Genomic DNA, 55,563 nt, shown 5'->3' with positions numbered 1-55,563 from the left:
CGATGGCGCTGGCCTGTTTGTACGGACCCACCCGAATTCCAAGTACATTTGGGCGGACCAGACCAAACACCCCGAGCCTGAAATTCAGCAGTCGGTTCAAGTCATCTCGAAAGAGACCGGCGAGATCGTGAAAACGATCCAGATCACTGAAGACGAAGGCAGCGCCGCTGTTCACTTCGAATTCAACGCGGACGGCACCGAAGTTTGGGTGTCCAAGTGGAACCTGTCGGATTCGAAAGAGCCCAACGGTCAGATCGTGATCTTCGACGCCGACACGCTGGAAGAGAAAGCCCGGATTGACGGCCTCTACGCCCCAACCGGCAAGTTCAACGTCTACAACCGTTCGAACCACGTCACCTAAGGGTGATCTGAAACGAAACCCAAGGGGGCGGGCACAGCGCCCGCCCCTTTTCTAACGACTGGTCTGACCACGGACCAAACACAAAGCCAGAACGGAGCCTGGACATGTCCCAGACCAACGGTAGCGATCCGAAAAAGCCAATCTGGCGACGGTATTTCCTGTGGGGAATGCCGCTTGCCGGTATCGCGGGCGTCTTTGTCGCCGGCATCATCTTCTGGGGTGGTTTCAACACCGCCATGGAAGCCACGAACACCAAGGATTTCTGTATCTCTTGTCACGAGATGGAAGATTTCGTCTATCAGGAATACAAAGGCACCATTCACGATGTGAACCGCTCGGGCGTGGGGGCTGTCTGTTCGGATTGCCACGTGCCCAAGGACTGGACGCACAAGATGATCCGCAAGATCAAGGCGTCGAAAGAGCTTTGGGGCAAGCTGACCGGTACGATCAGCACCGAAGAGAAATTCGAAGCCAAACGCTTGCATCTGGCGATGAACGAATGGGAGCGGATGAAAGGTTCGGACAGCCGCGAATGCCGCAACTGCCACCACTTCGATTCAATGATGCCGGAATTTCAGGCGCCCCGCGCCCGTCAGCAACACTTGAACGCAATGAAAACCGGGCAGACCTGTATCGACTGCCACAAAGGCATTGCCCACTCGGACCTGCGGGATCGCGCGGACGAGGAATATCTGGAAGCGCTGGAAGCGCCAAACCCGAAATTCATCCGTGAAATCCCCCAAGCCTATCTGGACAGTTTGGCGCGCATCGAAGCCCGGGAAGCCGAAGAAGACGCGGCCCGCAAAGCCGATGCAGAAGCCGAAAAGGCGCGCATGACGGCAGCCGTCGAAGCCGCCCGCGCAGATGAACGCGCAAAGGTCGAAGCTGAAATGGCAGGCACTGCATCTGACGAAACTGCATCTGGTGGATCGGACGGCGCAAGCGCTGGTGGCTCTGTTGGTGCAGATGTGGATTGGGACGCGATTGCATCGGCTGATCTGACGCTGTTCTATCCGGGCCAAGCCTCGTTTGAATGGGTGCAGAACGGCCGCAACCACGGTGGCGCGCGGCCGCTGACCAAGGGCGGCGACCAATGTTCCACCTGTCACGCGAAAGAGCTTGAGACCATCGGCGACAAGATCGTTGCTGGCGGTGGCGGCAAGAACGACGAGCTTGAACCGACCCCGATCCCCGGCAAACGCGGCACGATCGCAGCCAGCCTGAAAGCAGCATATGACGACGAAAACGTCTATTTCCGCCTGCAATGGATGGATGCCGGCCACAACCCCGTTCCTTTCGTGGACGGCGGCAAGATGGACCCCGACAACCAGATCAAGGTTGGCATGATGATCACCGGGACGGGCATTGAAATGGGTGAACAAGTGGGCTGCTGGGCAACCTGCCACGCCGACAACACCTATATGCCCTTCGATCCGGGTGCCGACGCGATTGCCGCCAGCGGCGACATCGCCACGCAGCTTCAGGCGGACAAGACAATCACCAAGTATCTGGCCGAAAGCCGCACGGATATCGAGCTGAAAGGCCGTGGCGACAAGCCGTTGGGCGGTTGGGACAAAGTCAAAGATCCGGCCGAGATCGACCAGCTTCTGGCCGACGGCACCTTCATGGATCTGCTGCGTGTCTATGCAGATGGGACAGCCGAAAACGGCTATCTTCTGCAAAACCGCACGGTGAACGAAGGCGAAATGGCTGCCGAAGCCAGCCTGGGCGCGGATGGCACCTGGACGGTGACGTTCTCGCGGCCGCTGGCAGGTGGCGAAGGCGATGTCGCGCTTGAGCCGGGCAAGACCTACACGGTCGGCTTTGCGATCCACGACGACTTTGCCGCAGCCCGTTTCCACCATGTGACGCTGAACACCAGCCTTGCGCTGGACAACCCAGAAGCCACGATTAACGTGGTCAAACAATAAAGACCTGCGCTGCGGCTGCCTCAACCAGCCGCAGCGCTCTTTCCCCGAGGTTCGGAAAGGAACGCTGATGAAACGCTCTGTTCATGCACTTGCCCTGTCCTCCGCCGCCGTGCTTTGCACGGCTTTCCCTGTTCTGGCAGACGACAAGATCGACGAGATCTGTGCCGAAGCCGAAGAACGGTATGCCGAGATTTTTGGCGCCCCCTCGTCTGAGGCCGACGGCGTCACCATCGTCAAGATGTACAAGTATAATTTCTGCCCCGGCGAACTGGTCGTGCCTGTCGGCACCACCGTGCGTTGGGTCAATGTCGACAAGCGCACCAGCCACAGTGTGATTCTGCCGAACGAACCGGAAAGCGACCGCGCTTTCCCCGAAGAAAGCGTTGAATTCACCTTTTTGACCGAAGGCGATCAGGAATATCTATGCGGTCCGCACTGGGAAACGCAGAAAATGATCGGGATGGTCACAGTGACCTCGAAGTGATCTAATTATCCATCTGTAATATATAAATTTTTGCTCAATATACACGGGCGCATTTAATTGCCGACGCCTTAACTTAGGTCAAGGATAAGCATCGCCGGGCGGGCCATTTTAACCTCACAAACCGGCCCAAGCCTCACCCGCTGGCGATGTCTGTCTTTTGACGCATGTTCGATGCAGTCACGCTCCTCGGGTATCTGGCTTCCAGCCATCCTAAGGACGAGCGAGACACGACATGACCGGCAAAATTTACCTGATCGGCGCAGGCCCCGGAGACCCGGAGCTGATGACCCTGAAAGCCACCCGTATGCTGAAAGAGGCTGACGTGGTGGTCTATGACCGGCTGGTGTCCGACGACATTGTCGCCATGGCCCAGCCCGATGCGCAGATGATCTTTGTCGGCAAGGCCTCGAAATGCCACACGGTGCCGCAACGCCGGATCAACGAAATCCTGGTCGAAAAGGCCCGCGCGGGGCATATCGTGGCCCGCCTGAAAGGTGGCGATCCGCTGATCTTCGGGCGCGGCTCGGAAGAAGCCGCCTTTGCCGCCGCGCAAGGGGTCGAGGTCGAATACGCCCCCGGCATCACCGCCGCGCAAGGCGCCGCCAGCGTGACCGGCGTGCCCTTGACCCATCGCGGGCTGGCCACCGGCGTGCAATATGTCACCGGCCATCGACAGGCCGATGGAGTCTTGGACCTTGACTGGAAATGCCTGGCCAACCCCGACACGACGCTTGTCGTCTATATGGGTGTGGCCAATATCGGCCAGATCGCTGTGGGCCTGATGACCGAGGGCCTGCCGGGCACGACGCCGGTCATGGCCATCTCGCGCGCCTCGACGCCCGATGAGGTCCGCATGGTGTCCACCCTCGATCACGTGGCGCAGGACGCCCGCCGCGCCGGGCTGAAGCCCCCCACCCTGTTCATCATCGGCAAGGTCGTATCGCTTTACGACGCCGACCTGTTCGATCCGGCACAAGAGATGGCCGCCCATGCGTAGAACGGTGGCATATGGACCGCCCGACGGCAACGCCGGGCAGCGCCCGACCGCCCCCATGGGCGGGCGCTTCACGCCCACCCGCGGTCGGGCACTGCCCTATGCTCTTTGCTTTCTGCTGTCCGCCACGGGCACTTTTCTTTCCTCTGGCACCGCCCACGCGGGCGAACCTGCCCTGGACCCAACCGCCCTGACGCGTCTGGTGCATCAGGATTGCGGGTCGTGTCATGGGCTGACGCTGAAGGGCGGGCTGGGGCCGGATATCCGCCCCGAAACCATCGACCATTACGATCCCGAGGTTCTGCAATCCGTGATCCTTGACGGCATCCCCGACACCGCAATGCCCCCCTGGCGCCCCCTCATCACCGAGGCCGAAGCCGCCTGGATTGCCGACTATCTTCTGAAAGGCGACACCGAATGAAAACGCTGATTTCTGCCCTTGCCCTTGCCGCCACCCTTGGCACCGCCGCCCTTGCCGACACCATCGCAACCGGCGATCTGGGTCTGGTCATCGAACGGGCCAAAGGCTCGGTCCTGCTGATCGACCAATCCGACCGCGCGTCGCTCGCGCGGATCGAAGGGCTGGGCGATCTGTCCCATGCCTCGTTGGTCTATTCGCCCGACGAACGGTTTGCCTATGTGTTTGGTCGCGACGGTGGGCTGACCAAGGTCGATATCGTCACCCGCACAATTGCCAATCGCGTCGTACAAGGCGGCAACTCCATCGGTGGCGCAATTTCCGACGATGGCAAGCTGGTCGCCGTGTCGAACTACGAACCCGGCGGCGTGCGGGTCTTTGATGCCGACACGCTGGAAATGGTCGCCGACATCCCGACAGGCTCGAAAACCATCGGGCTGGTCGATGCCCCCGGTCGCCGTTTCGTCTTTACCATGTGGGACACGGGCGAGACCTGGATCGCCGACATGTCGAAAGGCAACGAGCCTGAGATCACCAAGATCACCGACATGGGCAAAAACCCCTATGACGCGCTGGTCACGGGCAATGGCCGCACCTATATTACCGGCTTGTTCGGTGAGGACGGGTTGACCGCGCTGGACCTGTGGGCCGACAGCCCCGAACCCATACGCGTGTTGCCGAACTATGGTCGCGGGCAAGAGGATATGCCGGTCTATAAGATGCCCCATCTGGAAGGCTGGGCGCTGACCGGGTCCGAATTCGTCCTGCCCGCTGTCGGCCATCACGAGGTGTTGTGGATCGACGCGCAGACGCTTGAAGAAACCGGGCGCACCAAGACCTATTCGCAACCGGTCTTTGCCATGGCCCGCCCCGATGGGCGTCAGGTCTGGGTCAACTTCGCCCATCCGATGAACGACACCATTCAGGTGATCGACACAGTGACCAAACAGGTGATCCATCAGTTCAAACCCGGCCCCGCCGTTCTTCACATGGAATTCACCCCGCGCGGCCATGAAATCTGGATCAGCGTGCGGGATGAAAACAAGGTCAAGGTCTATGACACGCACAGCTTTGAATTGCTGCGCGAGATCAAGGCCGACAGCCCCTCGGGCATCTTCTTCACCGCGCGCGCACACCGGACGGGGCTGTAAGCGATGAAGGATGTCGTCAACCATATTGACCGTGCCCTGCTGGACGACTGGCAGCGCGACTTTCCCGTGGTGTCCCGCCCGTTTGCCGAACTGGCCAACGCGGTTGGCACGACCGAGGTGGACGTGCTGACCCGGCTGGCCGACATGCAGGACAGCGGCACGATCACGCGGGTCGGGGCCACCTGTGCGCCAAATACCCTGTCGGCCTCAACGCTGGCCGCCGTTGCTGCCCCCAAGGATCGTATCGAAGAGGTCGCCGCGATCATCAATGAAGACCCCGGCGTTAACCATTCTTACGAGCGTGAGGACCAGTGGAACCTCTGGTTCGTTGCGACCGGCCCGGATCGCGATGCCGTGAACGCTTCACTTGCACGGATCGCGGATCGTACGGGCTTGCGTGTGCTGGACCTGCGCCTGATGCAACCTTTCAACATCGACCTCGGGTTCAAGATGGCCGGGCAGGAACCCCCCGTGATGCACGCCAAACCCCGCGCGCTGGACTTGTCCGCGATCCGCGAGGGCGACAAGGCGTTGATGAACATCCTGACCAACGGCATGCCTCTGGTCGCCGCGCCCTATGCGGTAATTGCCGACCAGCTTTGCCGCACCGAAGCCGAGGTTTTGGACCGCGTGACCGCCCTGACCGACGCCGGTGTGCTGTCGCGTCTGGGCGTCATCGTGCGCCACCGCAAGCTGGGCTGGAAATCGAACGCGATGGTGGTCTGGAACGTGCCACCGGGCCGCATTTACGAGGCAGGCACGCAGCTTGCCGCCCTGCCCGGCGTGACCCTGTGCTATGAACGTCGCCCGGTCGCGGATGTCTGGCCCTATCGCCTGTATTGCATGATCCACGCCCAATCGCGCGACGCCGCATTGGCGGTTCTGGAAAACGCCCGCGCCCTGCCCGCGCTGCGAAACATAGACCACAAGGTCCTGTTTTCCACCCGCTGTTTCCGCCAGACCGGCGCGATGATCGACCGCCAGAAGGAGGCCGCCGAATGACCACCCTCGATGATATCGACCGCGCCTTGGTCAACGCGTTACAGGATGACCTGCCGCTGGACCACCGTCCCTTCGCACCGCTGGCCGAAAAACTTGGCCTGACGGAAGAGGCATTGCTGGACCGTGTCAAAGCCTTGCGCGAAAGCGGCGTGTTGACCCGCTTCGGCCCGTTCTTTGACGCAGCCGCCATCGGCGGGGCGTTTTGCCTTTGCGCGATGAACGTGCCCGCCGACCGGTTTGACGCGGTGAACGACATGGTGAACGCCCATCCCGAGGTCGCGCATAATTATGAACGCGATCACAAGCTGAACATGTGGTTCGTGCTGGCCTGCGAAACCGCCGACAGCATTCATGACATCGCCGACCGGATCGAGGATGAAACCGGCCTGCCCGTGCTTCGCTTTCCGAAACTTCAGGAATTTTACATCGGCTTCAGGGTGGCGGCATGAGCATCGACGCAACAGACCGCGCCATCATCGAGGCGCTGCAAACCGGCCTGCCGCTGGTCCCTGCCCCCTATGCCGTGGTGGCCGAAAATCTCGGGCTGAACGAGGCCGAGTTGACCGCCCGCCTCGCCGCGATGAAAGACAGCGGCGTGATCCGCCGCATCGCTGCCGCACCCAATCATTACAAACTGGGCATGACCGCCAACGGCATGACGGTTTGGGATGTGGACGACGCGGTTCTGGCACAGGTTGGCGCGAAAATCGGTGCCCTGCCCTTCGTCACCCACTGCTACGAACGCCCCCGCGCCCTACCCGACTGGCCCTATAACCTCTTTGCCATGGTCCACGGTTCCTCGCGCGATGAGGTCGAGGAGAAACGCCAGCAGATCGTGACCCTTCTGGGCGATGCGCTGCGCGCCTCTGACACGCTCTATTCCACACGCATCCTGAAAAAGACGGGGCTGCGGCTTCGCAAGAAAGGGGGCTGATATGTTCCGCCTGACCGAATACATGCACCAGCTTGCCAACCCGACACCCGTGCGCCAGCGCCGGGGCGACGGGATGGTCAAACCCGTGGTGATCTGGAACCTGACGCGACGCTGCAACCTGAAATGCCGCCACTGCTATACCGTATCAGCGGACGTGAATTTCCCCGGCGAGCTGACCGAGGCGCAGGTCATGGAGACGCTGGAGGATCTGGGCCAGTTCAAAGTCCCCGCGATCATCCTGTCTGGGGGCGAGCCTCTGGACAGCCCCTATCTGTTCCCGCTGGCAAAACGCGCCCGCAAGCTGACGCGGGTTCTGGCCCTGTCCACCAACGGCACCAAGATCCATGGCGAGACCGCCGATCAGGTGGCCGAGATCGGGTTCAACTATGTCGGCATCTCGATTGACGGGATCGGCGAAACCAACGACTGGTTCCGCGGCGTGGATGGCGCCTTTGACGACGCCGTGCGCGGCGTGCGCGAGTTGAAGAAACGCGACGTGCGCGTGGGCTTGCGCTTCTGCCTGACCGAAGGCACGCAGCATCACCTGCCCGACCTGCTGAAGCTGTGCGATGACGAAGGGGTGGACAAGTTCTATCTGTCCCACCTTGTCTATGCCGGGCGCGGCGACAAGAACCGGGGCGAAGACGCGCACCATTTGATGACCCGCAAGGGGATGGACCTTTTGCTGGACCGCGCATGGGAAAGCGCCTCGGGCGGGCGGCAGTTGGACATCGTGACCGGCAACAATGACGCCGATGCGGGCTATTTCCTTCAATGGGCCGCCCAGAATTTCGAGGCCGGGAAAGTCGCCCATCTGCGCGACCATCTTGTGGCGTGGGGCGGCAACTCGTCCGGTATGGGCGTCGCCAATATCGACTTTCTGGGCAAGGTCCACCCCGACACCTATTGGTCCGATTACACCATCGGTAATGTGAAAGAGACACCGTTTTCCGACCTGTGGACCGGCGATGACCCGATGCTGGCCACCCTGCGCACCCGTCCGCGTCCGCTGAAGGGCCGCTGCGGCGCCTGCGCGATCAAGGATGTCTGCGGTGGCAACACCCGCATCCGCGCGTTGCAGGTGACCGGCGATCCGTGGGCCGAGGATCCGGCCTGCTATCTGACAAATGACGAAATTGGCGTGACCGAGGCCGATCGGCTCGAAGTCACCCCCTTCCGAGGCAAAAGAAATGACCCGAAACACCAGTTTTTCTAAAGCCCTTGCACTGGTTGCATCCCTGACCGCAGTGCCAATTGTGACACATGCCGACCCGGCGGCGGATTACAAGGAATATTGCGCCGAATGCCACGCCGAAAACCGGCTGGGCGCGCAGGGCCCCGCGTTGATCCCTGAAACGCTGGCCCGGATGCGCGGCCCGAAGATCGAAGCGGTGATCCGTGATGGCCGCGTCACCACCCAGATGCCCGCCTATGGCGAAGACCTGTCAGCAGAACAAATCGCCGAACTGGCCGCCTATCTGAAAACGCCGCTCGACGTGATCCCGCCCTGGAACAAGGACGAGATCATGGCCAGCCGCGTGATGGACGAAGACTATGCGCCGGTCGCTGCGCCCGTCTGGTCGTCCGACCCGATGAACATCACGCTGGCGGTGGAAACCGGCGATCACCATGTCTCGGTTCTGGACGGCGATACGTTCGCGGTTCTGGATCGGTTCGAAACCCCTTTTGCCGTGCATGGCGGCCCTAAATTCACCCCCGACGGCAAGTTTGTCTTCATCATGTCGCGCGATGGCTGGGTGCAGAAATACGACATTTACGCGCTGAAACAGGTGGGGCGCGTGCGCGCAGGCTTGAACAGCCGCAACATCGCCATGTCGGGCGACGGCAAATGGCTGGCGGTGGCGAATTACCTGCCCAACACGCTGACCATCCTGTCCACCGATGACCTGTCGGTCGCCGAGGTGCACGAAGTCGTGGGCAAGGACGGTACGCCCAGCCGCGTGTCCGCCGTTTATCAGGCGCCGCCGCGCGACAGTTTCGTGCTGGCCCTGAAAGACGTGCCGGAGATCTGGGAAGTGTCCTATAGCGACAACCCGGACCTGAACATCTTTGCAGGCGGCTTCACCCATGACTGGCGCGTCGAAGGGCCGACCAAACAGGACACGCCCTTCCCGATCCGCAGGATCACAACGCCCGATTATCTGGACGATTTCTTCTTCGATCAGAAGTACGAACATATCATGGGTGCCTCGCGCAAAGGCGAGGACGGATTGGTCATCGACCTTGTGATCGGGCAGAAAGTGGCGGACCTCGACCTGCCGGGCATGCCACATCTGGGCTCTGGCATCACGTGGGAGTGGAACGACACGACAGTGATGGCCACCCCGCACCTGAAAGAAGGCGTGGTCTCGGTGATCGACATGAACAGTTGGGAAACCGTCAAGCGGATCGAAACCGAAGGGCCGGGCTTTTTCATGCGCAGCCACAAGAATTCTCCTTACGTCTGGGCCGATGTGTTCTTTGGCCCGAACAAGGACAAGATGCACATCATCGACAAGGAAACGCTTGAGATCGTGAAGACCCTGCAACCGGTGCCCGGTGCGACCGTGGCGCATGTAGAGTTTACCAAGGACGGCAGCCATGCGCTGGTGTCGGTCTGGGAAGACGATGGCGCGGTTCTGGTCTATGATGCCAACACGCTTGAGATCGTGAAACGCTTGCCCATGCGCAAGCCTTCGGGCAAATACAATGTCTGGAACAAGATCACCTTCGAAGAAGGCACCAGCCACTGAACTTGCGCCAGCGCCCGGAAAAGGAGCCAGCCATTGGACCAACTTGACGCCCTGATCGTGTCGCACGGGCAACCCTCCCTGCCCGACCCGGCCGAGGCCGCGCTGGCCGATTATGTCGCTGGCGTTCAGGCCCATGCGCCCGGTCTGCGTCTTGGCTCGGCGACACTGGCCAAGCCCGGCGCGTTGGACGATCAGCTTAGAAAAATGGCGCCGGGTGCGGTGGTCTATCCGCTGTTCATGTCCGATGGCTGGTTTGTGCGCACCTGCCTGGCGGGGCGTCTGGGCGATGCACCGTTCCCCGTGATGACGCCCTTTGGCATGGACCCGGCCCTGCCCGGTCTGGCTGCGGCGGCATTACGCTCTGAGGGTCTGGGCAAGGATGACCCCTTGCTGCTGGTCGCCCATGGCTCTGGCAGCGGTCGTCACGCGCCCGCCCGCGCCACCTATGATTTCGCCGACCTGCTGGCTGGCGCACTTGGCGGGGCGGACATCTCTGTTGGATTTCTGGAACAATCCCCCACCATTCCCGAGGTCGCCAAAAGCCTGCCCGGCGATGTCCTTTGTTTGCCCTTCTTCGCGATGGAGGGCGACCACGTGCGCGAGGACGTTCATAAGGAACTGGGCGACTGCGCCTTCAAAGGCCGCGTATTGCCGGTGATCAGCCAGCTGGCTGGCGTGGACGCGATGGTGGCCGCGGCGATCTCGGCCGAACTGGCCGACTCGCACAAGGCAACGTCGGCCTGACGTCTTAGCCACGCACCCACGTCAGAATTGCATCCGGATCGGCGGGCAGAGTTTCGGCCATGTCCCCCACGAACTCGGCAAAGCCCTTGCGGCTGGCCTCGCTCCCGCCCAGCCCGACCAGCACGGGAATGCCCTGCTCCAACGCGGCGGCGATGGCGGCCCGAAAGCCACGCCCTTCGGCTTCTTCCGGGCCAAACTTGTTCAGGATGAAGGCGTCGGCATTCTGGCTGCTGGCCTGTTCGACCGCGACCACAGCCTCGGCGATGGCTTCGGGGTTCAGGCGGCAGCCCTCGGACCCTTCACCCAGCGATTGGGTGATGCGGATGGTGCGATCGTCTGACAAGACCCGCACATCCATGTCGCAGTGATGCGCGCCCTTGGGCATGTCCTGCAAGACCTTGACGATCCCGTTCAGCTGAAAGCCTTCAGCCTCCAACGTCGCGGCGGCCTCGGCGATCAGCCGGTCGGTTTCACCCGGCCCCCTGGCTGAAACACAGGCGATCCTCATGCGGCTTCTCCTTCCCGTTTGCGTGACCAGTCCGCGCCGCGCGCGCCGGTCAGAAACCCGTCCGACAGGCGCATGCCGCCCGACAAGGTCTCAAGCCGTTCCGACAATGCGGCGGCGTCGATCCGCCCGTCAATCCGGTTGCGCCATACTTGACAGACGCCCGGAAAATCGCCGGTTTGGGGCGACAAACGCAGCGCATTCACGCCGGCGTCTCGCAGCACCTCAAGCTGGTTGGCCATGCTGGCGCAACTGTCTGACAGGGTCTGCACGCCGTTCATCGCCAGAAACGGCTGATCCTCTAACGTGCGCACGGTCCGCCCGTTGGGGTCATCTTCACAGGCAAACTGGCAATTGTCCTTGGTGCGCTTGTGCAACCTGGCATGATAACAGCGACCCGAAATGGCCAGCGGCAACCGCCCATGGCCCCAGACCTCGACCGTCACCCCACGCTTGGCCCCCTCAGCCGCCAGCGCCGTGACCGAGGCCAACGGCAATTCCGGCGGCAAGCAGATGCGCGTCGCCCCACGATCTGCCAACCATGCCAGCGTGCCTTCGTTATAGACATTCACCAACGGCCCGACCGAAAACGGCATATCCTTGGGCAGATAGGCCAGCGTGGTCAGGTCGTTCACCTCGACCTCGACCCCCGCATCCACCAGTTCGGCGGTCAGCTTGCGTTCACGTTTCAAGGTCACAAGCGCCAGCGAGGTCACGGCGACCTCTTTCCCAGCCTCAAGCAGGGTTTCGATCGCGGCGGGGATATGGTCCTGATAGAACGGCAGACGTTTTGAGCATACAAGCTCGCCCAGCACCACACGCTCGACAGGCGCGGCGGCCATCTGGTTGTAGAAATCGCTCCACACATCCGCTTTCCAGAAGAACTGGTTGGGTCCGACGGTCAGTTGCATGGGTTATCTCCAGGTTTTCTTATAGGCACCGGCAGTTGCCGCCTGCCCTTCGGTCAGCTGCGCCAGCATGCCTTCGGGCATCGGACGCCCGGCGGCCTGTGCTTCGACGGCGGCGCGGAAATTGCGCACAACTTGCGCCACGTAGGACCGCGAGCGCTGCCGCCCTTCGATCTTCAGCGCGGTCACACCGGCCTTGGCCAGTTGCGGGATCAGCTTTTCAGCATTCAGGCTGACAGGATCTTCGAACAGATGCCCGGTCGCATCCCCCGCGCTGAAACAGCCCTTGCACAGCGTGGGATAAGGCGCAGGTTCGTCGGCCCCGACCTTGTGAATGGTAAACCCGCCCAGCTTGGCCGACAACGCGCCGTGATCGTCGTGATATTCCACATGGCTTGCGGGCGAACAGACGCCGTTCATATTGGGAGACAACCCGGTGGCATAGGATGACAGCGAACACCGCCCTTCCGCCATCACGCACAGGCCGCCGAACACGAACACCTCGGTCTCAACCTCGGTTTCGGCGTTGATCGCGGCGATCTCGGGCACGGACAGCACCCGCGGCAGGACCACGCGTTTCACGCCAAATTCGCTGGCATAGAAGTTCAGCATATCCGCATTCGCCGCGGCCGCTTGCACCGACAGGTGCCGCCGCAGGCCGGGATGGTGCTTGGCGGCATAAGCCAGCAGGCCAAGATCGGCCAGAATAACCGCATCGGCGCCGGAGGCTTCCGCATCCGCCACAGCGCGGTGCCAGATCGCCTCGCCCCCCGCGCGGGGATAGGTGTTGATCGCCACCAGCACTTTCGCGCCGTGGTCATGGGCAAATTTCACACCCTCGCGCATTTCATCCCGGTCGAAGTTCAGGCCGGGAAAGTTGCGCGCATTGGTTTCGTCGGCAAAACCGCAATAGACGGTGTGCGCCCCCGCTTTCACAGCCGCGCGCAGCGATGCGGGCGTCCCGGCGGGGCAAACGATTTCCATTACCAAAGGGGGTCCTCCTCGTGGCGTGACAGGGCCACGCCGGTTCGGGTTTCTGCAAGTTGGATCAGCCGCCTGATCTGTGCCCCAAAGGGACCAGACATCGCCGCGGCCTCGGCGGCCAGATCAAGTTCGGCGTCGTCGATCGCGTTGCGCAGGGCCAGAACGGCGGCGGTGTCCCCTTCGATCACCAGATCGCGCGAGAAAAACAGCGCATCGCCATCATAAGCCCCGTGCACCATGCCCAAGAGACCGGACAAAGGCCCGGCAATCCGTGCGTCCCCCTGCATCGGCTTGCGCGACAGGCGCAGGCGGGGATTGCCCGCGCGCGGCTCTAACAGAAGCGTCACCGGCAGGTCGGTGGGGTCCAGTACGAAGCGCGCCGCGCCATAGTCCCCCAGCCGCTTGAACATCGACGGGTGGCGCAGGGCCATGCGACGGGCGAACGCCCCAAGCGCCAGCGCGACGGGGGTCAGCGGCACCCCGCGCAGGGCAAGCGCCGGAAGGCGTGGGAAAACAGGCAGTTGAACGGCGTGATCATGCATGGCGCACCTCTTGAACGCGGGCAAACAAGCGTTTCCGCCCCACCGTTCTAACAATCTGGGCGCTGCGCAACTTGACCTTGGTCAATTGCCGCACCGGGTGTTGGTGATAGCCGGAAACGATCCAAAAACAGGAGCCGACCATTCGCACCCTGCCCCCCTTTCCCACCCTGCGCGCGTATCTTGACTGGGCCGCGGCGCGGGATGACCTGACCGCCCTGCCCGACCCGGTATCGGTGCGCCACCAGATGACCGCCGTGCATCGCGCGGTGTTGGAACGGGGCGGGCCGGTCTTGCGCTTTGACACCCCTGTGCTGGATGACGGGCGCAGGTCCGATGTGCCGGTCATTGTGAACCTGTTCGGCACGCCCGAACGCGTAGCCGCAGGGTTGGGCATCACGCCCGACAAGCTGGACGAGATGGGCGCGTTTCTGGCCGCCCTGCGCGCACCCACACCGCCCGACGGGATGCGCGATGCACTGTCGCGCTGGCCGATGCTGAAAGCCGCCCTTGCCACCCGCCCCAAGATCATGCGCCGCGCCCCCGTGCAGGCCGAAGTTCGCACGGATGTGGACCTATCGACCCTGCCGATCCAGACCCATTGGCCGGGGGATGCAGGCCCGCTGATCACATGGCCTGTGGTTTTGACCCGACCTTTCGGCAGCGACGCGGGCGAGGTGACCCGTTACAACGCGGGCGTCTATCGCGCGCAGGTCATTGACCGGGACCGGATCATCATGCGTTGGCTGGCCCACCGCGGCGGGGCAGCCCATCACCGGTCTTGGGCCGCGCAGGGTGAACCCATGCCCGTGGCGATTGCCTTGGGGGCCGACCCGGCAACGCTTCTGTCCGCCGCCCTTCCCCTGCCTGAAACCGTATCCGAACTTGGCTTTGCCGGTGTCTTTTCCGGCGCGCGGCCACGGCTTGTCCCTGCCAAGACCGTCCCCCTGATGGTGCCCGCCGACGCTGAAATGGTGATCGAAGGTTGGGTTCATCCCACCGAAACCGCACCCGAAGGCCCGTTCGGCGACCACACCGGATATTACAACCAGGTCGATCCCTTCCCGGTGATGCAGGTCAGCGGGCTGACCCACCGCAAAGACCCGATCTATCTGTCCACCTATACCGGGCGCCCGCCCGACGAGCCCGCGATCATTGGCGAGGTGTTCAACCGTCTTGCCCTGCCCCTGATCCGCGCACAGATCCCGGAAATCCGCGACCTGTGGCTGCCGCCTGCCGCCGCGTCCTATCGCATGGCGGTGATTTCAATCGACAAACGCTATCCGGGTCAGGCCCGGCGGGTGATGATGGCACTGTGGGGGATGTTGCCGCAATTCAGCTATACCAAGATGATCGTGGTGGTGGATGATGACATCGACCCGCGCAACTGGGATGACATCGCGTGGGCCATGGCCACGCGGATGGACCCGTCGCGCGACGTGACGATATTGGAAAGGACACCGATGGATTACCTTGATTTCGCCTCGCCCGAACCGGGGCTGGCTGGAAAGATCGGCATCGACGCCACCAACAAGATCGGCGCGGAAACCAACCGCGAATGGGGCGAGGTCATGCAGACCAACCCCGAAGACGCCGCCTTCGCCGCCGACCTTCTTGCGCGCCATTTGCCGGGCCTGGGCGGATGAGCCGCGTCATCCTTGGCATCGCAGGTGCATCCGGCGGCGCCCTTGGCCTTGCCACCGCGCGGCATCTGTCCGCCATCGGGGCCGAGGTCGATCTGGTGATCAGCGCCGCCGCCGAACGCACCTTGGCCGAGGAATGCGGCGCGGACGCGTTGGACCGGATCACCGCGCTGGCCACCCGCGTTCACGAACGTGGCAATATCGGCGCGGCCATCGCGTCCGGCTCCGCCCCGGTCGATGGCATGATCGTCGCCCCCTGTTCCATGCGCAGCCTGGCCGCCATCGCAAACGGGCTGGACGACAACCTGCTGACGCGCGCCGCTGGGGTGCAACTGAAAGAACGTCGCCCGTTGATCCTGCTGACGCGCGAGGCGCCGCTGACGCTGGCCCATCTGCGCAACATGACGCAAGCCACGGAAATGGGCGCCATCATCCTGCCGCCGGTGCCGGCCTTCTACATGCTGCCGGACAGTCTGGATCAGGTGGTGGATCAGATCGCCGCGCGCGCCGTTGACCTTCTGCGCATCGCGCCGCCGATTGCGCTGGATTGGAAGGGCTAGACCCCCGCCCATTCATAGGTTTCAAACGCGGCGTTCGACGAACAACTGCCGCAACCGGTCTTGATCGCGCAGCCGCCGCAGGTGTCCGCCACATCCCGCCGCCGGATCACGCCCTTGCGTTGCCAATGGTCCAGCATGCCGCGGATGGCGTCGGGTTGCATGCGGAACTTGTGCGACAGGTCAAGCAGGCTGGCCTGCCCATGGCTGCGCACATAGTTCCGAATGTCCAGAAGAACGGCCATATCACTCAGCCCCCACGGCAAAGGGCGTTGGGCGATTGCCCAGCCACCGAAGAAACAGGAACACCGCCGCCAGCGCGGCCAGGATCGACACGATCCAGATGGTCGAGCTGTCCGGGTGCCGGTCAAACCGCGCGATCTGGTAAAACATCACCGCCGCGCCATAGGCCAGACCCATCGTCCAGGTGCTGGCAAACAGCGCCCATTGCCAGCCGGTTTCGCGCCAGATTGCCCCGATGGCGGCCACGCAGGGCATGTAAAGCAGGATCAGCAGCAGATAGGCAAACGCCCCCGCCTGCCCGTCATAGAGCGCCGCCATCGTCCCGAAGGTCGAGCGCGCGACCTCTTGCTCCTGCGCCGCCACATCGGGGTTTGACACGTCGCCGATGTCCAGCCCCAGCGGGTCCGGGGCCATACCCACTGCATCGCGCAGGTTGGGCAGGATGGTGGCCGATGCCTCCCGCACCCCCGCCAGCAGTGAATAGGGTGTGCCATCCTCCAGCTCGGGCGTCGCGTAAAGCGTGTTCAGCGTGCCGACCACGGCCTCTTTCGCCAGAATGCCGGTGAAGATACCAACCGTGGCGGGCCAGTTGTCTTCCTCGATCCCCAAGGGCGCAAACGCGGGGGTCAGGCTGCGCCCGATTTCCGATAGGACCGAGGCTTCGCTGTCCTCGTTCCCGAAACTGCCATCGGTGCCCCACGAATTCAGGAAGGCCAGCACAGCGACCATCAGGACGATGACCTGCCCGGCCTCGGTCAGAAAATCGCGCATCCGATGCCAAGTGCGCCGGGCCAACCCGTTTATCGTCGGCAAGTGATAGGGCGGCAGCTCCATCACAAAAGGTGTCGGCTCGCCCTTCAGGATCGTCAGCTTCAGCATCAAACCGGTGCCGACCGCCGCAAGCAGCCCCAGAAGATAGAGCGCGAACACGAGGTTCTGCCCGCCCACCGGAAAGAACGCGGCGGCAAACAGCGCATAGACCGGCAGCCGCGCCCCGCAGGACATGAAGGGCGCCATCATCACGGTCAACGTGCGGTCGCGCGCGCTGTCCAGCGTCCGCGTCGCCATGATCGCGGGCACATTGCAGCCAAAGGCCACGATCAGCGGCACGAAACTTTTGCCCGGCAGGCCGATCATCCGCATGAACCGGTCCATGACAAACGCCGCGCGGGCCATATAGCCGCTGTCTTCCAGCACCGAGAGCGCGAAGAACAGGCAGGCAACGATGGGAATGAAGGTCGCCACGGTCTGAATACCGCCGCCCACCCCATCGGCCATGATCGTGGTCAGCCATCCGGGTGCGCTGATCACCCCCAGAAGTGCCGCGGTGCCATCCACAAAGATGGTCCCCGCCAAAATGTCGAAAAAGTCGATGAACGCGCCGCCGAAATTGATGGTGAACATGAACATCAGATACATCGTGGCCAGAAAGACCGGGATGCCAAGCGCACGGTTCAGGATCACGCGGTCAAGGCGGTCTGACAAGGTGCGCGCGACTTCCGTGGCGCGGCTGAGCGACAGGCCCACAAGGTTGGCCACCGCGTCATACCGCGCGCAAGCAATCGCGGTGTCGGCGTCCAAACCCGTCTCGACCTCAAGCGTTTCGCGTTCGGTCTGCGCCAGCTCGGCGACAGTGGGATCGGTCATCGCCGGGCAAAGTTCGTCACCCTCCAGATGTTTGATCGCCAGCCAGCGCGGATTGCCTTGCGTGATCTTGCCCGCAAGTGCCGTTTCCAAGCGCGTCAACGCAGCTTCGGTCGCATCGTCGAGTTTCGGGGCAAATGTCGGCACATCGTCCGCCACCCGCATCAGGTCTTTCAACTCGGTCAGGCCGCGTGCCTCGGACGCCACGATCTCGACCACCGGGCAGCCCAGTTCGCGCGACAAGGCGTCAGTATCGATCACCAGCCGCCGGGCGCGCGCCACATCCATCATGTTCAGCGCGACCACCACAGGCACGCCCATCTCGACCAGTTGCACGGTCAGATAGAGGTTGCGTTCCAGGTTCGAGGCATCGACCACATTGACCACAAGATCAGGCCGCTCGGACAGGATGAAATCGCGCGCAATGCGTTCGTCCAGCGACGCGGCCCCGCCCGCGACCGACAGCGAATAGACGCCCGGCAGGTCCACCAGCGTGATCGCGGTGCCATGGTGATGCAGATCGCCCAGCTTCTTTTCGACCGTGACGCCCGGCCAGTTGCCCACCTGCTGATGCCGCCCGGTCAGGGCGTTGAACAGGGTCGTCTTGCCGCAATTCGGGTTGCCGGCAATCGCAACGACGCGTGTCATGACACGAACGGGGGGGTGATGCGAGCGACGTTGATCGCCTCGGCTTCATGCTTGCGCAGGCTCAGGGCATAGCCCCGGACGCGGATTTCCACCGGGTCACCCAACGGGGCCAGACGGCTGACCGAAAACTCGGCCCCCAGCGTCAGGCCCATCGACAACAGCTTGCGGCGATAGCTGGGCGAGCCGCTGAGAAATCCCGTGACCGTGGCACGGTCGCCTATCTTCAGGTCTTTAAGCTTCAGCATCGTCTGCAATCCCTTGGGTGAGTCGGGTTCTATCCCGACTGAATTACACAGGTATATGCCGCGCCAAGATTCCCCCGACCTTGATCTTAGTCAATTGCTCGGGATTACCTTATTGAGCCGCCAGCGGAACGCGCGCGACCTCGCACTGGCTCCACAACTCTTCCAGCGCACCCAGAAGGTGTTCGATATCGGCATCCGAATGGACAGGTGACGGGGTGATCCGCAGCCGCTCCGTGCCCTTGGGCACGGTGGGATAATTGATCGGCTGGATATAAACGCCATAGTCCCGCATCAGCGTGTCCGAGATGAACTTGCATTTCACCGGATCGCCCACCATCACCGGGATGATGTGGGACGGGTTGTCGATATGCGGGATGCCCATCGCGTCCAGCCCCGCGCGCACGCGGGCGACACGCTCTTTCTGTCGGTCACGTTCCACGTTCGATTGCTTCAGATGCTGAACCGAGGCGCGCGCACCCGCCGCCACGGCGGGCGGCAAGGCGGTGGTGAAAATGAACCCGCTGGCAAAACTTCGCACGAAATCGCACAGCTCGGCCGAGGCCGCGATATAGCCGCCCATCACGCCAAAAGCCTTGCCCAGCGTGCCTTCGATCACCGTCAGGCGATCCATCAGCCCTTCGCGTTCGGCCACCCCGGCCCCGCGCGGGCCGTAAAGGCCGACCGCGTGCACCTCGTCCAGATAGGTCATCGCGTTATATTTGTCGGCCAGATCGCAGATTTCCTTGATCGGCGCGATGTCGCCATCCATCGAATAGACGCTTTCGAAGGCGATCAGCTTCGGCGCATCGGGATCGGCGGCGGCCAGCTTGGCCTCAAGATCCTCAAGATCGTTATGTTTCCAGATCACCCGCGCGGCTTTCGAATGGCGAATACCTTCGATCATCGAGGCATGGTTCAGCGCATCCGAGAACACGATGCAACCGGGGATTTGCGACGCCAGCGTGCCAAGCGCGGCCCAGTTCGACACATAGCCCGAGGTAAACAGAAGCGCCGCTTCCTTCTCGTGCAGGTCGGCCAGTTCACCCTCAAGCAGCACATGGTCATGGGTGGTGCCGGAAATGTTGCGCGTGCCACCGGCCCCCGCGCCGACCGTGTCGATCGCGTTGTGCATCGCGGCCAGAACCGCCGGGTGCTGGCCCATGCCAAGATAGTCATTCGAACACCAGATCGTCACCTCGCCCGTGCCGTCCTTGGCGGTGTGACGCGCCTTCGGATAGGCCCCGCGCTTGCGTTGCAAATCGGCGAACACGCGATAGTTTCCATCTTCGCGCAGCGCATCAAGACGGGTCTTGAAGTAATCTTGATAATTCATGGGAAGCCCCTTGGGTGAGTTATCCGTTGCGTCATTGAACCGGATCGGGGGCAAGGCTGACATGATGTTTGTCAAGTCAGGGGCAGAAATACGGATCAAGGTTTTGAAAGATAAGAGGGACCAACCGCCCGCCACCCTTGCAGGTGGCTCCGGCCTCGAAACGCATCAGATGCGTCCGGGCGGTTGGCCCAAGGGTTCGTAAACCCGAACGTGATCGGTTGCGCCGCCGGCCTCACCCAAGAACAGAGGCGACATGATCACAGAGGCCGTATTCGCAGAACAGGACGAGGATGTGGGATCAACCTCGCTGGGTGGGCCTTGGACGACTTGTGTCACATCTTCGCCCCGCCGCACTTAACCAACGTCAAGCCGCCGAAGATTTCATGTGTGGCGGCATCGGGGGTGGCGGGGGTGGCGCCGGACGGGCCACGCGCGGCCCGGTCAGCGCAGGCACCATTCCGACAAGGAACAGCACGAACGCCCCAATCCACGCGGCCCCCGCCAGCAGGACCAAGAAGTCATACCAGCGATACAAAAGGTCCGCCGCCAGCCAACGCGTCAAGGCAGACAGGATCATCAGCCCATACCCCACGGCCACGCAGCGTGGCACGATGGGCGCGCGGCCGGTATGGCCCAGGCTGGCGCGGCTCATCACGGCCAATGTCATGCCACCGATGCCGCCCAGCCCCAGAACATGCAGCGCACCGACCTCGTCGCCAAAGCCCCAGCCTGCCAACGCCCAGAGCGCAAAGCCGATCACCATCAAGCCCTGCGCGGCAAACAGCGACCACAAAAGCGGATCGCGCAGCGCCCAATGCGGGCGCCACCCGATGATTCGCAGCCCGTGGATCACCGCCAGCGCCAGCGCCACGACCGGCGCCAGCATCGGGATCAGAATGCTCCACGGCAGGGCGATAGCGGTCAGCACGGCCAGCCGGTCAAGGCGCGGGGTCTGTTGGGGCAATGCCTCGGGCGGCTGGCCCGCGCGGTTCATCGCGTTGCGAATGAAGCCCGGCGTGACCCGCCCGCCCAACACCACGATCAACCCGCACAGCGCCATCAGCCCAACACGCAACCCCGCGTTGGCGGTGTCCGTTGTGACACCCGCCCATTCCAGATGCACCAGCAGGTTGGCGACCAACAGGGTGACGAGAAACACCAGAAAGATCCCGTGTTGCGGATTCAGGCGTTTGCGCAGCTGGTTTGCGATACGCAGGACCAGCGCGGCCAAAAAGACCAGATCGACCAACGCCACCACGACGGGCGGTAAGGCAGCCGAGAGCCATAGCGCCACCCGCCCCGCCAGCCAAAGCGCCGCCAGAACCCCGATGATCGTGCCGCGCCCGCTGGCCACCGCCGTCAGGAAAAACCCGGCCACCGCCGCGCCCGCATAGCCGAACACCATTTCATGCGCGTGCCACAGATGCGGCGCCATCGCCAGATCCGACAGACCAGTCGTGCCACCCGACGCCTGCGCGCCCAGCCACAGCTCCCACATCAGGCCGGACAGGATGGCCCAGATCGCTGCGCCCAGAAAGAAGGCGCGAAAGCCTTCACTGAAAATTCGTTTGAACAGGTCCGACATGACAAGCCCCCTTGGTGGCACATGTTCGGCAGCTTACGGGCTGCGACCGTCTGTCGAATGACCAAAGTCAAGTCCTGCGCATGTGAAGCAATAATTTGACCACCCCTGCGCGCCTTGTATCAGGCGTCGTCTTCTGCCTGATCAATCAGGCCACGCATCCATTTCCCTGAAATCCATGCAAAGGGCACGCCAAGGATGATGCCGCCGACAATCGACTCGATCGGTGTCAGGGCGCGCAATCCCACCGCCTGCAACACCAGAAACAGGAAGAACAGGTTGACCGCCGCCGCCCCGGCGGCCAGCGGATACAACACGAGCGCAACGGCCCAGACCGGCCACCGGCCGGATTTTCCTTCGGGCACCGACATCACTTGCGGAAGATGGATTTTTGCACGGCCACCAGCGCCAGGATCAGCGCAATCGCCGCCCCCAGCAGCCACAAGGTCGCCCCGCCAACGGCATGCGAATGTCCGTCAATCACCGCTTCACGCAGCGGTGTCTTGTCATGGTGGGCAAGGGCGGGTGAGGCCACGATCCCGGCCAGAGCGGCCAGATAGAGCGTTTTCATGTCAAAACTCCAGTCATGTTCATAAAGGACCATAAGACAGTTTCAGTTCGGGCAGCTTGACCATGATCAAGCGCCCCTACATCGCGAAGGGCAGCGCATAGAGCAGCGCAGCCAGACCAAGGAAGCCGACCAGAAACGCGGTGAATCCGCCGCGAAAGCTGGGCGCGGTGCGCAGGCCAAGATAGTCGGACAGAATCACGAAGGATTTCAGGCCCGACAAGGCCAGAACGGTCAGCACGAAGACCGGCCCGGCCTCGGGCAACACACCCGCAAAGACGGTGGTCGCCATGCTGAAGGCGATCAGAAGAACAAGCGCGCGGGTCAGGACAGCGTTCGACATCAGTGCACCAGATAGATGATGGGGAACAGCAAGACCCAGACCAGATCGACCATGTGCCAAAAGGCGGCCCCGGCCTCCACGTTTCGGTGCGTTCCCCAGCGCATCAGCAGCGCAAAGATGATCAGCCCGGCCACCACATGCAGCGCGTGAAACCCGGTCAGCAGGTAATAGAAGGTGAAAAAGTCACTGGTCTCGATGCTGATCCCATGGCGTGCCTTTTCGGCATATTCATACCATTTGACGATCAGGAAAACGATGCCGAACCCCATCGCCGCCAGCAGCCACAGGCGCATCGCACGCAGTGACCGACCCACCGCGTTTACCGCACGCGCCGCGCAATAGCCGCTGGTGACAAGCACGATGGTGTTGGCCGCCCCGGCCACGCGGTTCAGCGCCGCCTGATCCGCGGCAAACCCTGCCGGGTCCATCGCGCGCATACCCAGAAACGCCAAAAGCCCCGCGCCGAAGACCAGAAGCTCGGACACGATCAAGACCCAGATCATCAGATCGCCGGGCAGCTCATCCAGAACCGAGGTTTGATCCGTCATGCGCCACCGGTAATCTGGCGATAGATTTCAGGCAGTGCGGAGGTCAGTCGCGTGGGGTCGGGCACGATGGAAAAGCCGTCCGCGCCAAAGATGCGATGCACCCATCCCTGCCCTTTCTGGTCCACCACCACGCCATGCACGGCGTGGCCCTTGCGACGCGCCTCGCGCACCGCCATGCGGCTGTCTTCGATCCCGTGGCGACCCTCGTAGTGATCCAGATCATTGGGCTTGCCGTCGGTGATCACCAGCAGCAGGCGGCGGGTGTTCGGGCGGTCGTCAAGCTCGGACGACGCATGGCGGATCGCCGCGCCCAACCGGGTATAGAACGCGGGCGTCAGCCCACCGATCCGTGCCTCGACCCGTGGACCCATCTTCTCGTCAAAGCCTTTGCATTCCTGCACGAAGACCCGGCCCCGTTTTAAGGACGAAAACGTGTGGACCGCGAGATCATCGCCACAGGCATCTAGCCCCCAGGCCAGCGCGGTCAGCGCCTCTTTTTCCACGTCAATCACTTGCCGGTCGCCAATGGCGGATTCCGTGGATCGCGACACATCCATCAGGACCGAGATCGCCAGATCGCGTTCCATCACCCGCGCGGCGCGATAGACCCTGTCGCTGGACCGGCCCGTTGCGCGCAGTTCGACCTGCGCGGCAATCGCGGCTTCCAGATCCAGCTCATCCCCGTCCAACTGGCGCGGCAGGATCACGCGTTTCGGGCGCAACGCCTCGAACTGTCGTTTCACGGCGCGAATGCGGCGGTTGGTGGCGGGGTCATGCTCGATCGCTTCGACCTCGTCCGCGATGCTGGACAAAACCCGCGCGTGATCGGGGATATAGCTGTTCGTGCGGTGATCCCATTCGGGATACAGATGCTTGCCCGACAGGCGCTCGCACTCGGCATCCTCGGGCGACAGATCAAGGTGGAACTTCAGCCGCGTGGCGGTCTTTTTCGACACCTGCCCCAGCGCCAGCTCGTCCTGATCCTCGGCGGCGCGGCGGGCATTGTCTTCGTCGTCATCTTCGATCCGCCGGTTCATGTTCAGGCTTTCGACCCAGGAAAAAATCGCTTCGAACTTGTGCAGGATCAGGCTGTCGCGCCGTTCGACCTGATCGCTTTCGGATCGGCGGGCGGCCTTGGTGCCCTCGGTCTCGTCGCCGGGGCCGCTGCCTTGTTCCTCGTCCCCTTCGCCCAGCCGGTCGACCGGCATCCGGGCGGCCATCGGGCGCAGGTCGGGCCACATCGGCACCGGGCGGAACGGGCGATAACCGCGCGGCGCCACAAGATGCGACAGGTCGGCGTCGGGCGACCGGATCAGCGCCACGAACTCGCGCGCCATCTTGCGCGCCGGCTCCGGGCCGCCCAGCAGATGATCAATCGCCGCTTCCAAAGCAGCCTCGACGCTGGGCAGTTTTGCCTCGGGGCGCGAGGCGCGGCAGGCGCCCACCAATGTCTCGTAAAACCCGCGCAGACCGGGACAGTCCGCCAGCGTGGCCTGCGTCATGGCGATCGAGGCGCGCAACGCCCGAAGGTCGGCGCGCAGCGGATCGGCATCGGCCACCGCGTCGGGCGCATGGGCCACCGACGCGACCAGCCAGAAATACAGCGCCGCATTGGCTTCGCGGGCCGGAAATTCTGCGATGGTTTCGGGCAGGCGCAGCGCCTCGCCGTCAAAACTGGGGCGGGCTTGCGTTTCGCGCCATGTGCCCAGCGACCGACGCAGCGACAGCCGGTGATGCGAGGCGGCGGCGCTGGCCTGCTTGATCTCGGTCGCGTGCGACCCGCCAAGGCCGCGGAAAAACACCCCCAGCCGGCCTTCGACATCGGTCAGGCTGACGGCGTTTTCATCGTGTTGGCCGGGCGCGTCCAGACGGCTGGCATATTTGTGCCAGATCTTGCCAACGGTTTCTTCCGGCTCGAAAGGGTCAAAAATTCGTTCGGACATGGGGAACCTCGGGTGTCAGGTTTGCGTCCTGTGTAAGAGAATCCGCGACCGACCCATAAGCCGGTCGCGGGGGTGGCATCAGCCATAGATCGCGGTGACCAGATCCATCAACCCTTGCTTGACATCGTCGTCATCCGACAAGGGTTCGATCATCGCGGTGCGGATCGCCCGGTCAACGGGCATCCCGTCGCGGGTCAGCGTGGCACAATAGATCACCAGACGGGTCGAAACACCCTCTTCCAGATCCTGACCTTTCAAGCCACGCAATTTGTTTGCCAACCGGACAAGGGACGTTGCCCGGCTGGCATCCAACCCGCTTTCACGCGTCACAATATCAACTTCCCGGTCGTGGGAGGGGAAATCGAAGTCGATTGAAAGGAAACGCTGGCGGGTTGAGGGTTTGAGGGTTTTCAGGATGTTCTGATACCCCGGATTGTAACTTGCCACGAGCATGAAGCCCGGGGCGGCCTCGATCTCTTCCCCGGTCTTGTCCAGGGGCAGGATGCGGCGATCATCGGTCAAGGGGTGTAGAACGACGGTCACGTCTTTGCGCGCCTCGACCACCTCGTCCAGATAGCAGATGGCCCCTTCCCGCACGGCGCGGGTCAGCGGTCCATCAACCCAGACCGTTTCCCCGCCTTTCAGCAGGTAACGACCCACAAGGTCGGCGGCGGACAGGTCATCATGACAGGCGACAGTATAAAGGGGGCGACCCAAACGGGCGGCCATATGGGCGACGAAGCGGGTCTTACCACATCCGGTCGGACCTTTCAGCAGCAGTGGAAGGCCATGGCGTTCGGCGGCTTCAAAAACATCGCATTCGTCAGAAACGGGTGAGTAGAAGGGGGCCGAAACCCCCTCCGTCTTTTTATCAACAGCGGCCATATCAGGCACCTTCGCTTTCATATTGGTCGGTCCGCTCAATGATCTCGCGACGCGGAACCAGTTGACCATAGATGAACAGGATCGCACCGATCACCACGGCAAGACCAGCGGCCCAACGCATGATGAAGAACAGGTGCACACCTTCCTGAATGTCCATGAAGTTTTCGCCCAGCACACGTTGCATGTGGGTCTGAACCGTCCCGGCAAAGGTCAGGACGAAGGTCATGAACGACATCCCGCCGGTCATCAGCCAGAAGCTCGCCATGTTCAGAACCTGGTTATACGGATCGCGTCCGCGCAGGATCGGCATGGCATAGGTAATGATCGCCAAGTTCACCGACACATAGGCGCCGAAGAAGGCCAGGTGACCGTGGGCCGCGGTGATCTGCGTGCCGTGGGTGTAATAGTTCACACCGTGCAGCGTGTGCAGGAAGCCCCAGACGCCCGCGCCAAAGAAGGCAACGGTTGCGGCACCCAGCGCCCACAGAAGGGCCGCCTTGTTCGGGTGGTCACGTTTGCCTTTCCACACCATGACGAAGCTGAAGCTCATCATCGCGAAGAAGGGGATCACCTCAAGCGTCGAGAAGATGGACCCGACCCACTGCCAATAGCTCGGCAGACCGATCCAGTAATAGTGGTGCCCGGTGCCAAGGATGCCCGAGAACAGGGCGGTGGCGACGATGATATAGAGCCATTTTTCAATGATCTCACGGTCGACGCCCGTCAGCTTCAGAAGCAGGAAGGCCAGAATTGATGCCATCACCAGTTCCCATGTGCCTTCCACCCACAGGTGCACGATGTACCACCAGAACATTTTGTCCAGCGACAGGTTGGCCGGGTTATAGAAGGCAAACAGGAACAGAAGCGCCAGACCCCACAGGCCCAGAAGCAGCACGTTCGTGATCGCCGTCTTGCGGCCCTTCAAAACCGTCATCGACACGTTGAACAGGAAGATCAGCGCAGCGACAACGATGCCGACCTTGACCCAGACAGGCTGTTCAATGAACTCGCGCCCTTCCATGCCCAACAGCCAGTTGCCGTGGAACAGGTCGAACGTATAGGTCAAAACCGCGCCCGCGGTGCCCAGAAGCAGAATGCCAAGCTGGACATAGGCCAGCGTCGGCGAATGCATCTCGCGCTCGGCCTCTTCCGGAACAAGGAAGTAGGCCGCACCGAAGAAGCCCAGCAGCAGCCAGACGATCAGCGCATTGGTGTGCAACATGCGCACGATGTTGAACGGCATCAGCTCGGACAGGAAGTTCGGGGCGACATAGATCCACCCGGCCCACAGACCACCCAGCACCTGCACGGCGAAAACCGCCATCGCTGCCAGGAAGTACCAATAGGCAATTTTTTGTGTTTGGTATTTCATTTCACGTCTCCTCTTCCGGCCTTAGCCCGCCTCGTTGGGGGGCCAGCCCTGCGCGTCGATGGTGTTCACCCACAGGAAGAAGTCTGCAAGTTCACGGATCTGTTCGTCGCTCAGGTTGAATTGCGGCATCTGGCGCCGCCCCTCGATGCCGCTGGGCTGTGCTTCCATCCACCCTTTCAGCACCTCGAAAGCTGCTTCAGGATCGTCGGCGACACCCCACCGGGTCATCACGTTTTGCAGCTCGGGTGCGAAATACGCCCCCTCGCCCATAATCGTATGGCAGTTGATGCAGGCGTTCTTTTCCCACACATGTTTGCCGCGTGCTACGCTTTCCGTCAGTTCTGCATTTGCCGTCGATTTGGTCACCACGTATCGCACCGAATGCGCCGACAGGATCAAAAAGACCACAATGAAAAACAACGAGCCGCCATAGAACACGTTACGCGCCATGGTCTTGGTCATGACTTCTCGCATATTGGCCTCCAGTTCAGTTATCCAATTTTCTGGATAGACGGGGCCGCGCGCCAGAATCTTGACTATTGTTAAGCAGTTCACTTTTTCCTGACGGTTTTTGGCAGGAAAACAATGCCCAGTGAAACAAGCTGCGCCCGGTTGCTGCCTGTCGGCAAAATTGATTGTTGCGCCGGATTAAGGCATTCTGTTTTCATTCATTTATTTGTTCAGGAGGCAAACCATGCGGCTTTCGACAATCCTGATTGCACTTCTCACCGCAACCACCAGCCACGCCGAGACGATCGACCTGGATGATCCAACGGCCTTTTGCGCCCGGATGGCTCAGGTCTATGACTGGTCGGACGACTCAGAGGCAGTTGCAAACTGCCCCTGCTCATTTACCGGGCTGAAGGATCAAATGACGCCCGAGATATTCGAGATCACGCTCAATTGGCAACTTGACCCCGCCACCCTGCGCAACGGTTTGCCCGAAGGCATGACCATCGCAAATTTCTATGACACGGTGGCGCCGGTTTTTGGCGCGGTGGAGCAAAACTGCGGACCTATGCGCTAAGTCGGTCGAGAGGATCCTTTCAATGTGGACACACAAAGAAGCAACCCGCCGCGTTGCCAAACCGTGCCATTAATTGACGCGTCCTGCGGCGGGTCGCCCTTTGGTGCCACTCCACCCCTCGGGTCAAGCACCCCAAATCCACCCCAAAAGAAAAGCCACCGACCCGTGACAGGAAGCACACGGTCCGGTGGCCCTATGAGGGTCTAAAACACGGGGGTTGTTGCCGATATCCCCGACAACAATTGCCCCGCGCCATCACCACACGCCCACCCCCTTCTCAGATCAACGCGAAACCCATCGAGATGGGCAAATGATCCGTGAACATCTGCACTGCAGCCGTTCGGGATTATCCCTGTAATTGAGAATACGTCTGGCAACTTAAAATCCTTGGCTTCAATAAGATCAAAGCTAGAAGCATCGGTGCCACCGGTCATACCCAACATTGGGTAAAAGTTAACGCGACAGGTGTTTTTCGGCTTCGTCCAGCACGTCTTGCCAATGGCGGAAAAAGATCAGCTGCCCGCTGTCGTCGTAAACGCGATAGTCGATCCAGTCGTGATCCTGCCGAAACTCGTCCAGTGACGCGACCGGAACCTGTGGGTCATGTGTGCCGTTGAAGAACACCACGGGCAGCTTGCCGCGCAGCGCGTTGACCATGGGGGTCCAGTCGCTTTTCTGTTCGCCCAGCACCATGCGCGAAAACGCTTCATGGGCACTGTGATCGTCGGTCAGCGCGGTTTCCGACCCTGTGACAATCGCTTCGAACACCTCGGGGTCTTCAAAGGTTTCGACATCCGCAGGGCAATCGCCATAGACCGCATGGATGAACCCGCGCTTGCCGATTTTACGCGCCAGATAGAACCCGGCTTTCACCATGAACGGTAACAGGTGCGGGGTGTATTTCGCGCCTGCCAGAATGAAACGGTGCCATTTCTCCATCCGCTCGTATTGCTCGCGCCGGGTCATCGGCAGAATGCCCGCCGTGGCGATGATGGCACTGATCCGCGCGGGGTCGATAGAGGCCAGTTTCATCGCATAGAAACTATCTGATCCAAGGCTGATCACCGGGCAACGCGCAACCCCTTCGGCCTGAAGGATCTGCAACGTGTCCTGGGTGGCGAGCGCATCATAATCCTGCGACTTGGCAATCATATCTGACATGCCATAGCCCGCGCGGACCGGCACGATGATGCGAATGCCGCGCCGGGTCGCTTCGGCTTCGGCAGATGCCGGCCAGCGCACCAGCCCATAATCCAGTGGCAGGAACAACAGCGGCACACCTTCGGTCGCCCCCAGCACAAGGTAATCCAACCGCCGTCCGTCCGGCGTTGTCAGTGTCGTGAAGGGCCGTTCCTTCAGGCTGGCGTAGCCACGGCTTAACAGTCGCGGACCGGGATCGGCCTTGATCGTCAGGTTCGACATATCCATCAGCGACAAGGCCAGCCGCACCAGTTCGACCTGCGACCGGGTTTCCGTCTTGGACAGGATCGACTTGATCTGCGCCCTGACCGTGTCGATGGACCGCCCCCGCTGTTCCGCGATATCCTTGACCGAGCAGCATTCGACAAGGCTTTGCACCACATCCGCTTCGGCCGTGGTCAGGTCGAAGGCGCGTTTCAGGATGTCAGAGAACTCTGCCGGGCAGCTGACCTCGGACGAGGCCGCCAGAATATAGCGCTCCCCGGATCCGATTTGCCGCACCTGCAAGCGGACGACGATGAAGTGCCCCTTGCCGCGTGACCTCAGCCGCAGCACGGCGGCGTTTTCCCCCTGCCCATTCAGCAAAGCATGGGCCGTGGTCAGAATACTGTCGATGTCATCCGGGCTAACCAGCATCGAGCCAAGATCGGCCCCGACCTCAAGCCCCAACAGCGCCCGCGCGGCGGGATTTACTGCCACCACCTTGTGACTCGCCCCGAACAGAAACGCCGCCACCTTGTCAAAATGTGCCAGCACCGCGTTCAACTGGGTTTGCGTACTGCTTTGATCCAGCCGGTCCAGAAAGGCACCTGCACGTTCGAAATGGCTTGAGATCGTGGGGTCGTCCAACAGGCGCGGCGCGCTGAAATCCGCCCCTTCGCGCAGGGGCGCAATCGCGGTTTCCCAGACATCCAGCAATGTCTCATACCGCGTTGGATCAAGCGCCACGTCGTAAAGCCGCTCGATCGCCTCTTCCCGTGTTCTTCCTGTCAGACTGTCTTCCTGCGTCTGAGAGGACGTGTTCTTCCGATCCATCGCGTTTGTCCCGGTGATGTCCTCTGTCGGTTAAACCGACCAATGCACGTTAGCGAAAAAGTCGTTTTCCGCCAAGGGTCACACCACAGTTCGGGAAGGATTTGACGCAAAATTAACGGGCCGAGCCAACGGGTTGGCGAAAACGCTTATACCCACAGTTAAATCTGTGGTTAGTCTGTTTTCAACATCGCATTCGCGGCCGAAGGACCAACCATGTCTGAACCACCCCGAGGTTTTCCCGAAGACGAATTTGCCACACGCACCGCCCGCGCGCAGACCCGTATGGCAGATGCGGGGCTGGCCGGACTGCTTTTGATGACGGAACCCGAGGTGCGATATTTCTCGGGCTTTCACACGCTGTTCTGGCAAAGCCCGACGCGCCCTTGGTTCCTGTTCGTGCCAGCCACCGGCAAGCCAATCGCGATCATTCCCGAAATCGGCGCGGCCCTGATGCGCACCACATGGATCGACGACATCCGCACTTGGTCCGCCCCAGCGCCCGCCGATGACGGGATCAGCCTGTTGATCGATCTGCTGACCCCGTTTGCCCGCGGCAGCGCGTCAATTGGCGTGATGAAGGGGCACGAGACGATGCTGCGTATGCCCCTTGGCGATTACGAACGGCTTTTGGCCGCACTTCCCGGTTTGCACATCTCCGACGCCACCGGGATCATCCGCAGCCTTCGGATGGTGAAATCCGAACGCGAGATCAAAAAGATCGCCCATATCTGCGCAATCGGATCGCGCACCTTCGCCAAGGTTCCCGACCTCGCGCACGAGGGTCTGCCCATGGAAGCCCTTTTCAGGGCGTTCCGTCGCGAAGCGTTGGCGCAAGGGGCCGATGATGTGCCCTATCTGGTCGGTGGTGCGGATCAGGGCGGGTATCACGATGTGATCTCGCCCCCATCACCCCGACCCTTGTCGCGCGGCGATATCCTGATGCTGGACACCGGCGCCACATTGGATGGGTATTTCTGCGATTTCGACCGCAACTGGGCGGTGGGTCACGCCGATGACCTGTCCCGCCGCGCCTATGATGTGCTGTGGCGCGCAACCGAAGCCGGGATCAACGCCGCGCGCCCCGGCATCACCTGCCGCGATCTGTTCCGCGCGATGCAAAGCGTGATTGCCGAAATGGACGACCAGGGCGGCGATGTAGGCCGGTTGGGGCATGGGCTGGGGATCCAACTGACCGAATGGCCATCCCACGCCGCGTTCGATGACACAGTTTTGCAGGAAAACATGGTCCTGACCTTGGAGCCATCGCTGGGTTATGGTGACGGACGGATCATGGTGCATGAAGAAAACATCGTTGTGCGGGCGGGTGGGGCCGAGCTTCTGACCACCCGCGCCCCGCAAGAGCTTCCGGTGATTTGAATGAAATTGACCTTCGACACGGACCAAGGCATCGGCACCCGCGCCAATCTGGGCGTGATCGTGCTGGAAAACGACGAAACGCTGGAGAACGAATTTCGGCGGATTATGGATCTGCCCGGCGTCGCGCTCTATCACACACGTATCCCGATGGGGCCGGAGATCCGCCCCGACACGCTGCCGCAAATGCTGGCCGACCTGCCCGCCGCCGCGCGGCTGTTGCCCCCTGCCCTGTCCTTTGATGTCATCGGCTATGCCTGCACCTCGGCCACGTCCGTCATCGGACCGGACAAGGTGGCCGCCGCGATCCGGTCGGTCTGCCCCAATGCTGCCGTCACCGACCCGCTAACCGCGATTATCGCGGCGGGGCGGCATCTGGGTGTCACACGGCTGGGTTTCCTGTCGCCCTATGTCGCAGACGTCTCGCAAGCCATGCGCGACCGGCTGACCGACGCCAGGTTCCAGATCGCCAGTTTTGGCTCGTTCGAGGAAAGCAATGACCAGATCGTGTCACGGATCACCCCGCCCTCGATCCTTGCCGCCGCCCGACACGTGGCCGACGCCGCACCTTGCGACGCCATCGTGATTTCATGCACGGCTCTGAGATGTCTTGATGTCATTCCGGCAATCGAGGACGCCACCGGCAAACCCGTCCTTGCCAGCAATCTGGCGCTGGCGTGGCATATGCTTCGACTTGCGGGAATAGACGACCCACGCAAGGGGCTGGGTCGTCTGTTTGATAAGGGCTGACGCCCGCTTCAAGCGCGTGACAGAACACTCGCCGGGCGCGCCTTGGCCAAGGCGGCGGTCAGCATCCCGGCAATGGCAGCTTTCAAGATGTCACCGGGTATGAAGGCTGATACCAGCGCGGTGGCCTCGGGCACCGATTTACCCAGCACCATCGACAAGCCCGCGATCCCAAAGATGTAAAGCACCACGATCCCGCCGATGACCGACGCAACACCTGCGCTGACAGCCAGCGGACCCTTGCGCCACTTCTCGGTGATCAGGCCAGTAACGAAGGCCGCGATTGGGAAGCCCACAAGGAACCCGGCCGTTGGGCTGGTGAACACACCCAGACCGCCGCGACCACCGGCCAGAAGCGGCAGACCCAGCGCCACCAGAAGCAGGAACAGCAGAACCGCCAAGGCCCCGCGTTTCGCGCCCAACACCGTGCCGCACAGCATGATGCCAAGACTTTGTGCGGTGATCGGCACACCGAACGGCAGCGCAATTTGTGGAATTAGCCCCAAGGCCGCAATCAACGCGGCAAACAGGGCAATCAAGGTCACGTTCTTTTCCATGTTTCACTCCTTCATGGCATCGAAACCGCCGCGCGCGCGCAGCGCCTCGGCGATGTGGTCCGCGTCATCCAGCGCAAGGACCGTAAACGGTAAGATAATGCGCCAGCCGGGGCGGCGCGGCGATCGGGCGCGCCACGCGTCGATCAGCTTTGTGCCTTTGGCCAGCAGAACCGGGGTGAAGCGGATCACCAGTGCAATGGCAGTCTCAAGATACGCGGTTTTCAGACCCAGGGCGCGCAGGGGTGTCGCCAGCCAGCGCACCACCGCGATCAGGTCCGACAATTGCGTGGTCATCGTCATCAAGGTTGCCAGCCCAACCGCCGTGATCATTCGCAAAACGATCACCCCTCCCACGTAGGGCGTGCGCGTCACAAGGTGATACAGCACCAGCATCGCAACGAAGGGCCACAGCACGCGCAACGCCCGCAGTCCAGCCCGGAAGAACACCGGACCGGGCAGGCGATACAAGGTCAGCATTCCTGCAAAGGCCCCCGCGTGCACCCAAAGGCTCTGCGCTTTGAACAACAGCACGGTTGCCATGCACAGCGCCGCGAGTTTCAGCCCGACGGGCCAGTCGTGCGCGCGCGTCCTAACGGGAGAGGTCAGAGATATCATCGCTCTCTCCTTGCTGCGTCATGTCCTTGGTGAAGGCGTCCAGCACATCGGCCCCCTGCCCCTTCAGCACACCCCGTTCCAACCACAACACATGGTCATACCCCTTAAGATCGCGCGGGTCGTGCGACACATGCACCAGCGTGCCGTCATAACGGTCCAGATAGCGGGCAAGCTGCATCCGCGTCGGAATATCCAGCCCGGCGAAAGGTTCGTCCAAGATCAGAATGCGTGGCGTCATCGCAAGGATCGACATCAGACAGACCAGTTGTTTCTGGCCTTGCGACAGGCTGTGCACATGGGCATCGCGCCAATGGGCCTTGCCAAATTGGTCCAGCACCGCGCCCGCGCGCGCATCGGGGTCATCCACGCCTTGCTGGCGAAGACCAAAGGCAACCTCCTCGATCACCGTCGGGAAGATGATCTGATGATCGGGGTTCTGAAACAGAATACCCACCAGCGACAGCGCCGCGCGACGATCTTTCGCTGGGTCGATCCCGTCGATTGTGACCGTGCCCGCGCTTGGCGCAACCAGCCCGGCCAAAATGCGCGCAAACGTGGTCTTGCCCGACCCGTTGCGACCAATCACACCGATCCGCCGGGCGCTCAAATCGACCGACACACCAGACAGAATCGCGCGCCCGTCAATCACATGATCGACAGAAGCAAAGCGGATCTGTGCCGTGGCAGTCGTGTCTCTCACGCGGTTACCGGCCCCTTGGTCACTCGGTCACCGGCCTTTTAACGGGGGACGGAATGGAATGCCGCAAGAAAATGCACGAAGCGTGCTTTTACCTTACGTAAGGTCAAGCGCAGAACTGACGAGTCAACGCCTCCCACTGGCGGCGGGTGACGTCACGATCTTCGGCAACCATCCAGTATGAATTTTCCGACGGAAGCACCGCATCTGACAGGCGCGCAAGCCGTCCGGCGTCGATCGCGCCCTGCACCAAGGGCAACGAGGCCAGCAATACGCCCGCCCCAGCCTCGGCCGCCGACAGCGCAGCGGTGAACGTGTCAAATCGCAGCAAGGGCACCGGCGTCGGCGCGTCTCCGGTTGCCTGCGCCCAGTCATGCCATCCCAGACGGGGGCCAGACAGGCCAAGGCGTGGAAGATCCTGCCACCCCCCCTGCCCCGCTGACTTCAACACGGCAGGCGATGCCACCGGAGTCAGCGCCTCGTCATACAGCCGCGCGCGCCGGGCGACGTCCCAATCGCCGTTTCCATAGCGAATGCGAATGCCCGCTGCCCCCGGCCCATCCTCGGACGCCAGAACCTGCGTCTTGAAGCTCAACTCCACCTCGTGGCCCAGTGACAGCCCTGCCACCCGCGGCGCGATCCACAATTGCAGCACCGATGCGCTGGCCCAAACCGTCACCCGTTGTCGTTGAATGCCAAACAGCTCTTCCGAGCTTTGGCGCAACGTCCCCAGCGCGTGCGTGACGTAAGGAAGCCACGCCTCCCCCTCGACCGACAGAATGACGCCGCGTGGTTGGCGGATGAACAGGGTCGCACCCAATCGCGCCTCAAGATTGCCGATCCGTTGGCTGATCGCGGCCTGTGTCAGGCCGGTGTCCGCCGCCGCTGCGGTGAAACTGCCCGTGCGCCCCGCGGCCTCGAACGCACGGACCCAGTCCAGAGGCAGATTTGAAAGCGGGGTGCCTGGCATAAACTATTCCGAGTCTCAGGGGCGTTTTATCTAAATTGTGCTTATCTATTAATCCGGTCACCATGTCACCCAAATTCACCCAGCGAACGGACACACCATGCTTGATGCAACAACAGATCCGACAGGCCAGATCCTGACCCTGACCAACCCCGATGGCCGCCACCGGTTCCACGCCATGTGGCTGCGCGACAATGCGTGGGATGCCGACACCCGTGCGCCGGGCAATGGCCAGCGCCTGATCGCGCTGCGCGACATTCCCGCCGATACACATATCACCGGCATCTCGGTGACCGGCGCACAAATCGACGTCACCTTCGGCCCGGAAGACAAAACCATCGCCTTCGACGCGGATTGGCTGTTGCAACATGCCTATGACCGCCCTGCCCCGGTGGCGAAAGGCTGGGTTTCTGCCGGGATAGAGCCTTGGGACGCCCGGCTGATAAACACGGTTCCAGTCGGCAATTTCGCCGAGATGGCCCAAAACAAGCACGCCTTGCGCGACTGGCTGGCGCTGGTCAACCGCTACGGCTTTGGCAAGCTTGAGAACGGCCCGGTCGAGGATGGCGCCCTGTTCAAGGTGGTCGATCTGTTCGGCTACGTGCGCGAAACCAACTATGGCCGCAAGTTCGAGGTCCGGACCGAGGTGAACCCCACCAACCTCGCCTTCACCGGGCTGGGGCTTCAGGCCCATACCGATAACCCCTATCGCGACCCGGTGCCGTCGGTTCAGGTGCTCTATTGTCTTGAAAGCTCGGCCGCCGGTGGCGAGAATATGGTTGTCGACGGATTTGCCTGTGCCCAGCGTCTGCGCGACGAAAACCCTGACTATTTCACCGCGCTGTCGTCCTTTTGCGCCCGGTTTGAATATGCGGGTGAAGATGGCGTTTGCCTGACATCGCGCCGCCCAATGATCGAACTTGCACCTGATGGCGAACTGGTCGCGGTGCGGTTCAATAATCGTTCGCTTGCCGCCATCACCGATGTGCCGTTCGACCAGATGCAGACCTATTATGCCGCCTATCGCCGTTTGGGCGAAATCATTGATGATCCAGCGATGGAGGTGACATTCCGGCTGGAACCCGGAGAGGCCTTCGTCGTCGACAACACCCGCGTTCTGCACGCCCGCAAGGCCTATTCCGGCACCGGCACACGTTGGCTTCAGGGCTGCTATTCCGACAAGGACGGGCTACGATCAACCTACGCCGCCATGTGCCGCGCAGACAGTTTGGAGGCCGCGGAATGAAACCCGATATCGACAAGCTGACCCCCGACAACATCGTCGACTTCATTGGCGGTATTTTTGAACGTCGGGGCGGCGAAGAATATCTGGGCGAGCCCGTGACGATGGCCGAACACATGCTGCAAGGTGCGACCATCGCTGAACAAAACGGGCAGAGCGAGGAAATCATCGTCGGCGCGCTTTTGCACGACATCGGCCATTTCACATCCGAATTCGGAACCTATCACCCCGATGATACCGAGGACCGCCACCACGAAGATGCCGGTGCCGAAGTGCTGGAGCAGTTCTTCCCCAGCGTGATCACCGATTGCGTGCGCTTCCACGTCGCGGCGAAACGCTATCTTTGTGCCACCAAACCCGCGTATTTCAAACGGCTCAGCGCGGCCTCGGCGCACACGCTGGAGCTTCAGGGCGGACCCATGTCTGCTGAGGAAGTCGCGGCGTTCGAGAAAAACCCAAACCTCGAACAAATCATCGCGGTGCGCTACCTGGACGAAGCGGGAAAACGCGACGATATGGAGACGCCGGATTACTGGCACTTCGCCCCGATGGTGCAGAGGATGGTTGATAGGCATGTATCAGGGGGTTAGGCCCCTGCCCTGTCGGGTGTCGTTGAAAATATTCGCAGCGCATCACGCGATCACGGCTGAAGCTTTGGATTTCGGCACTATGTCCGCGGTGCGCGCGAAACCACTGTTCGCCCGTTGTCGATGAATGTCCAACTCACGTGGATGAGGCGTTCTGGAAAACCTTGAACTGGGCTGCGAATGCCCGCTGATAGGCCGGTCGGGCCTCTGCACGGGCGATGTAGTCCATGAACACCTGATAATCTTCGAGGATCCCTGACCCTTCCAGCCTGCGGATCGCATGGACCATGAGGATGTCAGCGGCGCTGAACGAGCCAGCCAACCAATCTGCGTCCTTCATGGCGGCGGCGAGTTGATCCAACCGCGTCCTGATCCGCGCGTCCACCATCGCAAAGCGCTCCGCCTGCCGGCTCTTGTCGGCTTCGAAGTATTTCACTTGGTCGCGCTCCACAATTGGGGGGTCTGATCCGGCTGGGGGCGGAATCGTATCATAAGCTTGTTTGGTCATGATTTTGGCCATCTGTATTCGCCTGTGAGCAGGATATGCGCCCATCCGAGCGGCGAGATATGCGCCAGAAGCTCTGGCGAACAGTTCAACCCGGCCTTTTGGCGCTGTTTTACGGCCTCACCGAGTTGGGCTGTGTTCCAATAAATGATCACAGCAGCAAGGAGATTGAGACCTGCCATTCTATAGTGCTGGCCTTCTGCGGTCCGGTCCCTGATCTCTCCTTGGCGACCAATGCGCAATGCATTCTTCAGGGCGTGATGCGCCTCACCTTTGTTCAAACCAATCTGTGCACGACGCTGCATGTCCGCATCGAGCAGCCAATCAATGATGAACAGAGTGCGTTCGATGCGGCCGATCTCCCGAAGGGCGACGGCCAGTTCGTGCTGACGTGGATACGACGCAAACTTTCGCAAAAGCTGGCTTGGTGGCATTATCCCGGCGACCATGGTGGCGGCACTTCTCAAAATATCAGGCCAATTCTCGATGATGGTATTTTCTCTGATCTTGCCGCCAATCAAACTTTTCAGCTCTTTGGGTGCGTCGGCGGGATCAAAGACATAGAGCCGCTTTGATGGCAAATCCCGGATGCGGGGAATGAAGCGATACGCCAAAAGCGAAGTCACGGCAAAAACATGATCTGTGAAGCCGCCGGTATCAGCGTATTGCTCTTTGATCTTCTTGCCGGTTGCATTCATCAGCAAACCATCAAGGATGTAGGGTGCCTCCCCCACAGTAGCGGGGATATTCTGCGTGGCAAATGGCCCGAATTGATCCGAGACGTGGGTGTAGGCTTTCAGCCCGGGATCGTTGCCATATTTGGCATTGATAAGGTTCATCGCCTCGCCCTGACGGGTGGCCGGGAAGAATTGGCCGTCGCTGGAAGCGGTTATGCCAGCACCCCAAAACTGCGACATTGGCAATGCTGATTGCGCTTCGATCACCATGGCGAGTGCCCGATTGATTGCATCACTTTCTATGTGCCACCGTGATATACGCGAGAGCTGGAAGTATTCATGTGTATTGGACGCCTCTGCCATTTTGCTCAGCCCCAGATTCAAGCCCTCCGCCAGCAGAACATTCAAAAGTCCAACCTTATCTTTGCATGGAACACCAGTTCGCAAATGCGTAAAGGCGTCTGTAAACCCGGTAGCATTATCAACATCCAGCAGGAGATCTGTGATGCGAACTTCGGGAATTCGCCGATACAAATCCAATACCAACTGATCTGCTTCAGCAGGTACATCGGCTGTCAATCTATCGAGCTTGAGAGTGCCATTTTCGATTGATCCGCCGGGGATCGTCCCGTTTCTGGCAGCATGTGCCAAGCGCTCAAGCCCATCGTGCAAACGGGCCTTGCGGTCATCCAGCCATTCATTCGGCTCAAATGGGATACTTAAGCGTGGCGTATTTTGCGCGGCAGCGAGGGGTACTAAGGCTTGTTTCAAGTCAGCGTATCGCCGCGAGTGTGGCAACCAGATATCACCGGATCGGAATGCATCGCGCATGTGGAACAGGACGGCTACTTCCCATAATCGGTGGGGATCGGCCTTCTGCGACTGAAGGTGGCGATGCCATTTGGAATTCCGCCGCAGGAATGTTGTTGGTTGGCTAGCACTGCTCTTACCGGTGCGGACAATTTGAGCCGCTTCCAGTAGCGGCTGTGCGATAGGCGCTGCCTTGATTTCTAGAGCGGACAGCATTTTTGGCGCATACCGCCGGAAGCGGTGAAAGCCCTGTGCCACATGGGCCAACGGCTCAGCAGCCATCGTATCTGTTAGATGCGTTGCGGTGGCGACAAGCTGTTCTAGAGCATCCCATCCATCTACAGCAAGAATGGCATCTTCAAGCGGCGCGTCATCTTCCTTTGCTCCAAGCAGAGCCGATCCAAGATTGGAAAAGCCATGCAGGGTTGTTTTCAAGGCCGTCTTTGAATCTGCAAATTGCGTGTTGCAGAGTTTCTTTGCATCTCGCCAGGCTTTCCCAACCACCCGATCATGAGATTCTACAATTGCGTCGGCAATGGCCGCAGACCATTCAACAGCACAAACAGCGATGATCGCCAGTCGTCGATTGCTGGTGATATCACGCAGCCCGTCGGTAAAGTACCGCTCGCCTTGGCGGCGCAAGCGTGTGATCCGGTGGGGTGGGACATCTTCGAGAAGATCAGGGGACAATTTGAGTTCCCGCAGAAACTCCAGACGATCCAATAGACGGTTGATATCTGCAGAGTTGTTACCGACTTCGAATTGGCGCAGCCAGACAAATCGGCTGACGCGACCTTCAACGTCTTCTGTCAGCATTTCGTCCAGTCTGGTTCTGATGGAGTCGCACAATCGATCCACAATGCGGGCTTCAATACGGCGTTCAGCCTCAACCAGGGCATCGGCACACAATCTTTCGACAGAAGAGACAGCAGGCACGATAATCTGTTTTTTACGACATTCCTCAACAAACCTGCGTGCTAAATCCTCGTTGGATTTTGCACCCTCCGCTTCATTTTCAAGCCAAGTCGTCAGATCCCGCGCGCCTCGCCCAGTGAACATTTTGTAGCCGTAGATATCTCTCAGATCGATCAGATGCCGCCGCCGCGTCACTTCGGTTTCAGCGTATCCCGCCAAATTAATGCCCATCACACCAATCTGTGCGGCTACAAAATCGGCCATTTCTAGCGGAATAATCTCACCAGAATTCAGCAGGCGTCCTGGGTATCTGAATGCGCAAAGCTGAAGTGCAAACCCGAGCTTGTTGTGGGCGCTGCGTCGTTTACGGATAAGTTCAATATCGTCATCATCCAACGTGTAGTGCCGCAACAATGAAGCTTCATCAGTCGGCAAGTCGAAAAGAGCAGCACGGGTACGGTCCGTTAATATCTGGCGTCTTGGCATTTCAAATTGTCCTTGTTAATCACTTGTCTGTTTGAGACAATATTGACGCCAGCAAAAACAAGGACTTGCAAGGCCAAATTCCAAGGGGGTTCAATTGGGACAACGCGCCGCCATCTATGCCAGGGTTTCTACGTCCGATCAGTCCTGCGAACGGCAAGTGGATGAACTGACGGCTTTTGCCGAGCGTGGTGGCTATGAAGTCGTGGACACCTTCAAGGAAACCGCATCCGGTACCAAGTCGAACCGCACTGAGCGCAACAAAATTATTAAGCTGGCACAAGCGCGCAAGATTGATGCCATCCTTGTTTCCGAACTCAGCCGGTGGGGGCGCTCAACGCAAGACTTGCTGGAATCGCTAGATCAGTTGGCGGGATGGAAAGTGTCGGTCGTAGCCATGAGCGGAATGACCTTCGAGTTGGGCACACCACATGGCCGGATGATGGCAACGATGCTGGCCGGGATCGCCCAGTTTGAACGCGATCTTCTAAGCGAACGAGTCAAATCCGGCCTTGCCGCAGCCCGGGCGAGAGGCAAGAAGCTCGGCCGACAACCTGGTCAACGCCCAAAATCCGACAAGCTCGCCCCAAAAGTCATTCAGGCTGTCGGCGAAGGTCGCTCCTACCGATGGATCGCCCACGATCTCGGCATTTCCAAGAATACCGTCACCGACATTATGAAAAGACATCGGCAATCATCGTGACGCCGATAGGCCCACCATCGCAACAACGGACATTCAGATTTCATGCGGCGAAAGAGGAAAACGAGCCCTTAATGACCGATGCTGCAGAGTTGATGAATGGCAGCTTCGGTGAACGCAGTTCATTCAAATTGAACGATCAATTTCATCTAACGCAAACCCGATGGCAGTGCCTCCAACGCGGCATCATTTCGGTTGATAAGCCCAGAGCATTAAGCGCGCCCGTTTCGCGGGGCTGAGGCCTACCGAATCCGATTCACTAGGAGGAACAGAGGCCATGTGTTTGGGTTTCGTGCCGTGCGGCGCTCATGACCCACCAAGGACGGCACCGATCTCCTGCATCAGCGCCGCTAACGCCCCCGGTTCGATCGGCAGATGCGAGCCAGATGGAAGAAGCACAAAGCGCTTCTCGCTCGAAATCTTCTCGAACGTCCCCAAGCTTTCATTTGGCGGCGTCCATTCGTCTGCCCGGGGATGAACCAGAACTAGCGGGCATGGCAGATCAGGAAGCGTGAAGCGGAAGGCATGGGTGGTGCGCCAGAACCGGAGTGGTAGCCAACGCGCGCCCAAAAGCGCATCGGTCTGAAAATACTCGGTCATCTTTTCGTTTGCGCTCATGGCTTCAAGCGGCGCCGCGATGTTTAGTGGGAGAGAAAGGCGATCCATGATCCATGGCATAAGGCGAGCGGAAAACAGGCTTAGCCAGCCAAGCACGCGCCAACGAGCCGCCCTAACAAAGGTGCCCGGATCAGACAGATCAAGGAGGGTGGTCGCGACGACTGCAAGGGGTGGCTGTCGCATTACCTGGGCCGCATATAGGGCGGTTAGGCCACCCATTGACGCGCCGATAAGGACAACCGGCTTGTCCTGTCGATCTGCCAGTTCGGCGAGAACAGCGGGCCATGCCTCATAGTTACCGCGCCAGTCCGACGCTGGGCGCGTGATGCCAAATCCCGGAAGGTCGGGTGCCAGAACACGCCAGCCCATCTTGGCGATGCTTTGTGCAAAGGGTGCCAGCACACGTCCGTTGCCGCCGCCGCCATGCACAAGTATCACGGTGCCGTGGCTGGCGGGTGTTGGCGGGGCCACGCTGGCATCGAGGCATGCTGTCCACTCGTCGATGTGGATGTCGTGTCCAAGGACTTCGTCCCAGCGTTCGTTCGGCTCGCAATCGATCACGAGGTCGAACTCGGACCGGAGGATGGCTCTGTAATTGTGCCACGATGAGTGATCGCGATAAGATTCCATTACTAGATGTTCAGCCCTCGCTTGCGTCTCGTTCAACACATCCCAATTAAGCTGATAACTGCTGCGTCTGAGAGGATATTGGCACGCAACAAGCCGACATTCGAGACATAACAACGAACTCACACTTCGTCCCGCTCCTGAGACATAGACGAACCAGCCGTGGACGGCAGGTTTCGGTGATCTCGACACAGCTTGCGTCAATCTATGTGTCAAAAAGGTCGAACAGGTGCTTCATTCAGATTTCGAGCGACCTAAACTCAATGGGTTAGCAGGTGCCCAAGGGTCAAACTATCTGTCACTCCGCACTCTTGTGAATGGCCACATAGTTTGACCCCTATGGCCACATAGATTGTCTTTTTCTGGCAGAGTCCCTGACCCTTTCGGGCGAAGCGGACCTTCATGCGTCGCGCGGCGAAGGTGTCGGGAGAGCCCCAAAGGAACTGATGCTGCTCGACGCACGAATGTCAGATTCGGCGATTTCCTCGATTTAGTCGGGGAGTTCCGCACCATGAAAGTTGAACATCTCTAAATTGCCGATTGACGCTTTCAGACGTGAGGCACAGTTTTTTAACGCGTTACGGAAAGACACCATCTCGGGTTCAAGTTCTCGACCGCGTTCACACACGAACCAAAATTGCGATTGCGGGCAAACTGCTGTGTTGAAAGGCGAGATAAGCCGACCTGACGCAACATGCTCTAATGCCGCGAAATAGCCCCCAATCGCAATGTAGGGGTCAATTGCCGGAGGGGGCAGTATCCTACGCTAAGGAATCATGGCCTTGCAACCAGACTAACGTTCGCAGGATCTTTGGAGCAGAGCCTCTTTATGATATGATCCTGCCCTTTTCCGAACCCACCCCTCGGGTAGCCGCTGTCGCCACTGTCTGCCAATCCGTGTGCTTGAATCTGAAGGTCGAAGACCGCCAAACATATGAGCTTTCAAGCATCCTACGGAGCATGAAAACGAGCTTCAAATCCAGTTTCAAAACCAGGAATTGGGGAGTATAAATCAAGTTTCCCTCCACATTGTCGGGCGATTGTTTTGGCAATGTGGAGGCCAATACCAAAGCCTTCTTCGGAGGCCTTCGATTTATGGTGTCGCTGGGTCAGGAATGCCAATGTGGCCTGATCTATGACCGATCCTTCGTTTTGGATCCGAAGACACCCGTCCGCCTCCAACAATATTGTCACGCTCGAATGGGCAGGCGAGTGTTGAAACGCATTGTCGATTAGATTGCCTGCGAGAATGGCAAACGCATCGGGATCAACGGCGGCGTACACCGCTGTTTCAGGCAATGTCACCTTCAACCTTGAGGATCGATCAGTACTCCGTCGAGATTCTTCCAAAACATGATCCAACAGGTCGCGTATATCGCAATCCTCTGACGCTAACCCAACACCAGCATCAGCACGGGCCAATTGCAAAAGGCGGGCAACTAGACGGCTCATTCGAGTTAGAGCTGCCTCAATTCGGTCGACCTTATCTAAGGCGTCACCTTTGGCGTTTAGGCGCAGTCGCTGGGTTTGGGCCAATGCGATGGCCACAGGTGTCCGTAATTCGTGTGCCGCATTGGTGGCAAAGGCGCGTTCGCCATCCAATGCTTGCTGTAGCCTAATCATCAGAGCGTTTGTGCTTGCCGTAATTCCTCGGAGTTCCTCATGTTGCCCCGCTGCGTCAATTGGATCCAGACGCCCTTCGCCGCGCGCCGCAATTTCTGTTTGCAGGCGTTCGATGGGCTGGAGAGAGACGCGCGCTATCCAGCCTACAAGCACATAAACAAGGGGGAGAAGAGCCAACATTGGTACGAGAAAGGCCCGAAAGCTGTCGCGATAGGCTTCCTTTCGTTCCAAAATCGGGTCACCAAATATCGCAACAAGGCCCGTATCATCTGGTTCTGTTGCATAAAAAACGTGGGTTTTGGTGGCTATATATCCCGGCATTATTACACCTTGCGGAAGTACCGCGCCTTCGGAACTTGGTGAACTCAGAAGGACTTTACCGGTATTGTCGACTAGCACATACACAGGGGCCTCATCCACCTCTTCTAGGTCTGCTGGCGGCAATACAGTTGCCTTACCTTCGTCTCTCCAATGCTTGGCCAATACCGGTCTGAAAACCTCTGCCATTTCGCGGAGTTGAAGATTTAGGAGCTCTTCTTGTTCCCACTTGAGAGCCGTCGCCGTCGCCACCACTGCCAAGAACCAAATCGCCGCAAAACCTGCGCTGGTTAGTAACGCGACCCGGCGTGATAGGCTGCCCGCGGCAATCATGCTCGCCCCATCCTGTAACCAAAACCTCGTACAGTCTCAATTGTCGAACGGCCTAATTTAGACCTCAAACGACTAACATGAACTTCGATCGCATTGCTTTCGACCTCTTGCCCAAAATCATAGACTACGTCTTCTAGCTCAGCTTTTGTGACCGTGATACCCGGCCTACGACTGATACGGTCCAGGATCGCCCACTCCCTTCGGGTCAACGAAATTTTCTGGGCGTCGAGCATTACGATACGAGTAGATGGAGTGATACTTAGTCGCCCAAAGCATCGTTGGGGCGAATGGTCATTATCGGAGCGGCGAAGAATGGCGGTAATCCGGGCAAGCATCTCATCTAGATCATAGGGTTTGACAAGGTAATCATCGGCCCCGGCTTCAAGCCCTGATATTCGTTCGGTGATCCGGTCAAAGGCCGTGCCAATCAGCACAGGCGTCTTGTCGTTGTTGTTGCGCAGTTTTTTTAACAGCGAAAGCCCATTGCCATCAGGTAGTCGCAAATCCAACAGGATTAGCGCGTATTGCATTGCTTGGACCGCAGCCAGCGCTTCGTCCAGCGTTGCCGCGTGGTCCACGGCATGGGCAGCATCACGCAAGTGATCGGTGATCGCATGCGCAAGGTCTTCCTCATCTTCGACCAAAAGTATTCGCATCCACAATCGCTCCGAGATTTTGGTCAGAATACCCTAACCGTAAGCAAACCGTAAGGTCGCTCGTTGATTGGTTTCGTGTTGAACGCCGTTACGGGACACGAATCAAATGACAAGCACAACACTCTGGATTGGCATAGGCTTTCTCGGGCAGATCCTCTTCACATCCCGCTTTCTTGTACAATGGATCGCAAGCGAGCGGCGGAGAGAAAGCGTCGTCCCAGTGGCGTTTTGGTGGTTCAGCCTGATGGGTGGCGTTACGCTTTTGAGCTACGCGATTTGGCGGCAAGACCCAGTGTTTATCATGGGTCAAGGCGCTGGCTTAATTATCTATATCCGGAACCTCGTTTTGATCCGAAGCAAGCGGCGGGAGGCCAAGGCATGAGCCGCTACAACGGTATGCTTGCTGTTCTGGGCTTCGCTCTGATTGCTGTCGCGGGTGTTTTACTTCGACCGATGCTGCCCGTCGATGAAACACGTTACCTCGCCGTTGCGTGGGAAATGTGGAACAGCGGCGACTATTTGGTGCCTACGAAAAATTTCGAGATCTACAGCCATAAGCCGCCAGTCCTTTTTTGGGCTATCAACCTTGTTTGGTCGATCACAGGCGTTTCAGAAATTGCCGGACGCCTTGTCGGCCCGTCATTTGCAGTCATAGCAATCTTGCTGACAGGACGGCTCGCCAAAGTGCTCTGGCCCGATGAAGCAGGAATAAGCGGGCGCGCGATGCTTGCGCTTTCGGGTATGCTGGCTTTCACGCTTTATGGCGGGTTGACGATGTTTGACGCCGCGCTGACAGCGACAACTGTCGGCGGCATGCTCGCGATTGTTGCTGCGATCGAGACCAAGAAGCGGCGCTATTGGGCTGGTTTGGGCATTGCGTTGGCGGCAGGTGGGTTGGTCAAAGGCCCAGTCATTTTTGTTCACCTCCTCCCTGCGCTGGCGTTACTGCCATTGAGCCCGGGGGATCGTTGGAATGTGACGTGGAAAGAGCTTGGACGTGGCGCCTTGATTGCGCTTGGCACAGGTATTGCTGTGGTCGGATTTTGGGTTGTACCAGCTAGTATTTCCGGCGGGGCGGAGTACCGCGACGCTATTTTGTGGACTCAGAGTGCAGGGAGGGTTTCGAACTCGTTTGCCCACGCAAAACCGTGGTGGTTCTTCATTGCCCTTCTGCCAGTCTTGCTGTTTCCTTGGATCGCTATGCCGGCACTTTGGCTGTCGGGCCGCAAGCAGAATTGGCGCGATCCCGGACTTTGGATCAGCTTGGTTTGGGCAACTTCGGCACTTGTCATATTCAGTTTGATTAGCGGCAAACAACTGCACTACCTAATCCCTGAATTGGCAGCGGCAAGTCTGATTGTCGCTCGGGTTTTGCCGGAACGCGCGTCTGTGCTGGCTCCAGCGGTGATCTTCGTAATCTTGGCACTTGCGGGTATCGCAGTAACCGCAGGCTTCGTGCCGCTTGGGCGGATTGATCCGCTGTTTGAACCAAAGTCCATGGCTCTGGCTTGGGCGCTTTTCATGATCGCGATGTGCCTTATTGCATTACGCGCCAAAGGATTGCGCGGTGGTGTCATTCTATCGCTAAGTGTAGTTTTCGCATCCAATGTGTTTGTTGGCCTCACGAGAACGCACCCAACGTTTGACTCACATAAGTTCGCGGCCGTGATGTCACCGTTCAAACAAGACGGTATCGCAAGCTATGGTTGGAATTATCAAGCTGAATTCAATTTCGCGGCGCGATTGACCTCACCCGTCGAAATTCTGAACGGCCGCGATGAACTCTCTCAATGGCAGACCGATCATCCCAACGGCGTCATCATCTCACGATTGGATCAAGAAAACCCTTCGTGGAGGGCACACAAGATCATTCTTTACCGCAATAAACCATATGCAATCTGGCGCGTTATGGATGCGCCGAAACCGGAGCCTTCGTCATGACCAGTCAACCAGACATTAGCGTCGTTATTCCTGCAAAGGACGAGATCGTTGCCATTCAACCACTCGTCGAAGAGATTGGGCAAGTACTCGGGAATTTAAGTTTTGAAGTAATCGTGGTTGACGACGGCTCGACTGATGGGACACCCGACGCCTTAGTCGTGCTCGAGCAAAAGTTCACGTGGCTATCCTCGCTTCGAAACGACACATCTTGCGGACAATCGGCATCCATTCGACTAGGCGTACGCAGCGCCAGCGGCAATATCATCGTTACTCTAGATGGCGATGGTCAAAACCCACCCGATCAAATACCTGCCGTGCTCGCGCCATTTGAAAATGACGAGAACGTTGCACTTGGTCTTGTCCAAGGCGAACGCACCCGACGCAAAGACACTATGGCAAAACGGTTCGCCTCGCGCGCTGCTAACTCAATTCGTGGGACTCTTTTGCGCGATGGCGTTCGAGATTCCGGCTGTGGGCTTAAGGCCTTCCGCCGTGAAGCCTATTTTGATCTTCCTTGGTTCGACCATATCCATCGCTTTATGCCTGCGATGATGATGCGAGAGGGATGGCATGTGCAAACTGTTCCTGTCACCCATTCCGATCGCCATGGAGGTGTTTCAAAGTACGGGAACCTGTCACGTGCACTTGTTGGAGTGCCTGATCTGTTGGGCGCTGCATGGCTCATACGTCGCGCTGGTCCACCACGCCATGGGCAGCCGGTGAAGAAGAAGAAAGCCAATCAAGTTCAAGATGCCAGTACTCCTCGCGTGGAGAAAGTACCTTCTTGATGACGTTCAATGACACTTTGCGATGGCTCGAGTGGCTTGCTATTGCAACACTACTTGCGGCGGCGTTCTTTATTGCATTTCCGGATCTAGACTTAGATGTGAGCCTTAGATTTGGGGATGTTTCTGGCTTCCATCTAAGCGAATCTCGAGTACTGAATTTGGCGCGATCAGGTATGCTCTGGCTTTGTAATGGACCAATTGCCGTCGTCCTTTTTATTGCTATTGTCAGCGTTTTCGTTCGACGCGCACGACTTTTTAAAACGAGGGCCTTGCTTTTTATCCTTACGACCTATGCTGTCGTTCCGGGCATTTTGGTTAACGGCTTACTGAAAAGAAATTCTGGGCGCGCTCGACCAAGAAACATCGAAGAATTCGGGGGGGATGCTGTATTTACGCCGGTCTTAAGATATGCGGATCAGTGCGAGATTAACTGTAGTTTTGTCTCCGCAGAGGCCAGCGCTATATTTACAGTAGCAATCCTTGCCATCACGGTTTTCGTACCCTCTCTAACCAAGGCGATGCAATCCCCGGTAAGACTATTGTTCCTCATGATTGCCATTGTCGGATCGTTTTTGCGTGTTCCGTTTGGGGCTCACTTCATCAGCGACGTCGTTTTTGCGGCTCTCTTTTCCAGCATGGCTGTCATGAGCCTCTATTCCGTCTTCGGGATGCACCGGATTGGTTCCCCGTTTTTGCGGGTTAGCTCCAGAACCGAATACGAAGCTTTCTCTAGGCAAAGTCACACAATCTGACACGCCATTCGGAGCGCTGCACATGTCGGAATACTCAGTTTTCTTATGTTGAGTTAGCCATCGCCAGATGGTCGGCTGTGTTCAAACGAACCCCCAAGCAACGAAAAGTATGGGACGGTCTCCAGAGACAAGCTTCAATGGCCGGTTCGGTTAAATGTGCTTCACTGCCAAATGAGCCACGCTGCTAGCGTGAGTGTTTGCTGCGCAAGCACTCGCCGCGTCAGCAAAAGGCGGCTTTGTCCCGCACTGCAGTCGTCGGCACAGATCGCAGCGAAGGGCTGCATTGCCTTATGATACGAATCCGCCCCCAGCCGGATCAGACCCCATTGGTGGCTCGACGGTGTTCAAGGCTGCAAACATCCAACTCAACACCGTGGCCCGCGCCACCTCATTGTCAGGCAGCAGACCAGAGTTGTTCTGGGCGATATGAAGAACGATGGCGCCTGACTCGAACAGAGATATATCTCCGTCTTCATAGGTGGGAATCTGACCGAAGGGTTGAAGGCCGAGATGCGGCGCCTGTTTCATGTCTTCGAACGTAACGAGGCGCGCATCGTAGGGCTGCCCGACCTCCTCCAGCGCCCATCGGATGCGCAGGTCGCGGGCAAGCCCGGCACCCTTGTCGGGTGAAGCTTCGAATGCCGTTATCGTTGGCCTCTCAGCCGATGGCCGTGTCATGCGATGGCCGCTTCCAGCGCGGCGATATCGATCTTCTTCATCGGCATTACCGCTTCGAACGCCCGCTTCGCCTTTTCGCCGTCCGCACCGGTCGTCAGGTCCAGCAGCAGTCTCGGCGTGATCTGCCAGGAATGGCCCCAGCGGTCCTTGCACCAGCCGCATTGACTTTCTTGCCCGCCATTGCTGACGATCGCATTCCAGTAGCGGTCGGTTTCCTCCTGACCCTCGGTGATGACCATGAAGGACACCGCCTCGTTCGGGGTGAAGACCGGCCCGCCATTAAGGCCGACAAACTTGCGGCCGAGCACGGTGAACTCCACTGTCAGCTCGTCGCCTTGCCTGCCACCGGGATAGTCAGCGGCGGCTTTGTTGAGCCTGTCGACGGAACTGTCGGGAAAAGTCGCGGCGTAGAATTCCGCCGCCTTGGAGGCTTCGCCATGGTCGTACCAGAGGCAGGTTACGAGGTCGGTCATTGCATATCTCCTGAGATGCGGTCAGTTCGCAGTGGCGGTGCGGGCTTTCAGCAAACGATCGAGCCGGTCGAAACATGATCTCATGCCGTCCTCCATGCCCATGTCTCTGACCGACTGCATCGCCTCGGTACTTTCGTAACTCGCCACGATCTGAACCACAGTGCGGGACGCGGTGTCCTCGAAGGTGACATCCCAGACCGACACCGGCATGTCGTCGTTCACGGCGCCTGTCTCGTCACTAAAGGCGTCCCGCGCGCGGTAGCTGTCGGTCGGGTCGATCGTCTCATAGTCGAACCGGGCCCAGTATTCATTGCCGTCGGGGTCGATCATGGCAAAGTGCCAGTGCCCACCCTCGCGGAACTCCATCGATTTCGTTCGGGCCGTCAGGGGGTCGGGCGCGAACCATTGGTCTAGCAACTCGGCCTTGGTGTAGCAGTCCCAGACAAGTTCCTTGGGCGCGTCGAAGCTGCGCCGGATGGTCAGCTGGTTCGTCTGCATGTCGGCCGTAATGTTAAGGGGAAGATCGGCGGTCATGTTGTCTGTCCTTTCAGTGTCTCTAGAAGCGCGTCGAGCTTTTGATACCGCGACGCCCAGCCCTTGCGTTGGTCGATGAGCCATTGCTCCACCTCGGCGTAACGCGCGGGGTTGATCTCGCAGGTCCGAACCCGGCCTTCCTTGCGGGTGATGATCAGGCCCGCGTTTTCCAGCGTTCTGATATGCTTCATGAACGGCGGCAGGGCCATGTCGAACGGGGCCGACAGATCGCTGACCGATGCCGGACCCTGCCCCAATTGCCGAAGCACGGCGCGACGGGTGGGGTCGGCGAAGGCGAGAAAGACGGTATCGAGGTTAGGGCTATTGTTATCCATGAGGGTAACTATAGTCCGAATCGTTACTTACCGCAAGGGGTAAGTGTTTCCGTGGCTGCAATACCATCTGCGATTTGCGCTCCGGCGCACATCAATGCCTGATCACAACCTCCCCTACGCTTCCATCCACGGATTGGCAGGCGTAAAGTATTCGCGCGCGGAAATGCGTGTCGACATAATCTGCATGAAACCGGCTGGGCGCCTTTAGGATCAGTTTAGCACCTTCTCGGGCCTCTCGCGTCAACGCGCGGAACCATGCGTTGAACAGGGTCTGATCTTCGGTGTGCAGCAGGGTCTGGACCGTTGACCACTCGGTTCCGTCGGACATGTCAGGTGGCGGCGCATCGGTGCCCCCTGCCCCGCCACGTAACGCGCCGACCGGCAAGGGCACGACATTGTCGTCCTTGGCCTCGTCCCGCGTCATTCGCTGTTCATAGTCGGGGCCGATCGCTGCCCAATGGTCGCGTGTGGTGCGCAGGATCTTCTCGATATCCATCTGATACTGTGTCACCCGCCCCCGCGCACCTTGCCGCTTGACGACCAGCCAACCCATCGCGCGCAGCTTCGCCATCTCGCGTTTCACGGTGCGTTCATCGACAGACCACAGTCGCGCGATTTCGCGCTGACCGACGGTCAGTTCGTTCCGGACCCAGTTGTAACGCGCTGTGACCAATGTCATCAGCCGCAACACCAACCGTTGCGGACCCTTCCCTTCGGCTAAGGCATAGGCGCCCATTGCCGTGAGTAGATCATATTTCAACGCGGCCGCATGACGACCCGTTGCCCTGAGCTGCTGCATACCGCCCTCGGTTTGCCTGTTTTGCCCGCATTCGCGGCTGCCTTGATCCCGGAACATGTCCGGCCCGGATCGTTGCCCGGATGTCTTATCATTTTCCGAATCTGGCGTTCGGTCTTTGGAAGGCAGTTTACGTCGAACTCAACGCTTTTGCCAACACTGTTACGATTTGCGTCCTTGGGTGCGATTCTGTCAAGCCCCTTGCCAAAAAGACCCCTAAACCTTTTCAAATCAAAAAAGAAAAAGGGTTTATTGGTATAGGGGGACACTCAGAATGTCCCCTAATGCAAGATAAATGTCCCCTATTGCATTTGAATAGCATATCTTGTGTCCCCTCTTTCAGGCAAGATTGCGGGTAAATCATGGGAAATCGTTTAAAAACAACGCTGTCCCCTTGGGGCGGTGTTTGGCCGCGCAATTCAGAATTCCCTTTTGCAATTATCCCGAATTCCGCGTAAATCAGAAAGAGAAGATAATTTACGTCCTATAAGAGCAGGAGTCAGGATGTTTACCCACGAAGATTTGGCGCAATTGCAGGCACAATCGCTCAAAATGCAGGGATGGATCAGGCAGCAGACCTATTCCCCAGAGATGGAGAAAACGCTGCGCAGGTTCTCATCTTGGGAAGTGGCCGAGCTGATCTTTAAGGTCAACCAGTCCACCTTGCGCGGGCGTCTTGCCGCTGACCCGTCCCTGCCGCAAGGGCTGGTCGAAGGTGATGGGCGGCAGCGCTGGTATACGTTGGAAGAGATCAACGAACTGCGCCGCCGCCTTCGCATCAATCGGAAATCCATGATGCCGCCCCGCCCCGCCGGCAAGCGTGCGATCCGGGCCGCCGTCGCAAATTTCAAAGGTGGCGCGGGTAAATCGACCGTCGCGCTGCATTTCGCGCACGCCGCCGCTTTGGATGGCTATCGCGTGCTGTGTGTGGATTTCGATCCGCAAGCGACGCTGAGCCATTCCATGGGACTGACCGACGTGGCCGAGGAATACACCGTGTGGGGCGTCATGGCGCGCGATTTGATACACGAGACGCAGCGGATGAACTCGGCGGTGGCGGGTGCCGAAAGCGGAACCGCCCTGCCCCAACGCCGCCTGCCCTCTGCGATCACCGATATGGGCCTGTCCGACCTTCGCAATTCGGATTTCATCAAGCCGACCTGCTGGCCGACCATCGACATCATTCCCAGCTGCGCCAACGCGGCGTTTGTCGAATTTGCCTCGGCCCAGTATCGCCATGTGAACCCGGAATGGTCGTTCTTCGCGGCGGTGTCTCGGTTCCTGGATGGGTTGGCGGATGACGCTTATGACATGATCGTTTTCGACTGCCCCCCTGCAATTGGCTATCAATCCATGAATGCGGTGTTCGCGGCGGACGTGCTCTATATCCCGTCGGGCCCGGGCTATTGGGAGTATGACAGCACAACGTCCTTCATCGGTCAGTTGTCCGAGGCGCTGGAGGATCTGGCGCGTTTCACCAATTCTGTCCCCGCGGGGACAATGTCCCTTCCCAAGGTGTTCGCTGACATCCGCTTTCTGTTGACCCGCTACGAAGCGTCCAACGAATTACACCGTGCGATGCGGACGGCTTTTGGTAAGGTTTTTGGGGAAAGACTGGCAGATCACCCGATCGAGATGACGCGCGCTGTTGAACAATCCGGCCGCTTCCTCAGTTCGATCTACGAAATTGATTACCGCGATATGACGCGGGAAACCTGGCGTCGCGCGCGGGGGTCATTTGACACCGCGTATGAGGAATTCAGGGACAACCTGCTGACCGCCTGGGACAAGCTGGAGGATAGAGCATGAGCAAACGTCGCGTTTTTGACATCGACTTCCCGGACGCAGAACCGCCGGCAGCAGAGCCTGCACCCACGTCTGAACCCAGACGCGGGCCGATGGCGGCCGCCATCTCGGAAAACGCTGCTGCATTGGAGGAGCGCAAGGCGGTCGAAGCCTCGATCCGTGCTGAAAATGACCGGTTGGCACATGAACATGTTCGGCTGAAAAAAGAGGGGCTGATCACCGATCTCATCCCGCTATCCGCCATTCGCGCAGACAAGCTGACCCGGGACCGCAAGCCGGGGCGGGACGAGGATCTGGACGAACTGAAAGCCTCGATCCGTGCTGTAGGGCTGTCAAACCCGATCCGGGTCGAGCAGGTGGGTGAGGGGGTCTATGAGCTGGTTCAGGGTTTCCGTCGCCTGACGGCTTTTCAGGAGCTTCTCGATGAAACGGGCGACGAGGCCTATGCCCGCATTCCTGCTGGTCTTATGGCCCATGGTGAAGAGCTGGAGCTGCTCTATCGGCGCATGGTTGATGAAAACCTGGTGCGTCGCGACATATCGTTTGCTGAGATGGCCCAGCTTGCACGCGGCTATATTGCTGATCCGGAGACCTCCGCGCAGGACGCGGATGAGGCACTATTGGCCTTGTTTGGGTCTTTGTCACGGCAGAAGCGAAGCTACATCAAGCATTTCATGGTGCTGCTGGATGCCATCGGATCACACCTGAAATTTCCCGAAGCGATTCCGCGGGCGTTGGGCCTTTCGCTTGAAAAGCGACTGGTGTCGGAACCCGGTGCGCCCGCCAAGGTCAGGTCCGCTTTGGCAGCCGCCCTGGTGTCGACCCCGGATGCGGAACTGGCGGTGCTGCGTGAGCATGTGTCCCCGGCGCCTGTGCCAAAGAAGGCGGCTCAGCCAAAGCCGACCGGAGCGGCCAAAACCACATTCCGACAGGATGTCAAAGGGGGCACCGTGCGCTGTGCGGCGTCCGAGGGCCGGATCGAAATGCGCATTGCCCGCGACTTTTCCAATGTTGACCGTCATCGTCTGGAAGAAGCGGTCAAAGCGTTCTTTCGCGAGCTGGATGGCTAGGTCTGTCCCCGCGGGGACAACCGGGCGGGGGTGTCATCTTGCATTGGGGTAGGGGTGTAATATATACTCCTATCTTATACGTATTATGCAGGAGGGCATGATGGGTCGCGTAAAGGTAAACCTGACACTCGACGCGGACGTGGCGGACACCGCCCGTGAACTTGGTCTGAACATGTCCCGTCTGGCCGAAGCCGCAATTTCCGAGGCCGCGAAGATCGAGCGCAATCGCAAGTGGCGAGAGGACAACCAAGCCGCCATCACCAGCTATGCCGAAGAGGTGGCCCGCGACGGGTTGCCGCTGGCAAAGTTCCGCAGCTTCTGAGCGCGGACCGTCATGGCGCAGTTTGACCTATATCGCCTGAGCAGCGGACAGCCTGTCGTGGACTTGCAAACCGACCTGATCGGGATCGACGCCTCGCGCATCGTGGCCCCATTGCGTGAGGCTGGGCAGTTCACTGCGTTCCCTGGTTTGACGCCCGTAGTGACGATCGACGGCGCCCGTTGGATCGTCCGGGTGCAGGAGCTTGCCGCCATTCCCGGCGCCGAGCTGCACCAACCCATCGGATCGCTGGAGGAGCACAGGGATGCCCTGAAACGCGCGTTGGATATCCTGATCGACGGTATATGAGGTGGGGCAGGGGCTATGTCTGATAATGCAAACTTATTGGACATAAGTGCGATCATCATCATGCGGCGCTTATTGCGATCAGATTAGATAAAAAGCGCCGTGGGAGATGTGAGTTGAGGCGCAACATAGCAACCAGCCAGCATCTCGGACGACCTGACAACCCTATCGCAATTGCCATCATGGGTC

At 59.8% G+C, this 55,563-nt stretch carries 61 protein-coding genes (1 of these 61 only partly in view); 28 read left to right on the top strand and 33 right to left on the bottom strand.

Translation table 11 applies throughout. The features are described from left to right. The 12 genes from J3R80_RS14070 to J3R80_RS14015 form a co-directional block, all read left to right on the top strand. Positions 1 to 361, top strand: the final stretch of a protein-coding gene (locus tag J3R80_RS14070) for a cytochrome D1 domain-containing protein (RefSeq protein ID WP_275394423.1). Its footprint begins 1,316 nt before the window's first position; only the last 361 of its 1,677 coding nucleotides appear in the window; its start codon lies off the left edge, out of view; the stop codon is at positions 359 to 361. A 104-nt stretch (positions 362 to 465) separates the two neighbouring features. Then, on the top strand, positions 466 to 2,292 hold the full coding sequence (locus J3R80_RS14065; RefSeq protein WP_275394422.1) for a NapC/NirT family cytochrome c: 1,827 nt from the start codon (positions 466 to 468) through the stop codon (positions 2,290 to 2,292). Between the two features lie 67 nt (positions 2,293 to 2,359). Next, positions 2,360 to 2,776, top strand: coding sequence for a plastocyanin/azurin family copper-binding protein (locus tag J3R80_RS14060; RefSeq protein WP_275394421.1), 417 nt, complete (start codon positions 2,360 to 2,362; stop codon positions 2,774 to 2,776). A gap of 232 nt (positions 2,777 to 3,008) precedes the next feature. Next, positions 3,009 to 3,773, top strand: a complete 765-nt coding sequence (cobA, locus tag J3R80_RS14055) for a uroporphyrinogen-III C-methyltransferase (protein WP_275394420.1) — start codon at positions 3,009 to 3,011, stop codon at positions 3,771 to 3,773. Between the two features lie 172 nt (positions 3,774 to 3,945). Further along, on the top strand, positions 3,946 to 4,191 hold the full coding sequence (locus J3R80_RS14050; RefSeq protein ID WP_275394533.1) for a cytochrome c: 246 nt from the start codon (positions 3,946 to 3,948) through the stop codon (positions 4,189 to 4,191). Beyond that, complete coding sequence (locus J3R80_RS14045; RefSeq protein ID WP_275394419.1) at positions 4,188 to 5,339, top strand: cytochrome D1 domain-containing protein; 1,152 nt, start codon at positions 4,188 to 4,190, stop codon at positions 5,337 to 5,339. Before J3R80_RS14050 ends, J3R80_RS14045 begins: the two co-directional genes overlap by 4 nt. A 3-nt stretch (positions 5,340 to 5,342) precedes the next feature. Next, positions 5,343 to 6,341, top strand: a complete 999-nt coding sequence (locus tag J3R80_RS14040; RefSeq protein WP_275394418.1) for an AsnC family transcriptional regulator — start codon at positions 5,343 to 5,345, stop codon at positions 6,339 to 6,341. After that, entirely contained in the window at positions 6,338 to 6,790 is a 453-nt protein-coding gene (locus J3R80_RS14035) for an AsnC family transcriptional regulator (protein ID WP_275394417.1), read from the top strand. The genes J3R80_RS14040 and J3R80_RS14035 overlap by 4 nt, the downstream gene beginning before the upstream one ends. Next, positions 6,787 to 7,275: an AsnC family transcriptional regulator gene (locus J3R80_RS14030; RefSeq protein WP_275394415.1), complete on the top strand. Its 489-nt coding sequence runs from the start codon at positions 6,787 to 6,789 to the stop codon at positions 7,273 to 7,275. The genes J3R80_RS14035 and J3R80_RS14030 overlap by 4 nt, the downstream gene beginning before the upstream one ends. Position 7,276: 1 nt before the next feature. After that, positions 7,277 to 8,491: a heme d1 biosynthesis radical SAM protein NirJ gene (gene nirJ, locus J3R80_RS14025; protein ID WP_275394414.1), complete on the top strand. Its 1,215-nt coding sequence runs from the start codon at positions 7,277 to 7,279 to the stop codon at positions 8,489 to 8,491. Further along, the gene (locus J3R80_RS14020) at positions 8,466 to 10,028 is read left to right on the top strand and encodes a nitrite reductase (RefSeq protein WP_275394413.1); all 1,563 of its coding nucleotides are present in this window, start codon (positions 8,466 to 8,468) and stop codon (positions 10,026 to 10,028) included. The genes nirJ and J3R80_RS14020 overlap by 26 nt, the downstream gene beginning before the upstream one ends. Before the next feature lie 33 nt (positions 10,029 to 10,061). Then, positions 10,062 to 10,772 (top strand): CbiX/SirB N-terminal domain-containing protein, encoded by a 711-nt coding sequence (locus J3R80_RS14015; protein ID WP_275394410.1) that lies wholly within the window; start codon positions 10,062 to 10,064, stop codon positions 10,770 to 10,772. 4 nt (positions 10,773 to 10,776) lie between these two features. Here the strand turns inward: J3R80_RS14015 and J3R80_RS14010 are convergent, their stop codons facing one another. Genes J3R80_RS14010 through J3R80_RS13995 form a run of 4 tightly spaced genes read right to left on the bottom strand, consistent with a single transcriptional unit; the run spans position 10,777 to position 13,711 of the window. Beyond that, the gene (locus J3R80_RS14010; protein WP_275394409.1) at positions 10,777 to 11,280 is read right to left on the bottom strand and encodes a DUF2478 domain-containing protein; all 504 of its coding nucleotides are present in this window, start codon (positions 11,278 to 11,280) and stop codon (positions 10,777 to 10,779) included. Beyond that, positions 11,277 to 12,188, bottom strand: a complete 912-nt coding sequence (locus J3R80_RS14005) for a U32 family peptidase (protein WP_275394408.1) — start codon at positions 12,186 to 12,188, stop codon at positions 11,277 to 11,279. The genes J3R80_RS14010 and J3R80_RS14005 overlap by 4 nt, the downstream gene beginning before the upstream one ends. Before the next feature lie 3 nt (positions 12,189 to 12,191). Then, positions 12,192 to 13,169: a peptidase U32 family protein gene (locus tag J3R80_RS14000; RefSeq protein ID WP_275394406.1), complete on the bottom strand. Its 978-nt coding sequence runs from the start codon at positions 13,167 to 13,169 to the stop codon at positions 12,192 to 12,194. Continuing rightward, entirely contained in the window at positions 13,169 to 13,711 is a 543-nt protein-coding gene (locus J3R80_RS13995) for an SCP2 sterol-binding domain-containing protein (RefSeq protein ID WP_275394404.1), read from the bottom strand. The genes J3R80_RS14000 and J3R80_RS13995 overlap by 1 nt, the downstream gene beginning before the upstream one ends. 140 nt (positions 13,712 to 13,851) lie before the next feature. Here J3R80_RS13995 and J3R80_RS13990 point away from each other — a divergent pair, with 140 nt between their 5' ends. Continuing rightward, positions 13,852 to 15,354 carry a UbiD family decarboxylase gene (locus J3R80_RS13990; protein WP_275394532.1) on the top strand — a complete coding sequence of 501 codons (1,503 nt, stop codon included), beginning with the start codon at positions 13,852 to 13,854 and terminating at the stop codon, positions 15,352 to 15,354. After that, a complete protein-coding gene (locus J3R80_RS13985) occupies positions 15,351 to 15,911 on the top strand; it encodes a UbiX family flavin prenyltransferase (RefSeq protein WP_275394403.1) in 561 nt (186 codons plus the stop codon). The genes J3R80_RS13990 and J3R80_RS13985 overlap by 4 nt, the downstream gene beginning before the upstream one ends. Here J3R80_RS13985 and J3R80_RS13980 read toward each other — a convergent pair. From J3R80_RS13980 to J3R80_RS13915, 14 genes are all read right to left on the bottom strand, one after another. Further along, positions 15,908 to 16,153 (bottom strand): FeoC-like transcriptional regulator, encoded by a 246-nt coding sequence (locus J3R80_RS13980; RefSeq protein WP_275394402.1) that lies wholly within the window; start codon positions 16,151 to 16,153, stop codon positions 15,908 to 15,910. The genes J3R80_RS13985 and J3R80_RS13980 overlap by 4 nt on opposite strands. 1 nt (position 16,154) lies before the next feature. Then, on the bottom strand, positions 16,155 to 18,443 hold the full coding sequence (gene feoB / locus J3R80_RS13975) for a Fe(2+) transporter permease subunit FeoB (protein ID WP_275394401.1): 2,289 nt from the start codon (positions 18,441 to 18,443) through the stop codon (positions 16,155 to 16,157). Further along, entirely contained in the window at positions 18,440 to 18,688 is a 249-nt protein-coding gene (locus J3R80_RS13970) for a FeoA family protein (RefSeq protein WP_275394400.1), read from the bottom strand. The genes feoB and J3R80_RS13970 overlap by 4 nt, the downstream gene beginning before the upstream one ends. A 109-nt stretch (positions 18,689 to 18,797) precedes the next feature. Continuing rightward, entirely contained in the window at positions 18,798 to 20,021 is a 1,224-nt protein-coding gene (gene hemA, locus J3R80_RS13965) for a 5-aminolevulinate synthase (protein WP_275394399.1), read from the bottom strand. A 165-nt stretch (positions 20,022 to 20,186) separates the two neighbouring features. Further along, complete coding sequence (locus tag J3R80_RS13960; protein ID WP_275394398.1) at positions 20,187 to 20,357, bottom strand: hypothetical protein; 171 nt, start codon at positions 20,355 to 20,357, stop codon at positions 20,187 to 20,189. Between the two features lie 28 nt (positions 20,358 to 20,385). Further along, positions 20,386 to 21,606 (bottom strand): NnrS family protein, encoded by a 1,221-nt coding sequence (locus tag J3R80_RS13955; protein ID WP_275394397.1) that lies wholly within the window; start codon positions 21,604 to 21,606, stop codon positions 20,386 to 20,388. A 119-nt stretch (positions 21,607 to 21,725) separates the two neighbouring features. Beyond that, positions 21,726 to 21,974 carry a hypothetical protein gene (locus tag J3R80_RS13950; RefSeq protein WP_275394396.1) on the bottom strand — a complete coding sequence of 83 codons (249 nt, stop codon included), beginning with the start codon at positions 21,972 to 21,974 and terminating at the stop codon, positions 21,726 to 21,728. Continuing rightward, the gene (locus J3R80_RS13945; protein ID WP_275394395.1) at positions 21,974 to 22,174 is read right to left on the bottom strand and encodes a hypothetical protein; all 201 of its coding nucleotides are present in this window, start codon (positions 22,172 to 22,174) and stop codon (positions 21,974 to 21,976) included. Before J3R80_RS13945 ends, J3R80_RS13950 begins: the two co-directional genes overlap by 1 nt. Before the next feature lie 76 nt (positions 22,175 to 22,250). Further along, positions 22,251 to 22,514, bottom strand: coding sequence for a hypothetical protein (locus J3R80_RS13940; RefSeq protein WP_275394394.1), 264 nt, complete (start codon positions 22,512 to 22,514; stop codon positions 22,251 to 22,253). Beyond that, on the bottom strand, positions 22,514 to 23,062 hold the full coding sequence (locus J3R80_RS13935) for a cytochrome c oxidase subunit 3 (RefSeq protein WP_275394393.1): 549 nt from the start codon (positions 23,060 to 23,062) through the stop codon (positions 22,514 to 22,516). Before J3R80_RS13935 ends, J3R80_RS13940 begins: the two co-directional genes overlap by 1 nt. Further along, on the bottom strand, positions 23,059 to 25,005 hold the full coding sequence (locus J3R80_RS13930) for a VWA domain-containing protein (RefSeq protein ID WP_275394392.1): 1,947 nt from the start codon (positions 25,003 to 25,005) through the stop codon (positions 23,059 to 23,061). The genes J3R80_RS13935 and J3R80_RS13930 overlap by 4 nt, the downstream gene beginning before the upstream one ends. 78 nt (positions 25,006 to 25,083) lie before the next feature. Beyond that, on the bottom strand, positions 25,084 to 25,890 hold the full coding sequence (locus J3R80_RS13925; RefSeq protein WP_275394390.1) for a CbbQ/NirQ/NorQ/GpvN family protein: 807 nt from the start codon (positions 25,888 to 25,890) through the stop codon (positions 25,084 to 25,086). A 1-nt stretch (position 25,891) separates the two neighbouring features. Continuing rightward, positions 25,892 to 27,262, bottom strand: a complete 1,371-nt coding sequence (locus tag J3R80_RS13920) for a cbb3-type cytochrome c oxidase subunit I (RefSeq protein ID WP_275394389.1) — start codon at positions 27,260 to 27,262, stop codon at positions 25,892 to 25,894. A 21-nt stretch (positions 27,263 to 27,283) separates the two neighbouring features. Beyond that, complete coding sequence (locus J3R80_RS13915; RefSeq protein ID WP_275394388.1) at positions 27,284 to 27,736, bottom strand: cytochrome c; 453 nt, start codon at positions 27,734 to 27,736, stop codon at positions 27,284 to 27,286. A gap of 220 nt (positions 27,737 to 27,956) precedes the next feature. Between J3R80_RS13915 and J3R80_RS13910 the strand changes: the two genes are divergently transcribed. Next, entirely contained in the window at positions 27,957 to 28,289 is a 333-nt protein-coding gene (locus tag J3R80_RS13910; RefSeq protein ID WP_275394387.1) for a hypothetical protein, read from the top strand. A 453-nt stretch (positions 28,290 to 28,742) separates the two neighbouring features. Here the strand turns inward: J3R80_RS13910 and J3R80_RS13905 are convergent, their stop codons facing one another. Continuing rightward, entirely contained in the window at positions 28,743 to 30,524 is a 1,782-nt protein-coding gene (locus J3R80_RS13905) for a LuxR C-terminal-related transcriptional regulator (protein WP_275394386.1), read from the bottom strand. Positions 30,525 to 30,737: 213 nt separating this feature from the next. Here J3R80_RS13905 and J3R80_RS13900 point away from each other — a divergent pair, with 213 nt between their 5' ends. Both J3R80_RS13900 and J3R80_RS13895 read left to right on the top strand, forming a co-directional pair. Continuing rightward, a complete protein-coding gene (locus J3R80_RS13900; RefSeq protein WP_275394385.1) occupies positions 30,738 to 31,901 on the top strand; it encodes a Xaa-Pro peptidase family protein in 1,164 nt (387 codons plus the stop codon). Further along, positions 31,902 to 32,648, top strand: coding sequence for an Asp/Glu racemase (locus J3R80_RS13895; protein ID WP_275394384.1), 747 nt, complete (start codon positions 31,902 to 31,904; stop codon positions 32,646 to 32,648). Positions 32,649 to 32,656: 8 nt separating this feature from the next. Here J3R80_RS13895 and J3R80_RS13890 read toward each other — a convergent pair whose 3' ends face one another. The 4 genes from J3R80_RS13890 to J3R80_RS13875 all read right to left on the bottom strand — a co-directional run bounded on the left by J3R80_RS13890 (position 32,657) and on the right by J3R80_RS13875 (position 35,484). Continuing rightward, a complete protein-coding gene (locus J3R80_RS13890; protein WP_275394383.1) occupies positions 32,657 to 33,202 on the bottom strand; it encodes a biotin transporter BioY in 546 nt (181 codons plus the stop codon). 3 nt (positions 33,203 to 33,205) lie between these two features. Beyond that, positions 33,206 to 33,817 carry an energy-coupling factor transporter transmembrane component T gene (locus tag J3R80_RS13885; protein WP_275394382.1) on the bottom strand — a complete coding sequence of 204 codons (612 nt, stop codon included), beginning with the start codon at positions 33,815 to 33,817 and terminating at the stop codon, positions 33,206 to 33,208. Then, positions 33,792 to 34,517: an ABC transporter ATP-binding protein gene (locus tag J3R80_RS13880; protein WP_275394381.1), complete on the bottom strand. Its 726-nt coding sequence runs from the start codon at positions 34,515 to 34,517 to the stop codon at positions 33,792 to 33,794. The genes J3R80_RS13885 and J3R80_RS13880 overlap by 26 nt, the downstream gene beginning before the upstream one ends. Before the next feature lie 103 nt (positions 34,518 to 34,620). Continuing rightward, a complete protein-coding gene (locus J3R80_RS13875) occupies positions 34,621 to 35,484 on the bottom strand; it encodes a LysR family transcriptional regulator (RefSeq protein ID WP_275394380.1) in 864 nt (287 codons plus the stop codon). A gap of 97 nt (positions 35,485 to 35,581) precedes the next feature. Between J3R80_RS13875 and J3R80_RS13870 the strand changes: the two genes are divergently transcribed. Both J3R80_RS13870 and J3R80_RS13865 read left to right on the top strand, forming a co-directional pair. Next, on the top strand, positions 35,582 to 36,727 hold the full coding sequence (locus tag J3R80_RS13870) for a TauD/TfdA family dioxygenase (RefSeq protein ID WP_275394379.1): 1,146 nt from the start codon (positions 35,582 to 35,584) through the stop codon (positions 36,725 to 36,727). Beyond that, positions 36,724 to 37,314 (top strand): HD domain-containing protein, encoded by a 591-nt coding sequence (locus tag J3R80_RS13865; protein ID WP_275394378.1) that lies wholly within the window; start codon positions 36,724 to 36,726, stop codon positions 37,312 to 37,314. The genes J3R80_RS13870 and J3R80_RS13865 overlap by 4 nt, the downstream gene beginning before the upstream one ends. 133 nt (positions 37,315 to 37,447) lie before the next feature. Here the strand turns inward: J3R80_RS13865 and J3R80_RS13860 are convergent, their stop codons facing one another. Next, complete coding sequence (locus J3R80_RS13860) at positions 37,448 to 37,831, bottom strand: hypothetical protein (RefSeq protein ID WP_275394377.1); 384 nt, start codon at positions 37,829 to 37,831, stop codon at positions 37,448 to 37,450. Then, positions 37,816 to 40,704, bottom strand: coding sequence for a Tn3 family transposase (locus J3R80_RS13855; RefSeq protein ID WP_275394376.1), 2,889 nt, complete (start codon positions 40,702 to 40,704; stop codon positions 37,816 to 37,818). The genes J3R80_RS13860 and J3R80_RS13855 overlap by 16 nt, the downstream gene beginning before the upstream one ends. 94 nt (positions 40,705 to 40,798) lie before the next feature. On the opposite strand from J3R80_RS13855, the gene J3R80_RS13850 reads away from it, so the two are divergent. Continuing rightward, on the top strand, positions 40,799 to 41,404 hold the full coding sequence (locus tag J3R80_RS13850) for a recombinase family protein (RefSeq protein ID WP_275394375.1): 606 nt from the start codon (positions 40,799 to 40,801) through the stop codon (positions 41,402 to 41,404). A 303-nt stretch (positions 41,405 to 41,707) separates the two neighbouring features. Here J3R80_RS13850 and J3R80_RS13845 read toward each other — a convergent pair whose 3' ends face one another. From J3R80_RS13845 to J3R80_RS13835, 3 genes are all read right to left on the bottom strand, one after another. After that, positions 41,708 to 42,649, bottom strand: coding sequence for an alpha/beta fold hydrolase (locus J3R80_RS13845; RefSeq protein ID WP_275394374.1), 942 nt, complete (start codon positions 42,647 to 42,649; stop codon positions 41,708 to 41,710). 948 nt (positions 42,650 to 43,597) lie between these two features. After that, entirely contained in the window at positions 43,598 to 44,920 is a 1,323-nt protein-coding gene (locus tag J3R80_RS13840; protein WP_275394373.1) for a HAMP domain-containing sensor histidine kinase, read from the bottom strand. Further along, positions 44,917 to 45,576, bottom strand: coding sequence for a response regulator transcription factor (locus J3R80_RS13835; protein ID WP_275394372.1), 660 nt, complete (start codon positions 45,574 to 45,576; stop codon positions 44,917 to 44,919). The genes J3R80_RS13840 and J3R80_RS13835 overlap by 4 nt, the downstream gene beginning before the upstream one ends. Positions 45,577 to 45,682: 106 nt before the next feature. Between J3R80_RS13835 and J3R80_RS13830 the strand changes: the two genes are divergently transcribed. Genes J3R80_RS13830 through J3R80_RS13815 form a run of 4 tightly spaced genes read left to right on the top strand, consistent with a single transcriptional unit; the run spans position 45,683 to position 49,057 of the window. Continuing rightward, positions 45,683 to 45,958, top strand: a complete 276-nt coding sequence (locus tag J3R80_RS13830; protein WP_275394371.1) for a lipid-A-disaccharide synthase N-terminal domain-containing protein — start codon at positions 45,683 to 45,685, stop codon at positions 45,956 to 45,958. After that, entirely contained in the window at positions 45,955 to 47,517 is a 1,563-nt protein-coding gene (locus tag J3R80_RS13825; RefSeq protein ID WP_275394370.1) for a glycosyltransferase family 39 protein, read from the top strand. Before J3R80_RS13830 ends, J3R80_RS13825 begins: the two co-directional genes overlap by 4 nt. Continuing rightward, the gene (locus tag J3R80_RS13820; protein ID WP_275394369.1) at positions 47,514 to 48,305 is read left to right on the top strand and encodes a glycosyltransferase family 2 protein; all 792 of its coding nucleotides are present in this window, start codon (positions 47,514 to 47,516) and stop codon (positions 48,303 to 48,305) included. The genes J3R80_RS13825 and J3R80_RS13820 overlap by 4 nt, the downstream gene beginning before the upstream one ends. Beyond that, entirely contained in the window at positions 48,305 to 49,057 is a 753-nt protein-coding gene (locus J3R80_RS13815; protein ID WP_275394368.1) for a phosphatase PAP2 family protein, read from the top strand. The genes J3R80_RS13820 and J3R80_RS13815 overlap by 1 nt, the downstream gene beginning before the upstream one ends. Positions 49,058 to 49,345: 288 nt before the next feature. Here J3R80_RS13815 and J3R80_RS13810 read toward each other — a convergent pair whose 3' ends face one another. From J3R80_RS13810 to J3R80_RS13790, 5 genes are all read right to left on the bottom strand, one after another. Further along, the gene (locus J3R80_RS13810) at positions 49,346 to 49,735 is read right to left on the bottom strand and encodes a glutathione S-transferase N-terminal domain-containing protein (RefSeq protein WP_275394367.1); all 390 of its coding nucleotides are present in this window, start codon (positions 49,733 to 49,735) and stop codon (positions 49,346 to 49,348) included. Then, positions 49,732 to 50,208, bottom strand: a complete 477-nt coding sequence (locus J3R80_RS13805) for a VOC family protein (protein WP_275394366.1) — start codon at positions 50,206 to 50,208, stop codon at positions 49,732 to 49,734. Before J3R80_RS13805 ends, J3R80_RS13810 begins: the two co-directional genes overlap by 4 nt. A 21-nt stretch (positions 50,209 to 50,229) precedes the next feature. Further along, complete coding sequence (locus J3R80_RS13800) at positions 50,230 to 50,742, bottom strand: SRPBCC domain-containing protein (RefSeq protein ID WP_275394365.1); 513 nt, start codon at positions 50,740 to 50,742, stop codon at positions 50,230 to 50,232. Continuing rightward, positions 50,739 to 51,077 (bottom strand): metalloregulator ArsR/SmtB family transcription factor, encoded by a 339-nt coding sequence (locus J3R80_RS13795; RefSeq protein WP_275394364.1) that lies wholly within the window; start codon positions 51,075 to 51,077, stop codon positions 50,739 to 50,741. The genes J3R80_RS13800 and J3R80_RS13795 overlap by 4 nt, the downstream gene beginning before the upstream one ends. A gap of 91 nt (positions 51,078 to 51,168) precedes the next feature. Continuing rightward, positions 51,169 to 51,876, bottom strand: coding sequence for a DnaA N-terminal domain-containing protein (locus J3R80_RS13790; RefSeq protein WP_275394531.1), 708 nt, complete (start codon positions 51,874 to 51,876; stop codon positions 51,169 to 51,171). Between the two features lie 501 nt (positions 51,877 to 52,377). On the opposite strand from J3R80_RS13790, the gene J3R80_RS13785 reads away from it, so the two are divergent. From J3R80_RS13785 to J3R80_RS13770, 4 genes are all read left to right on the top strand, one after another. Further along, complete coding sequence (locus J3R80_RS13785) at positions 52,378 to 53,682, top strand: AAA family ATPase (protein ID WP_275394363.1); 1,305 nt, start codon at positions 52,378 to 52,380, stop codon at positions 53,680 to 53,682. Continuing rightward, the gene (locus tag J3R80_RS13780) at positions 53,679 to 54,749 is read left to right on the top strand and encodes a ParB N-terminal domain-containing protein (protein WP_275394362.1); all 1,071 of its coding nucleotides are present in this window, start codon (positions 53,679 to 53,681) and stop codon (positions 54,747 to 54,749) included. The genes J3R80_RS13785 and J3R80_RS13780 overlap by 4 nt, the downstream gene beginning before the upstream one ends. A gap of 100 nt (positions 54,750 to 54,849) precedes the next feature. Continuing rightward, positions 54,850 to 55,071, top strand: coding sequence for a type II toxin-antitoxin system CcdA family antitoxin (locus J3R80_RS13775; protein WP_275394361.1), 222 nt, complete (start codon positions 54,850 to 54,852; stop codon positions 55,069 to 55,071). A gap of 12 nt (positions 55,072 to 55,083) precedes the next feature. Further along, entirely contained in the window at positions 55,084 to 55,377 is a 294-nt protein-coding gene (locus J3R80_RS13770) for a CcdB family protein (protein WP_275394360.1), read from the top strand. Positions 55,378 to 55,563 lie beyond the last annotated feature (186 nt).

The sequence above is a fragment of the Aliiroseovarius sp. Z3 genome (genome assembly GCF_029105185.1).
GTDB lineage: Bacteria > Pseudomonadota > Alphaproteobacteria > Rhodobacterales > Rhodobacteraceae > Aliiroseovarius.
This window is presented reverse-complemented; position numbering and strand designations above follow the sequence as displayed.

Coding starts and splice junctions, on each gene's coding strand:
- J3R80_RS13825 (WP_275394370.1), top strand. CDS start 45,955: ATGAGCCGCTACAACGGTATGCTTGCTGTTCTGGGCTTCGCTCTGATT.
- J3R80_RS14000 (WP_275394406.1), bottom strand. CDS start 13,169: ATGGAAATCGTTTGCCCCGCCGGGACGCCCGCATCGCTGCGCGCGGCT.
- J3R80_RS14040 (WP_275394418.1), top strand. CDS start 5,343: ATGAAGGATGTCGTCAACCATATTGACCGTGCCCTGCTGGACGACTGG.
- hemA (WP_275394399.1), bottom strand. CDS start 20,021: ATGAATTATCAAGATTACTTCAAGACCCGTCTTGATGCGCTGCGCGAA.
- J3R80_RS14065 (WP_275394422.1), top strand. CDS start 466: ATGTCCCAGACCAACGGTAGCGATCCGAAAAAGCCAATCTGGCGACGG.
- J3R80_RS13800 (WP_275394365.1), bottom strand. CDS start 50,742: ATGACCGCCGATCTTCCCCTTAACATTACGGCCGACATGCAGACGAAC.
- nirJ (WP_275394414.1), top strand. CDS start 7,277: ATGTTCCGCCTGACCGAATACATGCACCAGCTTGCCAACCCGACACCC.
- J3R80_RS13875 (WP_275394380.1), bottom strand. CDS start 35,484: ATGCCAGGCACCCCGCTTTCAAATCTGCCTCTGGACTGGGTCCGTGCG.
- J3R80_RS13890 (WP_275394383.1), bottom strand. CDS start 33,202: ATGGAAAAGAACGTGACCTTGATTGCCCTGTTTGCCGCGTTGATTGCG.
- J3R80_RS13915 (WP_275394388.1), bottom strand. CDS start 27,736: ATGCGAGAAGTCATGACCAAGACCATGGCGCGTAACGTGTTCTATGGC.
- J3R80_RS13840 (WP_275394373.1), bottom strand. CDS start 44,920: ATGATTGCCGCGGGCAGCCTATCACGCCGGGTCGCGTTACTAACCAGC.
- J3R80_RS13815 (WP_275394368.1), top strand. CDS start 48,305: ATGACGTTCAATGACACTTTGCGATGGCTCGAGTGGCTTGCTATTGCA.
- J3R80_RS13870 (WP_275394379.1), top strand. CDS start 35,582: ATGCTTGATGCAACAACAGATCCGACAGGCCAGATCCTGACCCTGACC.
- J3R80_RS13855 (WP_275394376.1), bottom strand. CDS start 40,704: ATGCCAAGACGCCAGATATTAACGGACCGTACCCGTGCTGCTCTTTTC.
- J3R80_RS14060 (WP_275394421.1), top strand. CDS start 2,360: ATGAAACGCTCTGTTCATGCACTTGCCCTGTCCTCCGCCGCCGTGCTT.
- J3R80_RS13920 (WP_275394389.1), bottom strand. CDS start 27,262: ATGAAATACCAAACACAAAAAATTGCCTATTGGTACTTCCTGGCAGCG.
- J3R80_RS13895 (WP_275394384.1), top strand. CDS start 31,902: ATGAAATTGACCTTCGACACGGACCAAGGCATCGGCACCCGCGCCAAT.
- cobA (WP_275394420.1), top strand. CDS start 3,009: ATGACCGGCAAAATTTACCTGATCGGCGCAGGCCCCGGAGACCCGGAG.
- J3R80_RS13995 (WP_275394404.1), bottom strand. CDS start 13,711: ATGCATGATCACGCCGTTCAACTGCCTGTTTTCCCACGCCTTCCGGCG.
- J3R80_RS13940 (WP_275394394.1), bottom strand. CDS start 22,514: ATGTCGAACGCTGTCCTGACCCGCGCGCTTGTTCTTCTGATCGCCTTC.
- J3R80_RS14005 (WP_275394408.1), bottom strand. CDS start 12,188: ATGCAACTGACCGTCGGACCCAACCAGTTCTTCTGGAAAGCGGATGTG.
- J3R80_RS14030 (WP_275394415.1), top strand. CDS start 6,787: ATGAGCATCGACGCAACAGACCGCGCCATCATCGAGGCGCTGCAAACC.
- J3R80_RS13820 (WP_275394369.1), top strand. CDS start 47,514: ATGACCAGTCAACCAGACATTAGCGTCGTTATTCCTGCAAAGGACGAG.
- J3R80_RS13835 (WP_275394372.1), bottom strand. CDS start 45,576: ATGCGAATACTTTTGGTCGAAGATGAGGAAGACCTTGCGCATGCGATC.
- J3R80_RS13790 (WP_275394531.1), bottom strand. CDS start 51,876: ATGCAGCAGCTCAGGGCAACGGGTCGTCATGCGGCCGCGTTGAAATAT.
- J3R80_RS13780 (WP_275394362.1), top strand. CDS start 53,679: ATGAGCAAACGTCGCGTTTTTGACATCGACTTCCCGGACGCAGAACCG.
- J3R80_RS13845 (WP_275394374.1), bottom strand. CDS start 42,649: ATGGAATCTTATCGCGATCACTCATCGTGGCACAATTACAGAGCCATC.
- J3R80_RS13770 (WP_275394360.1), top strand. CDS start 55,084: ATGGCGCAGTTTGACCTATATCGCCTGAGCAGCGGACAGCCTGTCGTG.
- J3R80_RS14020 (WP_275394413.1), top strand. CDS start 8,466: ATGACCCGAAACACCAGTTTTTCTAAAGCCCTTGCACTGGTTGCATCC.
- J3R80_RS13955 (WP_275394397.1), bottom strand. CDS start 21,606: ATGTCGGACCTGTTCAAACGAATTTTCAGTGAAGGCTTTCGCGCCTTC.
- feoB (WP_275394401.1), bottom strand. CDS start 18,443: ATGACACGCGTCGTTGCGATTGCCGGCAACCCGAATTGCGGCAAGACG.
- J3R80_RS13910 (WP_275394387.1), top strand. CDS start 27,957: ATGCGGCTTTCGACAATCCTGATTGCACTTCTCACCGCAACCACCAGC.
- J3R80_RS13885 (WP_275394382.1), bottom strand. CDS start 33,817: ATGATATCTCTGACCTCTCCCGTTAGGACGCGCGCGCACGACTGGCCC.
- J3R80_RS13830 (WP_275394371.1), top strand. CDS start 45,683: ATGACAAGCACAACACTCTGGATTGGCATAGGCTTTCTCGGGCAGATC.
- J3R80_RS13970 (WP_275394400.1), bottom strand. CDS start 18,688: ATGCTGAAGCTTAAAGACCTGAAGATAGGCGACCGTGCCACGGTCACG.
- J3R80_RS13775 (WP_275394361.1), top strand. CDS start 54,850: ATGGGTCGCGTAAAGGTAAACCTGACACTCGACGCGGACGTGGCGGAC.
- J3R80_RS13980 (WP_275394402.1), bottom strand. CDS start 16,153: ATGGCCGTTCTTCTGGACATTCGGAACTATGTGCGCAGCCATGGGCAG.
- J3R80_RS13930 (WP_275394392.1), bottom strand. CDS start 25,005: ATGTCCGAACGAATTTTTGACCCTTTCGAGCCGGAAGAAACCGTTGGC.
- J3R80_RS13900 (WP_275394385.1), top strand. CDS start 30,738: ATGTCTGAACCACCCCGAGGTTTTCCCGAAGACGAATTTGCCACACGC.
- J3R80_RS14010 (WP_275394409.1), bottom strand. CDS start 11,280: ATGAGGATCGCCTGTGTTTCAGCCAGGGGGCCGGGTGAAACCGACCGG.
- J3R80_RS13945 (WP_275394395.1), bottom strand. CDS start 22,174: ATGAAAACGCTCTATCTGGCCGCTCTGGCCGGGATCGTGGCCTCACCC.
- J3R80_RS14035 (WP_275394417.1), top strand. CDS start 6,338: ATGACCACCCTCGATGATATCGACCGCGCCTTGGTCAACGCGTTACAG.
- J3R80_RS13950 (WP_275394396.1), bottom strand. CDS start 21,974: ATGTCGGTGCCCGAAGGAAAATCCGGCCGGTGGCCGGTCTGGGCCGTT.
- J3R80_RS13810 (WP_275394367.1), bottom strand. CDS start 49,735: ATGACACGGCCATCGGCTGAGAGGCCAACGATAACGGCATTCGAAGCT.
- J3R80_RS14045 (WP_275394419.1), top strand. CDS start 4,188: ATGAAAACGCTGATTTCTGCCCTTGCCCTTGCCGCCACCCTTGGCACC.
- J3R80_RS13985 (WP_275394403.1), top strand. CDS start 15,351: ATGAGCCGCGTCATCCTTGGCATCGCAGGTGCATCCGGCGGCGCCCTT.
- J3R80_RS13795 (WP_275394364.1), bottom strand. CDS start 51,077: ATGGATAACAATAGCCCTAACCTCGATACCGTCTTTCTCGCCTTCGCC.
- J3R80_RS13865 (WP_275394378.1), top strand. CDS start 36,724: ATGAAACCCGATATCGACAAGCTGACCCCCGACAACATCGTCGACTTC.
- J3R80_RS13935 (WP_275394393.1), bottom strand. CDS start 23,062: ATGACGGATCAAACCTCGGTTCTGGATGAGCTGCCCGGCGATCTGATG.
- J3R80_RS13860 (WP_275394377.1), bottom strand. CDS start 37,831: ATGGCCAAAATCATGACCAAACAAGCTTATGATACGATTCCGCCCCCA.
- J3R80_RS13785 (WP_275394363.1), top strand. CDS start 52,378: ATGTTTACCCACGAAGATTTGGCGCAATTGCAGGCACAATCGCTCAAA.
- J3R80_RS13805 (WP_275394366.1), bottom strand. CDS start 50,208: ATGACCGACCTCGTAACCTGCCTCTGGTACGACCATGGCGAAGCCTCC.
- J3R80_RS13905 (WP_275394386.1), bottom strand. CDS start 30,524: ATGGATCGGAAGAACACGTCCTCTCAGACGCAGGAAGACAGTCTGACA.
- J3R80_RS13925 (WP_275394390.1), bottom strand. CDS start 25,890: ATGGCCGCTGTTGATAAAAAGACGGAGGGGGTTTCGGCCCCCTTCTAC.